This is a genomic window from Aeromonas sp. JL9, assembly GCF_024436075.1.
In the GTDB taxonomy this organism is placed as follows: Bacteria; Pseudomonadota; Gammaproteobacteria; order Enterobacterales; family Aeromonadaceae; genus Aeromonas; species Aeromonas veronii.
In genome coordinates, this window is record NZ_JANFNV010000002.1 from 251,248 (window position 1) to 294,084 (window position 42,837).

The 42,837-nt window shown below is 58.9% G+C and carries 37 protein-coding genes, 3 tRNA genes and 1 pseudogene (1 of these 41 only partly in view); 27 read left to right on the forward strand and 14 right to left on the reverse strand.

Annotated elements, in window-relative coordinates; translation table 11 throughout:
- Positions 1–583, forward strand: partial view of an MATE family efflux transporter gene (locus NOM06_RS03160; RefSeq protein WP_255909900.1) — the final stretch only. Its footprint begins 755 nt before the window's first position; 583 of the gene's 1,338 nt are visible here — the last part of the coding sequence; its start codon lies beyond the left edge, outside the window; it ends in the stop codon at positions 581–583.
- 88 nt (positions 584–671) lie between these two features.
- Here NOM06_RS03160 and NOM06_RS03165 read toward each other — a convergent pair whose 3' ends face one another.
- Positions 672–1,493, reverse strand: coding sequence for a peptidoglycan DD-metalloendopeptidase family protein (locus NOM06_RS03165; protein WP_255909901.1), 822 nt, complete (start codon positions 1,491–1,493; stop codon positions 672–674).
- Between the two features lie 302 nt (positions 1,494–1,795).
- Here NOM06_RS03165 and NOM06_RS03170 point away from each other — a divergent pair, with 302 nt between their 5' ends.
- Complete coding sequence (locus tag NOM06_RS03170) at positions 1,796–2,575, forward strand: BPSS1780 family membrane protein (protein WP_255909902.1); 780 nt, start codon at positions 1,796–1,798, stop codon at positions 2,573–2,575.
- Between the two features lie 66 nt (positions 2,576–2,641).
- Here NOM06_RS03170 and NOM06_RS03175 read toward each other — a convergent pair whose 3' ends face one another.
- On the reverse strand, positions 2,642–3,541 hold the full coding sequence (locus NOM06_RS03175) for a LysR family transcriptional regulator (RefSeq protein ID WP_005362277.1): 900 nt from the start codon (positions 3,539–3,541) through the stop codon (positions 2,642–2,644).
- Between the two features lie 126 nt (positions 3,542–3,667).
- On the opposite strand from NOM06_RS03175, the gene NOM06_RS03180 reads away from it, so the two are divergent.
- From NOM06_RS03180 to oxyR, 4 genes are all read left to right on the forward strand, one after another.
- Positions 3,668–4,528 (forward strand): Vmh family MBL fold metallo-hydrolase, encoded by an 861-nt coding sequence (locus NOM06_RS03180; protein WP_042054609.1) that lies wholly within the window; start codon positions 3,668–3,670, stop codon positions 4,526–4,528.
- Positions 4,529–4,603: 75 nt separating this feature from the next.
- Positions 4,604–5,248 carry a DsbA family protein gene (locus NOM06_RS03185; protein WP_255909936.1) on the forward strand — a complete coding sequence of 215 codons (645 nt, stop codon included), beginning with the start codon at positions 4,604–4,606 and terminating at the stop codon, positions 5,246–5,248.
- Positions 5,249–5,424: 176 nt separating this feature from the next.
- Complete coding sequence (locus NOM06_RS03190; protein ID WP_157162116.1) at positions 5,425–7,062, forward strand: methyl-accepting chemotaxis protein; 1,638 nt, start codon at positions 5,425–5,427, stop codon at positions 7,060–7,062.
- Positions 7,063–7,218: 156 nt separating this feature from the next.
- On the forward strand, positions 7,219–8,118 hold the full coding sequence (gene oxyR / locus NOM06_RS03195) for a DNA-binding transcriptional regulator OxyR (protein WP_088868677.1): 900 nt from the start codon (positions 7,219–7,221) through the stop codon (positions 8,116–8,118).
- A gap of 49 nt (positions 8,119–8,167) precedes the next feature.
- Here oxyR and NOM06_RS03200 read toward each other — a convergent pair whose 3' ends face one another.
- A complete protein-coding gene (locus NOM06_RS03200) occupies positions 8,168–10,639 on the reverse strand; it encodes a penicillin-binding protein 1A (protein ID WP_227095108.1) in 2,472 nt (823 codons plus the stop codon).
- Between the two features lie 300 nt (positions 10,640–10,939).
- Here NOM06_RS03200 and tapM point away from each other — a divergent pair, with 300 nt between their 5' ends.
- From tapM to NOM06_RS03295, 19 genes are all read left to right on the forward strand, one after another.
- On the forward strand, positions 10,940–12,001 hold the full coding sequence (gene tapM / locus NOM06_RS03205) for a PilM family type IVa pilus assembly protein TapM (protein ID WP_305120724.1): 1,062 nt from the start codon (positions 10,940–10,942) through the stop codon (positions 11,999–12,001).
- Positions 11,989–12,567: a PilN family type IV pilus biogenesis protein TapN gene (gene tapN / locus NOM06_RS03210; protein ID WP_005353997.1), complete on the forward strand. Its 579-nt coding sequence runs from the start codon at positions 11,989–11,991 to the stop codon at positions 12,565–12,567. The genes tapM and tapN overlap by 13 nt, the downstream gene beginning before the upstream one ends.
- The gene (tapO, locus tag NOM06_RS03215) at positions 12,564–13,163 is read left to right on the forward strand and encodes a PilO family type IV pilus biogenesis protein TapO (RefSeq protein ID WP_019446350.1); all 600 of its coding nucleotides are present in this window, start codon (positions 12,564–12,566) and stop codon (positions 13,161–13,163) included. Before tapN ends, tapO begins: the two co-directional genes overlap by 4 nt.
- Positions 13,160–13,693, forward strand: coding sequence for a pilus assembly protein PilP (locus NOM06_RS03220; protein WP_005335020.1), 534 nt, complete (start codon positions 13,160–13,162; stop codon positions 13,691–13,693). Before tapO ends, NOM06_RS03220 begins: the two co-directional genes overlap by 4 nt.
- 16 nt (positions 13,694–13,709) lie before the next feature.
- The gene (pilQ, locus tag NOM06_RS03225; RefSeq protein WP_255909904.1) at positions 13,710–15,935 is read left to right on the forward strand and encodes a type IV pilus secretin PilQ; all 2,226 of its coding nucleotides are present in this window, start codon (positions 13,710–13,712) and stop codon (positions 15,933–15,935) included.
- Positions 15,936–16,126: 191 nt separating this feature from the next.
- Positions 16,127–16,645 carry a shikimate kinase AroK gene (gene aroK, locus NOM06_RS03230; RefSeq protein ID WP_005335014.1) on the forward strand — a complete coding sequence of 173 codons (519 nt, stop codon included), beginning with the start codon at positions 16,127–16,129 and terminating at the stop codon, positions 16,643–16,645.
- A 14-nt stretch (positions 16,646–16,659) separates the two neighbouring features.
- Positions 16,660–17,742 carry a 3-dehydroquinate synthase gene (gene aroB / locus NOM06_RS03235; protein WP_021229792.1) on the forward strand — a complete coding sequence of 361 codons (1,083 nt, stop codon included), beginning with the start codon at positions 16,660–16,662 and terminating at the stop codon, positions 17,740–17,742.
- The gene (locus NOM06_RS03240; RefSeq protein WP_159144224.1) at positions 17,732–19,312 is read left to right on the forward strand and encodes an SPOR domain-containing protein; all 1,581 of its coding nucleotides are present in this window, start codon (positions 17,732–17,734) and stop codon (positions 19,310–19,312) included. Before aroB ends, NOM06_RS03240 begins: the two co-directional genes overlap by 11 nt.
- 70 nt (positions 19,313–19,382) lie before the next feature.
- Positions 19,383–20,255 carry a Dam family site-specific DNA-(adenine-N6)-methyltransferase gene (locus tag NOM06_RS03245; RefSeq protein WP_005335008.1) on the forward strand — a complete coding sequence of 291 codons (873 nt, stop codon included), beginning with the start codon at positions 19,383–19,385 and terminating at the stop codon, positions 20,253–20,255.
- A gap of 189 nt (positions 20,256–20,444) precedes the next feature.
- On the forward strand, positions 20,445–21,119 hold the full coding sequence (rpe, locus tag NOM06_RS03250) for a ribulose-phosphate 3-epimerase (protein ID WP_005335006.1): 675 nt from the start codon (positions 20,445–20,447) through the stop codon (positions 21,117–21,119).
- On the forward strand, positions 21,106–21,774 hold the full coding sequence (locus NOM06_RS03255; protein ID WP_167573456.1) for a phosphoglycolate phosphatase: 669 nt from the start codon (positions 21,106–21,108) through the stop codon (positions 21,772–21,774). The genes rpe and NOM06_RS03255 overlap by 14 nt, the downstream gene beginning before the upstream one ends.
- Positions 21,775–21,816: 42 nt before the next feature.
- On the forward strand, positions 21,817–22,821 hold the full coding sequence (trpS, locus tag NOM06_RS03260) for a tryptophan--tRNA ligase (protein ID WP_005362251.1): 1,005 nt from the start codon (positions 21,817–21,819) through the stop codon (positions 22,819–22,821).
- 118 nt (positions 22,822–22,939) lie between these two features.
- The gene (locus NOM06_RS03265; RefSeq protein WP_005334997.1) at positions 22,940–23,155 is read left to right on the forward strand and encodes a hypothetical protein; all 216 of its coding nucleotides are present in this window, start codon (positions 22,940–22,942) and stop codon (positions 23,153–23,155) included.
- A gap of 21 nt (positions 23,156–23,176) precedes the next feature.
- Entirely contained in the window at positions 23,177–23,758 is a 582-nt protein-coding gene (locus NOM06_RS03270; RefSeq protein WP_075114953.1) for an aminodeoxychorismate synthase component II, read from the forward strand.
- Positions 23,759–24,034: 276 nt separating this feature from the next.
- Positions 24,035–25,252, forward strand: a complete 1,218-nt coding sequence (locus NOM06_RS03275; RefSeq protein ID WP_058055649.1) for an aspartate aminotransferase family protein — start codon at positions 24,035–24,037, stop codon at positions 25,250–25,252.
- Positions 25,253–25,328: 76 nt separating this feature from the next.
- Positions 25,329–26,348 (forward strand): arginine N-succinyltransferase, encoded by a 1,020-nt coding sequence (astA, locus tag NOM06_RS03280; protein ID WP_005334994.1) that lies wholly within the window; start codon positions 25,329–25,331, stop codon positions 26,346–26,348.
- Positions 26,349–26,420: 72 nt separating this feature from the next.
- The gene (gene astD / locus NOM06_RS03285; RefSeq protein WP_255909905.1) at positions 26,421–27,890 is read left to right on the forward strand and encodes a succinylglutamate-semialdehyde dehydrogenase; all 1,470 of its coding nucleotides are present in this window, start codon (positions 26,421–26,423) and stop codon (positions 27,888–27,890) included.
- Between the two features lie 59 nt (positions 27,891–27,949).
- Positions 27,950–28,747, forward strand: coding sequence for a DUF1338 domain-containing protein (locus NOM06_RS03290; RefSeq protein ID WP_021229798.1), 798 nt, complete (start codon positions 27,950–27,952; stop codon positions 28,745–28,747).
- Positions 28,748–28,981: 234 nt separating this feature from the next.
- Positions 28,982–29,242, forward strand: a complete 261-nt coding sequence (locus tag NOM06_RS03295) for a hypothetical protein (protein WP_040066910.1) — start codon at positions 28,982–28,984, stop codon at positions 29,240–29,242.
- Positions 29,243–29,326: 84 nt separating this feature from the next.
- On the opposite strand, the gene NOM06_RS03300 is transcribed toward NOM06_RS03295, so the two are convergent.
- Positions 29,327–29,929 (reverse strand): HAD family phosphatase, encoded by a 603-nt coding sequence (locus NOM06_RS03300; protein WP_255909906.1) that lies wholly within the window; start codon positions 29,927–29,929, stop codon positions 29,327–29,329.
- A 173-nt stretch (positions 29,930–30,102) separates the two neighbouring features.
- Here NOM06_RS03300 and NOM06_RS03305 point away from each other — a divergent pair, with 173 nt between their 5' ends.
- On the forward strand, positions 30,103–31,479 hold the full coding sequence (locus NOM06_RS03305) for an MDR family MFS transporter (protein ID WP_255909907.1): 1,377 nt from the start codon (positions 30,103–30,105) through the stop codon (positions 31,477–31,479).
- Between the two features lie 111 nt (positions 31,480–31,590).
- Here the strand turns inward: NOM06_RS03305 and nifJ are convergent, their stop codons facing one another.
- From nifJ to pnuC, 7 genes and pseudogenes are all read right to left on the reverse strand, one after another.
- Positions 31,591–35,136, reverse strand: coding sequence for a pyruvate:ferredoxin (flavodoxin) oxidoreductase (nifJ, locus tag NOM06_RS03310; protein ID WP_255909908.1), 3,546 nt, complete (start codon positions 35,134–35,136; stop codon positions 31,591–31,593).
- Between the two features lie 228 nt (positions 35,137–35,364).
- Positions 35,365–37,005: an alpha-glucosidase gene (locus tag NOM06_RS03315; RefSeq protein WP_255909909.1), complete on the reverse strand. Its 1,641-nt coding sequence runs from the start codon at positions 37,003–37,005 to the stop codon at positions 35,365–35,367.
- A 200-nt stretch (positions 37,006–37,205) separates the two neighbouring features.
- Positions 37,206–37,586: a DUF1622 domain-containing protein gene (locus NOM06_RS03320; protein WP_184232920.1), complete on the reverse strand. Its 381-nt coding sequence runs from the start codon at positions 37,584–37,586 to the stop codon at positions 37,206–37,208.
- Positions 37,587–37,653: 67 nt separating this feature from the next.
- On the reverse strand, positions 37,654–37,977 hold the full coding sequence (gene yqfB, locus NOM06_RS03325; RefSeq protein WP_255909910.1) for a N(4)-acetylcytidine aminohydrolase: 324 nt from the start codon (positions 37,975–37,977) through the stop codon (positions 37,654–37,656).
- Positions 37,978–38,019: 42 nt separating this feature from the next.
- Positions 38,020–38,691: pseudogene (locus tag NOM06_RS03335) on the reverse strand (Crp/Fnr family transcriptional regulator).
- 105 nt (positions 38,692–38,796) lie between these two features.
- Positions 38,797–39,522 carry a nucleoside phosphorylase gene (locus NOM06_RS03340; RefSeq protein WP_157162128.1) on the reverse strand — a complete coding sequence of 242 codons (726 nt, stop codon included), beginning with the start codon at positions 39,520–39,522 and terminating at the stop codon, positions 38,797–38,799.
- A gap of 3 nt (positions 39,523–39,525) precedes the next feature.
- Positions 39,526–40,242, reverse strand: a complete 717-nt coding sequence (gene pnuC / locus NOM06_RS03345) for a nicotinamide riboside transporter PnuC (protein WP_255909913.1) — start codon at positions 40,240–40,242, stop codon at positions 39,526–39,528.
- Between the two features lie 263 nt (positions 40,243–40,505).
- Between pnuC and NOM06_RS03350 the strand changes: the two genes are divergently transcribed.
- Positions 40,506–42,338, forward strand: coding sequence for an SLC13 family permease (locus NOM06_RS03350; RefSeq protein ID WP_047437932.1), 1,833 nt, complete (start codon positions 40,506–40,508; stop codon positions 42,336–42,338).
- Positions 42,339–42,556: 218 nt separating this feature from the next.
- Here the strand turns inward: NOM06_RS03350 and NOM06_RS03355 are convergent.
- The 3 genes from NOM06_RS03355 to NOM06_RS03365 all read right to left on the reverse strand — a co-directional run bounded on the left by NOM06_RS03355 (position 42,557) and on the right by NOM06_RS03365 (position 42,837).
- A tRNA-Leu gene (locus tag NOM06_RS03355) sits at positions 42,557–42,640 on the reverse strand.
- Between the two features lie 8 nt (positions 42,641–42,648).
- Positions 42,649–42,725 (reverse strand) — tRNA-Met (locus tag NOM06_RS03360).
- Between the two features lie 39 nt (positions 42,726–42,764).
- A tRNA-Gln gene (locus tag NOM06_RS03365) sits at positions 42,765–42,837 on the reverse strand.

Sequence of the window (42,837 nt, forward strand, 5' to 3'; positions counted from 1 at the left end):
GGTAGTGCTGGCGCTGCACAACAAGGCGTTGCTGGCGGTGGGTACTTCGCTGCATGTGGCGGCCTACGGGGTGATCAGTTACACCGAGGCCTTCTTCTATCTGGTGTTCGAGGGGATCGCCATGGGTATCCAGCCCATCGCCAGCTTTAACGCGGGCGCCGGTCACTGGCGGCGGGTGCTGAGGATCCGCAATCTGGCACTCGGAGTGACGTTGGGGATCGCCCTGTGCGCCATGTTCCCGCTTTATCTGTGGCCGGAGGCGGCGGTCTATCTGTTTGCCGGCGACAACGCCACCTTGCTGCCGGTGGCGAGCCTCGGGATCTGGCTCTACTTCTGGGGGCTGCCGATGGAGGGCTTGCTGCTGGTGGGGGCCACCTACTTCCAGGCCATCAATCGGGCTCGCATCGCCTCCCTGCTCACCGGCGGCAAGCTGGTGCTGATCGGCGGTTTCTTGTGGGGCTTCTCGACCCTGTGGGGCGTGCCCGGGGTCTGGCTGGCATTGCCAACGTGCAGCTCATTGCTGGTGTTGGTGATGTGGCGGGCGATGCGTCGGGAGTCCGGCGCCCACGCGCAGGCCGTATAGGTAATCAGGTTCGACGTGCAGATAGCAGACAGGCAGCTATGGGCTGCCTGTCTTGTTAGAGGATGTTTTGTTAACGGGCTCTGCCGATTCAGGGCTTGAAGGCACCGATAAAGATGGCGGGATCGACTCGGGTGTCGTTGAGGCTGACGTTCCAGTGCATATGGGGGCCGGTGGCGCGACCGGTCGAACCGACTCGTCCGACGATGCCGCCCCGCGGCAGGCTCTGGCCTAGCTTCACATCTACCTTCGACATGTGGCAGAACATGCTGATGAGCCCCTGACCGTGGTCGACAAAGACGGTATTGCCATTGAAGAAGTAGTTGCCGATCAGGATCACCTTGCCTGCGGCGGGGGACTTGATCGGGGTGCCGGCGCCCACTGCGAAGTCGAGGCCGGAGTGGGGATTGCGCTCCTCGCCATTAAAGAAGCGACGCAAGCCAAACGGGCTGGAGAGGGGGCCGTTGACCGGCTTGTCGAACAGCAGGTTGCTCGGCTGGTTGGGGCTGAAGGTCTGGTAAGCCCGGGTCTGCTCCGCCAGCTCGCGGTTGATACGTGTCATATCCTCGGCGAGCGGATTGACCTGACGGCTGTTCTTGAGCTTGATGTGCTGCTCGCGGTAGTGCTTGGGGGTCACGGTGAAGCCGAGAGTACGGCCATCACCTGTGGTCAGTTGCTGGGCGCCGAACGTGCTTTTCAGAGAGATGCCGACGATGGCGATCCACTGGTTGTCTTCGCGCACTACCAGCACGGGTTTGTCGTGATAGCGGGCCGTGGGGGCAGTGAGTGACGCGCCAAGAGGGATCACCGCAACGCCACCCGGCACCGGATGGTTGAGCTGGCGACTGATAAAACCCTCGGCCAGGGCTGACTGGCTGGCCAGTAACAACAACAGACAACAAACAACTCTCATGACGATACCACTCGATGTTAAAGCGCCCGGGATGGCGGGATGACAACCCCCTGTCCGGCATTCGTCGATCACTAGAGGGTGATCACGGCACGCTGGCCACGACAGGCGCGGCTGGGGAAGGGGGCAGATTGTGCCTCGTTATGGTCGGGGCAGCCAGAGGCGGGGCGTGGCTGACGCCCCTTTTGTGCATTGCTGCGTCAGGTTTTATGTCGTGGTCGGGTTGCTTCGCCATTGAGTCGCCCCCGCCCTGGCTCTAGAATCGGCTTCCGGCACTGATGCCACCGACACTCCGAGGAGACGATATGAACGGATTACCCCCTTTGCGCACCACTCCGGCCCGGTACACGACAGGTCGTGGCTGGCTCTGGGTTCGCAGCGGGTTCGATATCTTCAACAAGGGGATGGGGATCAGCGTGGCCATGGTGCTGGTCTGGTTTATGGTGGGTATGCTGCTGGAGCAACTGCCGGCGGGTGGCCTTATCTCCCAGCTGCTCTACATGGTGTGGGGCGCGGGTTGGGTGGCGGTCGCCGCTCGGGGTTATCGGGGAGAGCCGCTGCAGTTTGCCGATCTCTTCGCCGGTTTTCGCCACAAGCTGACCCCGCTGATGCTAGGCGGTCTGCTGGTGTTGCTGCTGTTCAGCCTGGTGGGCCTCGTCTGTCTCGGTCTGCTCTCCATGTGGGGGTTGCTCCCGCTACTGACGCAGGATCCCGAGAGCATGGTGGTCTCAGCCAGTCAGTTGCAACAACTGCTGCTGGTATTGCTGGTGGGGATGCTGCTCATCATTCCCGTGCTGATGGGGGTCACCTTTGCTCCGGCGCTGATCTACCACCACGATATCGGCATCATCCAGGCGGTACGGCTGAGCTTCTTCGGCTGCTGGCGCAATATTTTTCCCTTCTTCTGGTGGGGGCTACTCTCAGCCATTTTGTTGCTGTTTGGTGCTGTGCTGTTGCTGGTAGGTCTGCTGGTGGTGATCCCGGCGCTCAACTACTCCATCTATGTGGCTTATCGGGATATTTTCCTGGACGAGAGTGCGCAGTCGGAAGCGCCGCATTCAGAACCATTCGGATTTGAAGCCTGATCAAGGGATCAGAGTGAAGAAGGGGCCCGCAGCGGCCCCTTCGTTATGTTTGGGTGTGCGGAGTGCTTACTCCTGCCAGATGGGATCCGCCGCCATGCGGGCCAGCAGAAAATCGAGGAAGCTGCGCAGTAGCGGCGACATCTGCTTGCGGGTGGCATACACCCCGTAGACCCCGAGGCGCTTGGGCTGCCAGTCGGTCAGCAGGGGCACCAGTTCTCCGCGCTCCAGATAGGGTTGGGCTGAGTAGCGGGGCTGCAAGCTGATCCCGGCGCCTTCCAGCGTTGCTTCCAGCAGCAGGTTGGAGATATTGGCGCTCAGGTTACCGCTGACCGGTACTGACTCGGGGCCATCCGGTCCATTGAACTCCCACAGGCTCTTGCCGAAGTAGGTGTAGGTGAGGCAGTTGTGCAGCGCCAAATCCTGCACCTTGTGTGGCATCGGATGACGGGCCAGATAGGCCGGGCTGGCACAGACTACCGAGTGGCAGGTGCCGAGACGGCGCGCCACCAGATTGGGGTCGAGGTCGTTGGTGATGCGCACCGCCAGATCGATCCGCTCCTCTACCAGATTGACGGTTCTGTCGAGCAGCAGAATGTCGATGGCCGTCCCCGGGTATTGCGCCAGATAGTCGTTGGCAGCCCCGACCAGCAAGGCTTCCGACAGGGAGTAGCTGCTGGTGATCCGCAGTTGCCCCTTGGGGGCGTCATCTCCCTTCACGGCGATCTGCTCCATCTCTTCGCCGAGCGCCAGCATGGCGCGGGCCCGGTTCAGCGCCTCCTCTCCTGGCCCGGTCAGACTCAGACGACGGGTGGTGCGGTGCAGCAGGCGGGCGCCCATCCAGCTCTCCAGCTCGGCCAGATAGCGAGACACCATGGCGCGCGACATATCCAGTTTCTCTCCGGCGCCGCTCAGGCTCCCTTGTTCGACTACGCTGACAAAGACCCGCAAGGCGGTCAGTCGATCCATGTACGGCTCTCTATATGTTCGATATGTGCAACAGTGATGCGCTTTTTATGCTGTATTTGCACCTTAAGTGATCCAATACACTGTGTCCATCAAATGACCCCCCGAATACTTAATGAGGAATAGATGATGAACAACACCCTGATCCGCAACCTGACTCTGGCTACCACCCTGTTGAGTGGCGCCGTACTGGCCGCCCCCCTGAGCGTGACCGTCTACAACCCTGGCGAGAAGGCGATCTTCCCGGTCTCCTCCTCACTGGTGACCGGTGACAAAGAGGCCATCCTGATCGATGCCCAGTTCGACGTGCAAAATGGTCAGGCGCTGGTCGACATGATCAAGAAGAGCGGCAAGAAGCTGACCACTGTCTATATCAGTGCCGGTGACCCCGACTTCTACTTCGGTCTGGAGCCGGTCATGGCGGCGTTCCCGGATGTCAAAGTGCTGGCCGATCAGCATGTGGTTGACCATATCAACCAGACCAAGGATGCCAAGCTGAGCTACTGGAGCCCGATCCTCGGCAAGGGTGCACCGAAGAGCCTGACCGTGCCGCAAGTGATGACCGCAAGTCACCTGACGCTGGATGGCGAGAAGATTGAAATCAAAGAGATGAATACCCCGAATGCCTACCTCTGGGCTCCTTCCATCAAGACTGCTTTTGGCGGTGTGCCGGTTTACCACGGGGTGCATGTCTGGATGGCCGACAGCCAGACCAAGGCGGCCCGCAGTAACTGGGTCAAGGCGCTGGATAACCTGCTGGCCCTGAAACCCGAGCGCGTGGTACCGGGCCACTTCCTGGGCACTGCTCCCAAAGGCACTGCTGCTGTGACCTTTACCCGTGACTATGTAGAGCGTTTCGAACAGGAGCTGGCCAAGGCGAAAAACTCCGGTGAGCTGATTGAGGCTCTGAAGAAGGCCTATCCGGCACTGCCGGTTGACGATGGTCTGGCCATCGGTGCCAAGGTCAATACCGGCGAGATGAAGTGGTAAGCCACTGAGCCTGCTTTCCCTGTGTTTTTTTACCGGGCCTAAGGGCCCGGTTTTTTATCCGAGATTGAAGCGAGAATAAAGATGAGCGAACAACAAACCACCCTCCATTATGTCTATGACCCGCTCTGTGGCTGGTGCTACGGTGCCGCCCCCCTGTTGCAGGCGGCAGCCACCATTGCCGGACTCAAGATCGAGCTGCATGCGGGCGGTCTCTGGCTGGGTAGTTGCCGTCAGCCGATGGGCGAGGCATTGCGTGATTATGTGCGCCCCCATGATCAGCGGATCGAAGCGCTGACCGGCCAGCATTTTGGCGAACGCTACTTTAACGAACTGCTGCTGCGGGAAGGCTGTCTGCTGGACTCCGAGCCGCCGATCCGTGCGGTTTTGGCCGTCACGGCGTTGGGGGGCGATGGGCTGGTCATGTTGCACCGGATCCAGCAATCCCACTATCGGGACGGGATCTGGATTGGTGAGCCAGCGTTTCTAGCCACGCTGGCGGCAGAGCAGGGGATTGCAGCCGAGGCATTCCAGCAATCCTATCTGCAGGCCCCCTTGCTGCAACATCTGGCAGATAGCCAGGGCTGGATGAAACGGCTGGGCGGTCAGGGTTATCCTACTTTGGGTATAGAGCGAAGGGGAAAACTCGAAAGGATAGAGGTCAACCAGTATCTGGGGGAGCCGGAGTTGCTGATCCCACGACTGTTGCGTGCAATAGAGTAAACCGTTAATAGTCTGCGCTAGTTAAAGTGGCCCTCTCTGCGTGTCGATAGCGATATATGGTGCTTATGCAAACTACAAAAGCACAGCTCTACGGCTATGCTCAATTACAAAAACATGAACACATAGCTCCTATCAAAACCGACATTAAACGATGACACGCAGTTAAGGATGAATCTATGCTCCAGAATATGTCCATAGGTCAGAAGTTGAGTACTGGATTTGCGGTGCTGGCACTTTGCGTATGCCTGCTTGCCGGGTATGGCGTCTCACGACTGTCGTATCTCAATCAACAAAACACTGTATTGGCAGAGAACCTTATCCCTTCTGTTCGCTATGCAAGTCAGATGCATATCGCACTGCTTGATGCTCGGCGTTTCCAATTATCTATGGTGATCGCGATGGGCTACAACGACAGTGCGGATATTGAACGAACCCAACAAGGTGTGATGGATTCAAAGGCACGTTTTGAGCAGGCTGCGGCTAATTACGGCGGATTGGCTTTTAATGCTGCTGATGAAGAGCAAACCTTTAACGCGTTGAAGACTGCCGGAAATGCCTTTTTTACAGCGCATGACCCGCTATATCAGGCGGTGAAACAGAGTAGTGACAAGACAAGAGAGATTTTGCAAGGGAATCTCAGAACCACGCTGGAGCAGGCAACAAAATTAACGATGGATTTGCGTGAGATAAATGAGCGTATTGGCAAGGAGATGGATGCCCAAGGTGAAGAGGCATACACCAGCTCCAAATTCCTCAGTATCTTGACGGGCGCAGCAACTCTCATTTTCGTGGTGTTGATTGCATGGTATCTGAGTCAGCAAATCAAACGACCCGTTAATCGCTTGCTGGAACTTGTTGGTAGCGTCGCGGCTGGTGATTTGACTCATCGTGTGGAGTTGAATGCGTTCAATCAGGATGAATTAGGACAACTTGCGAAAGGCTTTGCGCAGATGCAAGAAAATTTGCGCAAACTGGTTGGGGAGGTATCCGGTTCTGTTGTACAGATGAGCTCTGCGGTAGAAGAGATCAGTGCCGTAGCAAGGCAGTCGGCAGACAATATGAACTCCCAGCAACATGAGCTGAATCAGCTGGCAACGGCGATGAACGAGATGCAGGCTACGGTGCAGGAGGTTTCGCGCAACACCAGCGATGCGGCCAGTGCCGCCACCTCGGCCAGTGAGACGGCCGAACTTGGTGCGCAAACGGTGAATGACTCCATTCAACGTATTGAACGGGTAGCCGGTGCCATCGAGAGCACGGCGGTGGTGATCCGCCAACTGGGCGATGACAGCCGCAATATCGGTATGGTGCTGGAGGTGATCCGCGGTATTGCCGAACAGACCAACCTGCTGGCATTGAACGCCGCCATTGAAGCGGCCCGTGCTGGTGAGCAGGGACGGGGGTTTGCGGTGGTGGCGGATGAGGTGCGTACTCTGGCCAAGCGCACTCAGGACTCCACCTCTCAGATCAATACCATCATTGCCGAGTTGCAGCAGCGTGCCGAACAGGCGGGCAGTACCATGCAACAGAGTCAGGAGCTGATGAACACCACGGTTGCTACCGCGCGGGAAGCGGGCGAGTCTATCTCCCAGATCAGTGGCTCGGTCAGCAGCATCTCCCACATGAACATCCAGATTGCAACGGCCACCGAAGAGCAGGGAGCGGTGAGCGAGGAGCTCAACCGCAACGTGGTCAATATCAGTCATGCTTCCGAAGAGGTGGCCGCCGGTGCCACCCAGATGGCTCAGGCGTGCAACGAGCTGAACCATCTGGCTACCCAACTGCAGGATATGGTGCGCCGTTTCAGGGTATAATCCCTCGGCGAGTCAAACAGCCCGATTATCGCAAGGTGATCGGGCTTTTCTGTTTTGGAGGGGCAGCCAGAGAGGTTCACCGCGAGCGGATGACTTGTCCCGCCGGACGATATTGTGCATGCTGATGGCCCATTTTCCAGGCAGGACTCTTGCTGTATGAATCTTCGCGATCTCGAATATCTGGTGGCGCTGGATGAGGAAAAACATTTTCGCAAAGCCGCTGAACGCTGCTTTGTCAGTCAACCAACCTTGAGCGGCCAGCTGCGCAAGCTGGAGGATGAACTCGGGGTCATTCTGATCGAACGTACCTCGCGCAAGGTGCTGTTTACTCCGGCTGGAGATGCCATGGCCCATCAGGCGCGTCGGGTGCTCAAGGAGGTGCGTGAGCTCAAGAGCATCGGCCAGCACTTCTCCGAACCGATGTCCGGGGAGATCCATATCGGTTTTATTCCGACCGTGGGCCCCTACCTGTTGCCCCGCATTATCCAGACCCTGCGTGAGCGTTTTCCCCAGCTGGAGTTTTACCTCTATGAGGAGCAGACCCAAACCCTGCTCAAACGGCTGGAAGAGGGGGAGCTGGATTGCGTCATTCTGGCCGAGATGCCGGGGATGGAGGGATTTGGCTCAATCCAGCTCTACCACGAGCCGATGTGGCTGGCGGTGCCTTGCCATCATCCCGAAGCACAGGCCAGGCAGGTGCCGCTTGGTAATCTCAAGGGCAAGAAATTACTGATGTTGGCCGATGGTCACTGTTTGCGGGATCAGGCGATGGGATTCTGTTTCGCTGGCGGGATAGGTGAGGATCAACGCTTCAAGGGGACCAGTCTCGAGACCCTGCGCAACATGGTGGCCGCTGGTAGTGGCATGACTTTGGTGCCAAGGTTGGCCGTACCTGCCGATCATGATGAGGGCGGGGTGAGCTATCGGCCGGTGGTTGACCCTGTGCCGGGGCGTACCATCTCGCTGCTCTATCGCCACTACTCGGTGCGTCGGCCCTGCTTCAATGAGTTGGCCGCCTCGATCGCCACGCTGATGAGCAAGCAGTTGGCCCAATAAAAAAACCGGCAGCCAAGGCTGCCGGTTTTGCTTCTGCCGCGATAACGACTTAGAAGATATCGTCGGTAGAGACAGGCCCTTCTACATCGGGGTTGTCACCGCCGTAGACCTGATTGCCATCCGAGCTCGGTGCTGCGTAGCGGGTCGGTTCGGTCCCTTCCTTGAAGTATTCGTCGGTTCCGCCACTGGTTGCCAGCAGGCCGGTTTCGCTATCAATCTTCACCGTCATGATCCCCTCGGGAACCGGCATCTTGTGCTCAGGCAGCTTTTTGAGGGCGACTTTCATGAAGTCGATCCAGATAGGCTGTGCGGCGCCACCACCAAACTCGGCACGGCCAAGGCCACGCTGGTGGTTGTCAAAACCGATCCAGGAAGTAGCAACGATCTCCGGGGTGTAGCCGGAGAACCAGGCATCCCGCGATTCGTTGGTGGTACCGGTTTTACCGGAGATGTCGTGACGTTTCAGGTCGCGGGCAGCACGCCAGCCGGTACCACGCCAGCCGTTGCCACCCCAGATGGCTGTGCTCAGGGTGTCGGTGATCAGGAACGCACTCTGGGCACTGATGGTATGCGGGGCGATGGTTGGCGCGAGAGGGGTCTGCGTGCCATCTTGTGCGGCTCCATCAACAGTTGGCTGCGGCAGTGTGCTCTGCTCGGGTGCCGCCTGCTGTTCGCAGGTGGTGCAAGCAATAGCTGGATTGGCCTGATAGAGGGTGTTCTCCAGACTGTCGGTCACTTTGTCGATGAAGTATGGGGTCACCAGGAAGCCACCGTTGGCCAGTACCGAGTAACCACGCACTACTTCGAGAGGGGTGAATTCGGCAGCGCCCAGCGCCAGCGACTCATGGGGAGAGATGAAGTCGCGGGGGAAGCCAAAGCGGGTCAGACCGTCGATATAGGTATCCAGACCGATAGCGCGCATCAGTCGAACCGACATCACGTTCTTGGACTTGGCCAGACCCAGACGCAGCGGAGTGGGACCATCATAAACGGCCGGGGAGTTCTTGGGCTGCCACATGGGCCCTTTTGACGGATCCCACTGGTTGATCGGCGCATCGTTGATGAGCGACGCCAGGGTATAGCCGTGCTCCAGCGCGGTCGCATAGAGGAAAGGCTTGATATTGGAGCCGATCTGACGACGAGCCTGATCGACCCGGTTGAATTTGGAGAGTTCGAAGCTGAAGCCACCGACCAGTGCTTCCAGCGCGCCATTTTTCGGGTTCATGGCAACCAGCGCGGCGTTGACGTCCGGGATTTGGGCCAGCAGCAACTCTTCGCCTTCTTCCCGCACCCAGATCTGGGCGCCGACTTTCAGCACATCGCGCGCCGATTTTGGGGCATAGCTCTGACGGTCGTCGGTAATAAAGGAGCGGGCCCATTTAATGCCGTTCCAGCCGAGCTCTGCTTCCTTGCCATTCTTCAGTACCAGCGTGGCGCTGCGATCACCGAGCTTGGTCACGACCGCCGCCATCAGCGGATCATAAGTGGGCTGCTTGCCAAGGTGAGCGACGATCTGCTCGTAATCCCAGGCTGTCTCGCCAGCTTTCCATAACTGAGCCGTCGGGCCGCGATAGCCGTGGCGCATGTCATAGGCAAAAACGCCATCCAGCAGTGCCTGTCTTGCCGCCCGCTGACGCTCGGCAGAGACGGTAGTGTAGACGTGCAGGCCCATGGTGTAAGCATCTTCACCGAACTGCTCGACCATCTTCTGGCGTACCATTTCACCGAGATAGGGGGCGTGCAGGGTCACTTCGGCGCCGTGAAAACGGGCCTTGATCGGCATCTTGGACGCTTCGTCAAACTGGGCCTGGGTGATCTTGCCAGTTTCCAGCATCCGGCCCAGCACAACGTTGCGGCGAGCAAAGGCTCGCTCGGGGGAGCGGATGGGGTTGAGCATGGAGGGGGCTTTCGGCAGACCGGCAATGATGGCGATCTCATCCAGTCCCAGATCCTTGACCTCTTTACCAAAGTAAACCTGTGCTGCAGCACCGATCCCGAAGGAGCGATAACCGAGGGGGATCTTGTTGAGGTACAGTTCGAGGATCTCGTCTTTTGAGAGATTCTGCTCGATCCGCCAGGCCAGGAAGACCTCCTTGATCTTGCGGATGATGGTCTTCTCATTGCTCAGGAAGAAGTTGCGGGCAACCTGCTGGGTGATGGTACTGGCCCCCTGACGGGCATGACCGGAGACAGCCCATACAGATGCGGCTCGAATGATGCCAATCGGGTCAATGCCCGGGTGCTCATAGAAACGTGCATCTTCGGTCGCCAGTACGGCATCGATCATGGGTTGCGGAATTTCGTCCAGACGCAACGGAATGCGACGAATTTCGCCATATTGGGCGATCAACTCCCCATCCCGGCTGTAAACCCGCATCGGGGTTGCCAGCTTGACGTCACGCAGCGCGGTGACATCGGGCAGTTGGGGTTTGATATAGAAGTAGATACCGATGAGGCTGGCAACACCCAGCACAGCACCCAGCATCATGACAATAAACAGGCGAACGAGCCATTTCAACATGGAAGAACTACCAATCGTCTTAAAATTAGCCAACGGGCGCAGAGTATAGCCCTTTTGCCATCGGGAATTCGAGGTTTTCCTGTGGCGAGCCACCCACCTCAAAGGATGCGAGAGGTTAGCACTACGGGGAACAATAACCAAGGAGGGCCACTTGCCACGAAGAAAGCGAGATGGGTCACTTTTCGGTATAAACTTTATGACATTGATAGTTAGAGCATTTAGGATGAGTAAAGCACTCCTCTGATTCGGGTGTCCTACACTCTGTTCAGGAATAAAACCAAATAACGCATGGATGTGTATATGTTTGGGCTTTTTAACAAGGGATCCCTCCTCCCTCTGGTGGGCATTGATTTTGGCAGCCAGACTATCAAGGCCGTTACCCTCAGTGGCCGACCCGGCAAGCTTCATCTCGAATCTGTCGCCGATATTGCCACCCCGAAAGGGACGCTGGTTGACTATCAATTGCAGGATATCGAGCGCGTCAGCCAATCTCTCAAGACCCTCAAGCGTCTTATTCCAACTCACAGCGACTATGCCGCCACTGCGGTGACCGGCTCCAACGTGATAACCAAGGTGATCCAGATTGATGCCCGCCTCAGCGACAAGGAGCTGGAGAATCAGGTGCAGCTGGAGGCCGAGCAGATCATTCCCTTCCCCCTCGATGAAGTGAGTCTCGATTTTGAGGTACTGAGCACCAACAACAGTGAAGATCGTCAGGATGTGCTGCTGAGCGCAGCCCGCACCGAGAGTGTCAACGGCCGGGTCAGCGCCCTTGCCGAAGCCGGTATTACCGTCAAGGTGGTGGATGTGGGCGCCCATGCGCTGGGCCGTGCCGTGGTGGCTTGTCTGCCCGAATTGCAGGAGAGTGAACGGCCGATCGGGGTGATAGACATCGGTGCCAGTGCCATGACCTTTGCGGCGCTGGTCAAGGGAGAGGTGATCTACTCCCGCTTGCAAAACTTCGGTGGCGATCAGTACAGCCAGGCGCTCTCCTCCTTTTATGGCATGACGCTGGATGAGGCTGAGCAGGCTAAAACCAAAGGTACCTTGCCTGTGGACCATGAGCTGGATGTGCTGATGCCCCACATCAACTCGCTGCTGCAGCAAGTGCGGCGCAATATCCAGCTGTTTTGCAGTTCATCCGGTTATCGCGACATCGCAAAACTGGTGCTGACGGGGGGAGGCAGTCTGCTGCCTGGTTTGTTGGTACAGGTAAAGGAAGAGGTCAATTGCGAGGTGTTGCACCCGGATCTGTTCGCCCTGTTTGGCAAACCAAAAGGTGAGGCCGAGCTGGTACATGGTGCTAAATATATGACGGCATTCGGGTTGGCTCTGAGGAGTTTCACACCATGTCAAATATAAACCTTCTGCCCTGGCGTGAAGCCCGGGCCCAGCGCCAAAAGAAACAGTTCGGGGCTTTGCTTGGGATTTTTGTGCTGGCCACGGTCGCGCTGGGTTTTTTTGCCAACTGGCTGGTTGATCGCCAGATCGTCGCCCAGCAGCAGCGCAACCAGCGGCTGGTTCAGGAGATGACTATTCTGGATGCCCAACTGGGGGAGATCCGTCTGCTCAAAGAGCGTCGCAAGGAACTGATCGATCGGATGCAGCTCATCGAGCAGTTGCAGATGCGACGCAATGTGCCCGTCCGCCTCTTCAATCAGCTGCCTTCACTGGTGCCCAACGGGGTTTACCTGAACACCCTCTCGATGCAGAACAATATTATTGATGTAAATGGCAAGACCGAGGCCTATGGGCGGGTAGCCAGCATGATGCGACGGATTGATGGTTCCGGTTGGTTGGGTCAGGCAAAGATAAGCACTATTTTTGCGGCTGATGTTGCGCCAGTGTCATTGAGCCAGTTTTCCATGATGTTCCTGATCGCCAACAATGCTGCGGCTGCAGGGAATGTGGCCAAGGAGCAACAATGAATCTTCAGCAACTCAACGAGCTGGATATCAATGACATAGCAAGCTGGCCAAAATGGGCAAAAGGGGTCTTCATCTTTTTCTGCTGCGTGTTGACCGGTGGCGCCATCTACTACTACGTGATTGCCAACTCACTGACCAGTTTGACTCAGGAAGCGGGTAAGGAGACCGAACTGAAAGCCCAGTTTGAAAGCAAGGCGATGCTGGCTGCCAACTTGGGGGCATACAAGGCGCAAATGGTTCAGCTTGAGCAACTGGTTGATACCCAGCTCAAGCAGTTGCCCAATACCCATGAGGTTGCCGGGCTGCTGGACGATATCAGCTTTATTGCTACCGACAACGGCTTGAAATTGAACCGGATCAACTGGGAACCCGAGGTAAAGCACGAGTTTTCAACCGAGCTACCAATGCGTATCGAAGTCGTGGGCACTTACCATGAAATTGGCAAGTTCACCGCTGACATGGCCGCCTTGCCCCGTATCGTCATCCTTGACTCCTTCACTCTGGGTCAGAGCAAGGATGAAGGGGAGCTGATTTCGATGTCGATGCTGGCCAAGACCTACAAGTACAACGGTAAAACAGTGGAGCCGAAACAATGAGACGCATCTGCTGGTTGTTGCCTGCCCTCTTGCTGGCGGCATGTGGTGGCCAGGAGGACATGGATAGCTATGTCGCCCAGACCAAAGCAAGGCCGCCCATACCTATAGAGCCCTTGCCCGAGCTGAAGCCTTTTGCCCCCATGCACTACCAGCAACGCGAGTTGCGCAGCCCCTTCATGGTTCCTCAGCCTGAGGCGACGGTCGGAAGTACAAGTACTGCCAAGGCCCAGCCGGATTGTGCACAGACCCTGATGGATCGTGAGAAAGAGGTGCTGGAAAATTATTCGCTGGCCAGTCTGTCGATGCATGGTTCTTTGGGTAAGGCGGGTCAGTTGTGGGCCTTGATCAGTACCCCGGATGGCAAATCGATGCGGGTCGGGCTCAACCAGTATATGGGGCTTGATCAGGGGCGGGTCATCAAGATCACAGACACCGCCGTGGATTTGCTGGAAACCATTCCGGACGGGAAGGGGTGCTGGGTAACAAGAGAAACCCAGTTGGCGATGGCCAATGTGCAAGAAAAACAATAATCAGGGACGAACAGCAATGAGAACAACAATAGAGAGTGTATCCAAAGTGGCTTTGCTGTTTTGCGCCAGCGCCCTCAGTCAGGCGTGGGCAGTGGCAACCCTGCAGGAGATCAAGGTCAATCCGCTGCTGGCCGATCAATTGCTGGTGGAGCTCAGTTTTAGTGAGCCGGTCACTGGCTTTACCGATCGTCTCTCTTACCAACCCAATCAGCTGTTGTTGCATGTTCCCGGTGCGGTAGGGGCGCTGAAAGTGAACCCGCTGCCGATCCAGCGCCTGGGGGTAGATAATATCAAGGTTGAGGGTAAGGGCGCAGGTCTGGATATCAAGATCGCACTCGATCAGCTTGCTCCCTATCAGGTGCAGCAACAGGGGAACAAATTACTGGTGTCATTGGGCGAGGGGGCCTCTTCCGGGCTCATCAATGGTGAGAGCGCGCTGATTGCACCCGCAACCTCGGCTACTCCTGTGACAGCACCCTCTGCGATGGTGGCCACACCCTCTCCCTCGGCACTGCTCAATCCTCAGGTCGTCGCCCGGTCGATGCCTGTTGCGCCCGTGACTACGCCGGTAGCAACACAGCCTGCCAGCAAGCCGGTGCTTAACAACTATCAGAGCAGTGGGGGCGGCGCCTATTTCAACTCGGTTACCGGTGTGGATTTTCGTCGTGGTAAAGATGGCCAGGGGGAGTTTCTGGTCACGCTGGATAACAGCTCGGCCGCCGTCGATGTGAGCAGCCGAGGCCAGACCGTACTGGCCAAGTTTCATGGCACTCGGGTACCGGATGGCTTGCTTAATCTGATCAATGTGCAGGATTTTGCAACGCCGGTCTCTCAGGTTGAAGTCTCCCGGCAGGGCAGTGATACCCTGTTTGAACTGTCGATCAATGGTCAGTTTGATTACCGTTACGATCAGGCAGACAAGCTCTTCATTATCGAGGTGAAAAAGCGGACGACGGCCACGGCATCCAAGCAGTATCAGGGCAAGCCCATTTCATTGAACTTCCAGGATATTCCGGTCCGTACCGTGCTGCAGCTGATCGCTGATTTCAACAATCTCAACCTGGTAACCACAGATTCGGTAGCAGGCAATATTACCTTGCGTCTGGATGGGGTGCCGTGGGAGCAGGCGCTCGACATTATTTTGAAGGTGCGGGGTCTGGATAAGCGGTTGGATAACAACATTTTGCTGGTAGCGCCTGCAGAAGAGATCGCAACGCGCGAGAAGCAGCAACTTGAGAGCCGCAATCAGGTCGCTGATTTGGCGCAGCTCTATACCGAATATCTGCAGATAAACTATGCCAAGGCCTCGGAAGTGGCTGCCCTGCTCTCTTCCGAAAGTACCAAGTTGCTGTCACCCCGTGGTGCGGTGAGTGTGGATGAACGGACCAACGTGCTGGTGGTCAAGGATACCGCCGATGTCATCAGCAGCATCAAACGGATGCTCGATATTCTCGATATTCCGGTCAAGCAGGTGGTTATCGAGGCGCGGATGGTGACCATTGATGACGGCTTTGATGAAGCGCTCGGGGTGCGGTGGGGGGTGACCAAAAACGATGGTCATGGCAACAGTACGTCCGGCTCCATCGAGGGGAATGATGGCTCTGGTAACAACAATGGTGGCTCGACAATTACCAGACCGACAGCAGACGATCGGTTGAACGTCAATCTGCCGGTGACCAATGCGGCCGGTACTTTGGCCTTCCAGGTTGCCCGTTTGGCTGATGGCACCTTGCTGGATCTCGAGTTGTCGGCGCTGGAAAAAGAGAGCAAGGCCGAGATTATCGCCAGTCCGCGTGTGACCACGGCGAACCAGAAACCGGCATTGATCGAGCAGGGTACCGAGATCCCCTATGTGGAGTCCTCTTCCAGTGGCGCTACCTCGGTTACCTTCAAGAAGGCGGTATTGAGCCTGAAGGTTACTCCGCAGATCACCCCTGACAATCGGGTGATTCTCGACCTGACCGTGACCCAGGATACCAAGGGTGAAACGGTACCGACCGGTACCGGTGATGCGGTTTCCATCAACGCCCAGTCCATCACCACTCAGGTGTTGGTGAACAATGGCGAGACCCTGGTGCTGGGCGGCATCTATCAGCAGACCATAAAGAGCGATGTGACCAAGGTGCCGTTGCTGGGTGACATTCCCGGATTGGGGGCCTTGTTCCGCAAGACCACCAGCGAGAACAAAAAGCGGGAGTTGCTGATTTTCGTGACGCCCAAGATAGTCACCGACGCCTTCTGAATGCTTTACATGTGAGGGTAAAACACATATAACCTTACGCCCCAATGAGGCTGGGGCGTAAGGGCTGCGGTTGCCAGTCCCGATATCTATTGAGATAATCCCCCTCCTGATCCATCGCAAGATAAGGTTCATAGGTACCCCGATCCAGTATTCATCGGGGTCGTACAGTTTGTAATTACTAACGAAAAGACATGGCTGAGAAACGCAATATTTTCCTGATAGGTCCCATGGGTGCGGGCAAGAGCACCATAGGTAGACATCTGGCAGAACAACTGCATATGGAGTTTTTCGACTCAGATCATGAGATTGAGCGCCGCAGTGGTGCTGATATCGGCTGGGTGTTCGATGTTGAAGGCGAAGAAGGTTTCCGGATTCGCGAAGAGAAGGTGATCGGCGAATTGTCAGAGCAGCAGGGTATCGTGCTGGCGACGGGTGGCGGTGCCATCAAGAGTCGCGAAACCCGCAACAAGTTGTCTGCTCGCGGCATCGTGGTCTACCTCGAAACCACTATCGAAAAGCAGCTGGCGCGCACACAGCGAGACAAACGCCGCCCTCTGCTACAGACCGAAGAACCGGCACGCGAAGTGCTGGAACGTCTGGCACAAGAGCGCAATGCCCTGTATGAAGAGGTTGCCGACTTTGTTGTGCACACCGATGACCAGAGCGCAAAAATCGTTGCCAATCAAATTGTAAAGCTGATCGGTATGTAATCTAGAGGACGTCCATGGAACGGTTGAAGGTCGAACTGGGTGAACGCAGCTATCCCATCGAGATAGCTGCCGGGTTGTTGCAGCGCCCCGAGGCGCTGGTATCGACCATCAAGGGCAAGCGGGTGATGATAGTGACCAACACGGTCGTTGCTCCGCTTTATCTTGAACGGGTAACCGCTCTGCTGTCGGGTTTTCAGGTTGAACACCTGATCCTGCCTGACGGCGAGGCGTACAAGAACCTGGCGACCTTTGAGCAGATCATGTCTGCTCTGCTTGAAACCAACCATGGGCGCGATACGACACTGATCGCTCTGGGGGGCGGCGTGATCGGGGATGTGGTGGGCTTTGCGGCAGCAAGCTATCAACGTGGCATTCCTTTTATCCAGATCCCGACCACCCTGCTCTCCCAGGTTGACTCCTCTGTTGGCGGTAAAACCGCTGTCAACCACCCCCTCGGCAAGAACATGATTGGGGCTTTTTATCAGCCCAAACAAGTTGTTATCGATACCGAATGTCTGAGTACCTTGCCAGCCCGCGAATTTGCCGCAGGGATGGCCGAGGTGATCAAGTACGGCATCATTTGGGATGCTGATTTCTTCAGCTGGCTGGAGCAGAACATGGTGCGTCTGCAACAGTTGGAACCTGCCGCGCTGGCCTACGCCATCAAACGCTGCTGCGAGATCAAAGCCGATGTGGTCGGTCAGGATGAGACCGAGCACGGCGTCCGTGCGTTGCTCAATCTGGGTCACACCTTTGGTCATGCCATCGAGGCCGAGCAGGGGTATGGCAACTGGCTGCACGGTGAAGCAGTATCCGCCGGCACCATGCTGGCTGCCTGGACTGCGCAGGCCCGTGGCGATATGAGCGAAGCGGACGTTGCGCGAGTGCGCGCTCTGCTGCTGGCCGCCAATCTGCCCATTCATGCGCCTGCCGAGATGGATTTCGCCGCCTTTATTCGCCATATGCGCCGTGACAAGAAGGTGCTGGAAGGCAAGCTGCGTCTGGTGTTGCCGGTTGGCATCGGCCATGCGCAGGTGGTGGGGGATGTGTCCGATGCCGAGTTGCTGGCGGTGATCGAGTCTGGTCGTGACGAATAAACTGCTAAAACTTCCTTCCCAGCGGCAGCTGGTTGACCGGCTGCTGCATCTGATTGAATTCAATCACCCTTTCATTTTTCTCTCCGGTAAACCCGGTTGTGGTCGCGGTACCCTGTGCGAATCCCTGCTCGGCGTGTTGCCGGAAAAAGTGCGGGTGGTAAGCCTGATTGGTACGCCTGCCATGAAGATGGTGGATGTGCGCCAGCTGTTGCTGCCACAGGTAGTGGCGCGCCCGCTGTTCAATCCACAGGATGCGCTGGCGGAGAGCTTCTTTCGCATGCTGGAGGGGAGCAAGCCTGCCACCCTGTTGCTACTGATAGAGCGGGCCGATCAGTTGCCAGCCGAATTGCTGGGAGAGTTGTGGGCGATCATCCGTCATAACGATACCCTGGCGGCGCCCCATCAGCTGGCCATTATTGTCTCGGGCAGTGACGTCTGGTGTCGTACGCAACGGCCGCAGCTCAAAGGGCGTGCCATGCCAGCCCTTGAGCTGGAAGTGCCGCCACTGAGCCCGCCCGAGCAGCGCATCTTCTTGTATGAGAAAGCCAAAGAGCTCAAGATCCCGGCGACCCTCTTGCCCAAGCCGCAAGTGGAGGAGATCCTGAAAACGGCGAACGGACATCCGTCCACCATCATGCAGTTACTGGAGGATATCATGACCGACAGAAGGCCCAAGAAGCGTCAGGCGGAGTTGCCTGTCAAGAAGATTGCCACCGCTATCGCGCTGGTCGCTGGCGGTCTGCTGGCGTTGAGCTACCTGCTGCCTGCGCTGTTTGACAATGAAAGCAAACCGGCGCTGCAGGACCCGGCGCAGAACACGGCATTGCCGATCCCGGTAGCGGGAGGCGATCCCCTCACCGCTGGCGGTTCGAATACCGATGCTGCTGCACAAGGCGCGCAAAACAGCGATGCAGCCAGCAATCCCAATGGGGTGGTGAAAGATTGGCAGCCGGAGGCGAAAGTGCTGCCCAAATCGGTGGAGAGCGAAACCGTGACCACCGAATCAACCAATTACGAAGGGCGTCGGGTGGTGATCTCTGACGAGGTCGTGCAAAAGCTGATGACCGAACCCAAGGTGAGCGGCGCTCTGCCTACTGACGTGGTGGACGAGCTGACCGGCAAGGCCCAGAACGGCGCAACCCCCAGTGGTGCAATCGCAACCACGGCGCCAGCCAGTACCGCCAAGGTACAGAACCCGGTGACAACCGCAACGCCTGCGGCCACCACCAAAACAGCCAGCAACGAGCCGGTTGCCGCGCCTGCACCCAAGGTGGCCCTGACACCGGTCGCCACCTTGAACAAGAAGCCGCGCAATCACTACAGCGTTCAGCTGATGGGGGCGAGCAACACCAAGGCGGTGGATCAGTTTGTCGCCGAGCATGGTTTGGCGGGCAAGGTATGGATCTATCAGACCAAATTCCGTGGCAGCCCCTGGTATGTGGTGCTGCAAGGGGATTATGCCGGTTTGACCCAGGCCAAGAGTGCCATTCGCAAGCTTCCGCCAGCTTTGCTGAAAGGTCAGCCCTGGCCCAAGTCGTTTGCACAGGTACAAAAAGAGCTGAAGCAATAGCCTTGATACCGGATAAGGGGGTAGAATCGTCCCCCTTTTTGGGTCTTGCCTTCTTACACACCGGATTTCCATGAAAAAAACACGCGCTTTTTTAAAATGGGCCGGGGGAAAATACTCCCTGGTTGAAGAGATTGCCGAGCGCCTGCCGGCCGGGCGTGTGTTGCTGGAGCCCTTCGTCGGGGCCGGGTCTGTGTTTCTCAACACCGACTACGACGCGTATGTGCTCAACGACATCAATCCGGATCTGATCTGCCTGTACAACCACCTCAAGCTGACGCCGGACAGTTTCATTGCCGAGGCGCGCAAGCTGTTTGTGGCAGAGCACAACCACAAGGCGGCCTATTACCGGCTGCGTACCCAGTTCAATCAGACCGAGACCACCTTCGAGCGGGCACTCTTGTTCCTGTTTCTCAACCGTCACGGTTTCAACGGACTGTGCCGCTACAACAAGAAGGGCGGCTTCAACGTGCCGTTCGGTTCCTACAAGAAGCCCTATTTCCCGGAAAAAGAGCTGTGGGCCTTTGCCGAAAAGGCGCAGAAGGCGACCTTTATCTGCGAGAGCTACGCCGACGCCATCAAGCGTGCCGAAGAGGATTGGGTTATCTATTGTGATCCACCCTATGCGCCGCTCTCCACTACGGCGAGCTTCACCACCTATGCCTCCGGCGGGTTTACCCTGGATGATCAGGCGATCCTGGCGCGATTGGCCCGCCACACAGCCGCTCACAAAGGGGTGCCGGTGCTGATCAGCAACCACGATATCGAGCTGACTCGTGAGCTTTATCGCGGTGCCCGCCTCGACGAGATCCTGGTCAAGCGCACCATCAGCCGCAATGGCGGCACCCGCAACAAGGTGGCCGAGTTGCTGGCGCTCTATCCCCCCGGAATCGAACCGGAGCAGGGCTACTATCCCAGCGACAGTGAACTACTGCCACTGACGTAACAGACCATGCGGCGCCCAAGGGCGCCGTTTTTTATGGGCGAGTCCGCGCCCGTGCCGATGTCCTATAACCCGGGTTGCTGGGGGAGGGGAGGTGATTGCCCCATTTACCCCGCATTCGAGTCGTTTTCGCCCGCCTTTTACGTTAAAATTGCGCCGCTTTTTCTCCCTGGCTGCCAATGGATGATGCTGATGAAAGACTTTCTGATTGCCCCCTCGATCCTTTCTGCCGATTTTGCCCGTCTGGGTGACGATGTAGCCAAGGTACTGGCTGCCGGTGCCGACGTGGTCCACTTCGACGTGATGGACAACCACTATGTCCCCAACCTGACCATTGGCCCCATGGTCTGTCAGGCGCTGCGTGACTACGGTATCGAGGCCCCCATCGACGTGCACCTGATGGTCAAGCCGGTGGATCGCATCATTCCCGATTTTGCCAAGGCGGGTGCTTCCCTCATTACCTTCCATCCGGAAGCCTCTGACCACGTAGACCGTTCTCTGGGCCTCATCAAGGAGATGGGCTGCCAGGCCGGTCTGGTGCTGAATCCTGCTACCTCGCTCTCCTGCCTCGAGTATGTGATGGACAAGCTGGACGTGATCCTGCTGATGTCGGTCAACCCGGGCTTCGGTGGCCAGAGTTTCATCCCCGGCACCCTCGACAAGCTGCGTCAGGTGCGTCGTCTGATCGACGAGAGTGGCCGCGATATCCGTCTCGAGATCGATGGTGGGGTGAAGGTCGACAACATTCGCGAGATCGCCGAAGCGGGTGCCGACATGTTTGTCGCCGGCTCTGCCATTTTCAGCCAGCCTGACTACAAGGCGGTGATCGACAAGATGCGTGCGGAGCTGGCTCATGTCACACGCTGAGCGCGCATTTGATTTGGTGCTGTTCGATCTGGACGGCACCCTGATTGACAGTGCCGCCCAGCTGGCGCTGGCGGTCAATCTGACTCTGGCTGATCTGGGTCTGGAACAAGCTGATGAAGCGGTTATCCGTACCTGGGTCGGCAATGGTGCCGACAAGCTGATCCAGCGGGCGCTCGCCTATCGAGAGGCCGATCCCGAGCTGTTTGCCAAGGCCAGACCGATCTTTTTCCAGCACTACAACGCCTGCCTGCTGCAAGGGCTGGCGATGTATGAAGGGGTGGCACAGAGTCTGCGTCGCCTGCAAAGCCTGGGCTACAAGCAAGCGATCGTTACCAACAAGCCGAGCGATTTCGTGGCACCCATCCTCGATGCCCTTGGCATCAGCGATTGTTTCGAACTCTGGCTTGGCGGCAACTGCGTGCCGGTCAAGAAGCCGAGCCCGGAGCCCTTGCTGCACGCTTGCCAAGAGTTGGGGGTGAGCCCGGCTCGCACCCTGATGGTGGGCGACTCAGAAAATGACGTGCTGGCGGCCAAGGCGGCTGGCATGAAGGTGGTGGGTCTTACCTACGGCTACAACTATGGCCGCCCCATCGCCGACTCCCATCCAGACTGGGTATTCGAGCAGTTTGCCCAGCTCGATGCACTTTTGGTCTAATAGCGCAGCTGGGCTGGCTGAATAACAAGGATTAACACTCTCATGACTAAACCAATCGTATTGAGCGGAGCGCAACCCTCCGGTCAACTGACCATCGGCAACTACATGGGGGCCCTGCGTCAGTGGGTCAACATGCAGGATGAGTTCGACTGCCTCTACTGCATCGTCGACCTGCACGCCATCACCACTCGTCAGGACCCGGCTGCCCTGCGCAAAGCTTGTCTGGACGCGGCTGCCCTCTATCTGGCGGTCGGTATTGATCCCAAGAAGAGCACCGTCTTCATCCAGTCTCACGTGCCGCAGCACGCCGAGCTGGGCTGGATCCTCAACTGCTATACCCAGATGGGTGAGCTGTCGCGCATGACCCAGTTCAAGGACAAGTCCGCCCGTTTCGAGAACAACGTCAACGTCGGCCTGTTCGGTTATCCGGTGCTGATGGCAGCTGATATTCTGCTCTATCAGGCCAATCAGGTGCCGGTCGGCAACGACCAGAAGCAGCATCTGGAGCTTACCCGTGACATCTGTACCCGTTTCAACAACCTCTATGGTGAAGTGTTCACTATGCCGGAGCCTTTCATTCCGACCGAAGGGGCGCGGGTGATGAGTCTGCAGGATCCGACCAAGAAGATGTCCAAGTCGGATGACAACGAGGCCAACTTCATCGGCCTGCTGGAAGATCCCAAGCAGATCGTCAAGAAGATCAAGCGTGCGGTGACCGACTCCGACGAGCCGGCTGTGGTGCGTTTCGACCCGGAAAACAAACCGGGAGTTTCCAACTTGCTGACCCTGATGTCCGGTGTGACCGGCCGCTCCATCCCCGAGCTGGAGCAGCACTTCGAAGGCAAGATGTACGGTCACCTCAAGACCGAAACCGCCGAAGCCGTGGTTGCGCTGCTGGAACCGATCCAGGCCCGTTTCCACGAGTTGCGTCAGGATGAGGCCCATCTGATCGCGATTCTGGCAGAAGGCGCACAAAAGGCGCGCGAAAGAGCTGAAAAAACCCTGACCAGCGTATATGATGTAGTCGGCTTCGTTCCTCGAGCCTGACATACTGGGAAGGTGTAGTAGAAGAGAGCTGGGTATTTGCCTGGCTTTCTTTATTTTCTGCCCGGCTATTTTGTTTAATTTCTTTATTTCAACCTGGGTAATATCCCCAAGAGAAAGCATGCCTGTTCAACCAACTATTTCTGCTGAAGAGCTGAGTGACAAAGGTCACTGGCTACGTAAATTTCGCAAGGCGAAAAACCTCAATACCCTGCAGTTGATGGTCTCCAATGCCATCGACAAGCACCATAAAACCCCTGCCGTTGCTGCCGCCATCTATCTGGCCGAGTGTCAGCGTGAACGGGAAATGGAACAGGGTCGTTATCTCGATCGTTAATTCTCCGCTGTTGGTTATCTCATGCTGTTGTTGATCGATAACTACGACTCTTTTACCTGGAACCTGGTGCAATATTTCGGCGCCCTGGGACAAGAGGTTGTGGTCAAGCGCAATGATGAACTGACGCTTGATGCCATAGCGCAGCTCTCCCCCCGTTTTCTGGTGATCTCTCCCGGTCCCTGTACGCCCAATGAGGCGGGGATCTCTCTCGACGCTATCAGCCACTTCGCTGGCAAGCTGCCCATTCTCGGCGTCTGTCTCGGTCATCAGTCGCTGGCGCAGGCCTTCGGCGCCCGCGTAGTGCGTGCCCGTCAGGTAATGCACGGCAAAACCTCGCTCATCCGCCATCGCAATGAGGGAGTGTTCAAGGGGCTCAACAACCCGCTGCGTGTGACCCGTTACCACTCCTTGGTGGTGGAGCGCGACACGCTGCCCGACTGCTTCGACATCACCGCCTGGAGCGAGCATGCCGATGGCTCGTTTGACGAGATCATGGGGCTGCGCCACAAGACGCTTCCTGTCGAGGGTGTTCAGTTCCATCCGGAGAGTATTTTGAGCGAGCAGGGTCATCAGTTGCTGGCCAATTTTCTGGCGCGTTCATAAAAAGTTGTGATCGCCTTCTCAAGTTCGAGAGAAGGCAAAAAAAATTTCCCTGACACTTTATTCACCCCCTCTCCTGCCCAAATTATCTCTTGCCAAGCCCCCCTGAGTCGTTATGCAATGCGGTTGCCTAAAATCTCAAGAGCAATCGAACATTGTTCCTTATAGGCCGTATTGTTACAGACTTTTTACTTTATTTCTGTGATAATCCCGTCACGTTTACACGGATTTAACTTTTGGGCGGTGGATTATTCTGTCGCCGAATCGAAGGAGAGCTATATGTCAGAGTTGTTGGCAGTGACACGTGAAGTGTTTGATGAAGTGATGGTTCCCAACTATGCGCCCGCCAAGATCATCCCGGTGCGTGGTGAAGGGTCACGTGTCTGGGATCAGGAAGGGCGCGAGTATGTCGACTTCGCCGGTGGCATCGCCGTCAACGGTTTGGGTCACTGTCATCCCAAGCTGGTCGAGGCCCTGAAAACCCAGGGCGAGAAGCTGTGGCACCTCTCCAACGTCATGACCAACGAGCCGGCCCTGCGTCTGGCCAAGAAGCTGGTTGCCGCCACCTTCGCCGACAAGGTCTACTTCTGCAACTCAGGCGCCGAAGCGAACGAAGCGGCCCTCAAGCTGGCTCGCCGCTATGCCATCGAGAAGTTTGGCGAGCAGAAGACCCAGATCATCGCCTTCAATCAGGGTTTCCACGGTCGTACCTTCTTTACCGTCAGCGTCGGTGGCCAGGCAGCCTACTCCGATGGCTTCGGTCCCAAGCCCGGTGACATTACCCACGTACCCTACAACGATCTGGCGGCGCTGGCCGAGGTGATCTCCGACAACACCTGCGCCGTGGTGATGGAGCCGTTGCAAGGGGAGGGGGGCATCATTCGTCCTACCGACGAGTTTGCCAAAGGGGTACGCGAGCTGTGTGACAAACACAATGCCCTGCTGGTGTATGACGAAGTGCAGTCCGGCGTCGGCCGGACCGGTGATCTCTATGCCTATATGGGTCTGGGCGTCACGCCGGACATCCTCACCAGCGCCAAGGCGCTGGGGGGCGGTTTCCCCATCGGCGCCATGCTGACCACCAACGAAATCGCCTCTTACTTGAAAGTGGGCACTCACGGCTCTACTTACGGCGGCAACCCGCTGGCCTGTGCGGTCGCCGAGGCGGTGATCGATGTGATCAATACCCCGGAGGTGCTGGCGGGCATCAAGCAGCGCGAGCAGCTGTTCCGTGATGGACTTGAGGCCATCAATGCCAAATACCACTGCTTCAGCGAGATCCGCGGCAAGGGTCTGCTGCTGGGCGCGGCCCTGAGCGATGCCTACAAGGGGCGCTCCCGCGACTTCCTGCTGGCCTCCATCGATCAGGGGCTGATGGCACTGGTGGCTGGTACCAACGTGGTTCGTTTTGCCCCTTCACTGGTGATCCCGGAAGCGGACATCAAGGAAGGGCTGGCCCGCTTCGAGAAGGCGGTTGCCCAGGTGGTTAACGCCTGATTCCAAATTGAGGTGGGGAGCTCTCCCGGCAGGAGCCGGGACCCCACCTGTCGTCAATGAAAGGGAGTTGTCATTTATGTTGGTTATCCGTCCCATCGAGCAAAAAGATTTTGCCGGGCTCAAGACCTGCGCCATCGAGTCCGGCACCGGCATGACCTCGTTGCCCGTCAACGATGAGCTGCTGCAGCGCAAGATTGATGCCTCTACCCAGACTTTTTCCGACAAGCCCGCAGGCAAGGGGGACTGCCTCTACTTCTTCGTGGCTGAGGATCTGGAGACTGGCGAGATGGTCGGCACCTGTGCCATCGATGCCGCGGTTGGCCTCTCCCAGCCGTTTTACAACTACCACATCGGCAAAGTGGTGCACTCTTCCCCCAAGCTCGGCATCTACAACGTCGTTGAAACCCTGACCCTCTCCAACGACTACACCGGCAACTCCGAGCTCTGCACCCTGTTCTTGCGCGAATGTGCCCGCGAGGGGCTCAACGGCCGCCTGCTCTCCAAGCACCGCTTTCTGTTTATGGCCGAGCACCCCGAGCTGTTTGACGAGACCGTCTTCGCCGAGATGCGCGGCGTCTCCGATGCCAACGGTCACAGCCCCTTCTACGAGTGGCTGCAAACCCATTTCTTCTCGATGGATTTTCCTACCGTCGACTATCTGACCGGCATCGGCAAGAAGCGCTTTATCGCCGAACTGATGCCCAAGTACCCCATCTACGTCAATTTGCTGAGCAAAGAGGCGCGGGCCGTTATCGGCCAGACCCACGAGAAGACCCGCCCTGCCATCAAGATGCTGCAGGACGAGGGCTTCGTGAACCGTGGCTACGTCGATATTTTCGATGCGGGCCCCACCGTCGAGTGCGACGTGAAGAATATCCGCAGCGTGCGCCGCAGCAAGAAACTGCGGGTGCTGGTGGGCGAGCCCATCGGTGGCAAGACCCACCTTATTTGCAACAGCCGTTTCGAACATTACCGCGCCTGCTACGGCAATATCCGGGTCGATCTCGACAAGCATGAAGCCATCATTCCGCCCAAGATGGCGGCGGCACTCAAGGTGCAGGATGGCGACATGGTGCGGGTGGTTGACCTCGACTGAGGCAAACAGGACAAGCAAACCGATTATCAGACAGGCAGCCGAGGCTGCCTGCCAGCGACAGGGAGTGAATGGATGAGCCAGTTAGTGCAATTTATCGACGGTCAGTGGCTTGCCGGTGAAGGCAAGCCGTTCGAGTCAACCGATCCGGCCAAGAACGAGGTGATCTGGCAGGGGGCTGCCGCCAGTGCGGCGCAAGTGGATGCCGCCGTCAAGGCCGCCCGTGCCGCCTTCTACCACTGGGCGGACATGAGCCTTGAGGATCGTCTGGCCATAGTGCGTCGTTATGCCGACCTGCTCGGCGAGCAGAAAGAGGCGCTGGCCCTGACCATCGCCCGCGAAACAGGCAAACCGCTGTGGGAGACCCGCACCGAAGTAGCCGCGATGCAGGGCAAGATTGCCATCTCCATCCGGGCGCACGACGAGCGTACCGGCACCGTTGAAAATGCCATGCCGGGCGCCAAGGCGTTTGTCCGTCACAAGCCCCACGGTGTGGTGGCGGTGTTCGGCCCCTACAACTTCCCGGGCCATCTGCCCAACGGCCATATAGTCCCGGCACTGATTGCGGGTAACGCCGTGGTATTCAAACCCTCCGAGCTGACCCCCATGGTCGCGGAAGCCATGGTCAAGGTGTGGCAGGAAGCCGGGCTGCCCAAGGGGGTGCTCAATCTGGTGCAAGGGGAGGTCGAGACCGGCAAGGCGCTGGCTGGCAACCCCGATATCGACGGCCTCTTCTTCACCGGCTCCTCCCGCACCGGTCATTTCCTCCATCAGCAGTTTGCCGGTCAGCCGGGCAAAATTCTGGCCCTCGAGATGGGCGGCAACAACCCGCTGATCGTGAAAGATGTGAGCGACATCGACGGTGCGGTGCATGCCATCATCCAGTCGGCGTTCATCACTTCCGGTCAGCGCTGCACCTGCTCCCGCCGCCTGTTTGTCGAGCGCGGCGAGCGGGGCGATGCCCTGGTCAATCGACTGGTCGAGGTGGTCAGCCAGATCAAGGTCGGCCTCTATGACGCCGCCGAGCAGCCGTTCATGGGCTCGATGATAAGCGAGAAGGCTGCGATTGGCATGGTCGAAGCACAAGCCAACCTGCAGCGCCTCGGTGGTGAGAGCCTGCTTACCCTCAAGCACCTGGAAGCGGGCACCGGCTTTGTCTCCCCGGGCATTATCGACGTGACCTCAGTGAGCGCGCTGCCGGACGAAGAGTACTTCGGCCCGCTGCTGCAACTCATTCGCTATGACGATTTCGATGCCGCCATCGATCAGGGCAATGCTACCCGTTATGGTCTCTCGGCCGGTCTGCTGGGTGACAAGGAGGCGGACTGGAATCACTTCTTCAAGCGGATCCGCGCCGGTATCGTCAACTGGAACAAACCCATCACCGGCGCCTCCAGTGCCGCGCCGTTTGGTGGCATCGGCGCCTCCGGCAACCACAGAGCGAGCGCCTACTACGCTGCTGACTACTGTGCGTATCCGGTTGCCTCTGTCGAAGACAGCAAAGCCGCTATGCCGGATCAACTGTCGCCCGGCCTGCGCTTCTGATAATGACACGGGGCATCCAGCGGTGCCCCCATCTGTACCCGCAATCAAAGGAAAGAGAGATGCAAAAGGATATCGACACCCTGTTTAGCCATCTGTGGGACAACTACATCAAGGTGACCCCGAGCGCCCTCAAGGTGCACACCCTGCTGGGTGGCGGCGAGCCCATCGTCAACGATCACGTGGCGTTTCGTACCTACAACCTGCCCAAGCTGGGGCTGGAGAAGCTGGCAGCCCACTTTCTGGCGCTCGGTTACGAGCAGAAGGGCGAGTACGTTTTCAAGGCCAAGAAGCTCTACGCCAAGCACTTCGAGCATCAGGATCCGGACGCTCCCAAGGTGTTTATCAGCGAGCTGAAGGTGGAAGAACTCTCCCCAGCGGCGCAGGCCATCATCCACAAGCTGGCCGATCAGGTGCCCGATCATCTGACAGATACCCCGGCATTTCTCTACACCGGTGCCCCCTGGCAGGTCTCCTATGCCGATTATCAGACTCTGCTGGCGGAGAGCGAGTATGCGGCCTGGATGGCAGCCTGGGGTTATCGTGCCAACCACTTCACGGTCAATATCAACAAGTTGAAGGATTTCGACACCATCCATCAGGTCAATGCGGCGCTCAAGGCGGCGGGTTTCGTCCTCAACAGTGTGGGTGGCGAGGTGAAAGGGGATCCGCAGGTGATGCTGGAGCAATCCTCCACAATGGCAGACAAAGCCGAGGTGCCGTTCAGCGATGGGGTGCGTACCATCCCGAGCTGCTTCTACGAGTTTGCCCTGCGCTATCCGCAGGCGGACGGCGTGCTCTATCCGGGCTTTGTCGAGGCCTCGGCCGACAAGATCTTCGAATCGACGAATGCCATGTAACGGGAGCCACCCTGTTTCAGTCGCAACGCCTCCTTTGTGGAGGCGTTTTGTTTGGCGCAGAGTGACGATATCGGGTGTTGTCTGACGCCGCGTGAAGAGGGGATTTGGACGGCGCCTAACAGGTGAAAATTTGTTGATAAAAATGTGAACTAGATCACTTGAGACGACACAGATTGACGCTGGTGGCGGAGCAAAAAGGAGTAGAATGGCGCTTTATTTTTGCGGGGCCAATCGATGCCTAACTATCACTTTTTCAAGCAGGGTCAGGCGCTTACCTATCTAGATGCCAATGCACCCAGCTATAGCGATGAGCGTCGTCAACTGGTCGAACAGGGATTTGCCGCCATCGCCGCCCCCACCTTTGCAGATACCCCGGCCGAAGCCCTTGAGCTGCTTCGCACTCATCAGGCACTACAGGATGAGGCCAACGCCAACGCCCTTTGTCTGACGGTTGCCGCTATTCCGGCGGCGATCGCAACTCTGTCCGGGCACTGACGCCGCCGCCGTGCTCACGTAAACAAAAAATGGTGCCACTGTCATGGCACCATTTTATCGGTTTGCCTGCTTGCCCTGAGCCGTTTAGCGCTGGTGCAGCTCACCTTCGATAACCAGCACTGTATCCATCCCTGCCGCCTTGCCGGCCTCAAGCCCGATCCGGGTATCTTCAAACACCAGACAGTTGGCCGGATTGGCGCCGAGCAATTCGGCCACCCGCAAAAAGGTGTCGGGGTGCGGTTTGTGGTTGGTGACATCATCGGCGCTCACCACCACCGAGATATAGGCATCAAGCCCGGTACTTTTCAGGATGGAGTCCGCCTGATTGCGCGGTGAGCCGGTGCCAATCCCCATCTTCACCTTGCCGTGATAGTGCCTGACCAGTTCCCACATCTTGGGAAAGACGCTGACCTTGTCGATATGTTCCATATAGAGGGCAATCTTGCGACGGGTAAAGGCCTCGACATCCACCGTCAGCCCCTGCTGCTCGGCCAGCATGGCGATGATCTTGCGGGTGGGAATGCCGCCGTACTGATAGAGCTGATCCCGCTCGAAGGGGATACCGAATTCGGCGCAGGTAAGCTCCCAAGCATCCAGATGAAGGGGCATGGAATCTACCAAAGTGCCATCCATATCGAAAATCAGGGCATCGTAGTGATCAAACCCGTACTGCTCACGCTCGCTCATGGGGGCTCCTTGAATCAAATAGAGCAGGCTAGCAGAAACGGTCGGCGTTTTGTGGGATCGGCCTCATGGTTGGGCAGATTGTGGCCGCCGTTTTTTCTATCTCTTGCTGATTTGTGAGACAATAATCCGTTCATTGCCGGATACTTTGGCATATCAGATCTGCGAGTCCGCTTATGACCTCGAAAATATCCCCCAAAACTATTTTCTCCAGCGTGGCGCTGGTGATCGCACTCGGTTCACTGGAAAAGAGCATAGTCACCACCCCGCTGCCCATGATTGGCGCCGAGCTGCACGCTGGGGCCGCCCTCACCTGGGTGGTCACCGCCTACCTGCTGGCCGCCACCGCCGTGCTGCCCCTCTATGGCAAGCTGAGCGATCTCTTTGGTCGGGTGCGGATGCTCAATATCGGCATCGGCCTGTTTCTGGCGGGCTCGGTGGCCTGTGCGCTCTCCCAGGATCTGCCGACCCTTTTGGCGGCACGGGTGCTGCAAGGGCTGGGGGGCGGCGGCCTGATTGCCCTCGCGTTTACCGTGATTGCCGACACCATTCCACCGCGGGAGGTGGGCAAGTATCAGGGCTACATCTCGGCGGTCTATGCGGTCTCCAGCATCGCCGGCCCCTTGCTCGGCGGCTATTTCACCGAGCAGCTCAGCTGGCGCTGGATCTTCTGGATAAATCTGCCGCTCGGGGCGCTGGCGGTCTTTCTCATCAACCGCAACCTCAAACAGCTCAACGTGCGTCGCCACAGTCGCTTCGACTGGAAGGGAGCGGGTCTGCTGATTACCGTCACCACGCTCACCCTGTTGCTGCTCTCGCCGGAGGCGGCGCTGCCCGCCGTCTGGCTTTCGGCAGCGCTGGGCGTTGCATTGCTGCTGCTCATTCTGATTGAGCGGCGTGCCCACGACCCCATTCTGCCTGCCCATCTGGCACGGCTGCCCGGTTATCTGGTGAGCGTGCTGCTGGTGATGCTCTCCCAGCTGCTGATGTTTGCCGTGCTGGTCTATCTGCCGTTGCAGATGCAGTGGCAGAAGGGGTTGAGCGCCAGCGAGAGCGGGATGAGCATGGTGATCTTCATGATCTGCATCACCGCCGGCGCCTTTGTCGGCGGCAAGTTGATAGGCCGTACCGGTCACTACAAAAGCTTTGTTGCGGTCGGGTTTGCGCTGGCCGCGGTGGCTCTGTGGCAGATCCACTTCGATGCCTGGGTCAAGCTGGCCCTCGGGTTTGCCGGTATTGGTCTGGGTCTGGTGCTGCCCGCCCTCTCGGTGGTGGTGCAAAATGCCCTGCCACGGCAGGATCGCGGCATCGGCATGTCGCTGTTCAACTTCGGACGGGAGCTTGGCGGTGCCGTCGGCGTGGCCATCTGCTCCATGCTGTTCCACTTGCGCCTGCCAGCCGGCAGCGATGGCGATCTGAGCCGGCTCGCCCCCGATCTGCTGGCCCCGGGCTTCAGCGCGACCTATATCGGCATGGCACTGATCGCCACGCTGGCGCTGCTCATCACACTGCTCGCTCTTAAACGCCATGAGCTGGCCTCCATCAGCGCCTGATTTGGCCAGCGCCGAGATTGTCTCACCATAGATAGCATCAGGGCTCCCCGCGGGGAGCCCTGATTGTTATTTGGCGAATAGAGTGGCTGCTGCCATCAAGCCATGCGCGAGTTACTCCTGCGCCGGACTCTCCTTGCCTGCCAGCTGGCTCAGCCAGGCGAAGCGGCGATTGGCCTCCTGCTCCGCCTCTTCATAGAGCTGGCTGGCCACCTCAGGCAGCTGGCGCTCCAGCCGCTGGAAGCGGGGCTCGTGGCGCAAGGTCTCGGCCAGCGAGGCATTGGGGGCCTGCGAGTCGAGTGCCAGCGGCAGTTTGCCCTCGTCAGCGCGGCGCGGATCGAAGCGGTAGAGCGGCCAGAAGCCGGTTGCGGTCAGCTGCTTCATCTGCTCGTGGCTCTCGGCCATGTCGTAGCCATGCTCCTCGCAGGGGCTGTAGGCGATGATGAGCGAGGGGCCCGGGTAGGCTTCCGCCTCCTGAATCGCCTTCACCGTCTGGTTCATCTGGGCGCCGAGGGAGATCTGCGCCACATAGACGTGGCCATACATCATCACGCTGGCCCCGAGATCCTTGCGCGCCTTGCGCTTGCCCTGCTCGCCAAACTTGGTGATGGCACCGAGTGGCGTCGCCTTCGACTGCTGGCCGCCGGTGTTGGAGTAGCACTGGGTGTCGAGCACCAGCACATTGATGTTCTCCCCCAGACTCAACACATGGTCGAGCCCGCCAAAGCCGATGTCGTAGGCCCAGCCATCGCCGCCGATGAGCCAGACCGATTTTTCCACCAGATAGTCCGCATCGCGAGCCAGCTCCAGGGCTGCCGGGGCCTTGCTCTGTTGCAGCTGATTTCGCAACTGCTGGATATGGGCCCGCTGCTCGGAAACTGGCAGGGTGGCATCGCCGAGCGCCTCGCGCAGCGCTGCCGGTATGGTGTCGCCCAGGCTCGCCAGCAGGCGGCGCACCCGCTCCCTGTGCTGATCGACGGTGAGACGGAAGCCCAGTCCGAACTCGGCGTTGTCTTCAAACAGCGAGTTGGCCCAGGCTGGGCCGCGCCCGTTGGCGTTGGTGGTGTAAGGGGTGGTAGGCAGGTTGCCGCCATAAATGGACGAGCAGCCGGTGGCGTTGGCAATCAGTAGCCGATCGCCATAGAGCTGGGTCAGCAGTTTGATGTAGGGAGTTTCGCCACAGCCGGAGCAGGCGCCGGAGTATTCAAACAGCGGCGAGATGAGCTGGGAGGTGCGGATGTCGATACGCTCCAGCTGCTCGACGCTACGCTCTGGCAGGTCGAGGAAGAAGTCGTAGTTGGCCTTCTGCTCGTCGAGGTGATCGAGGCGTGAAGCCATATTGATCGCCTTGCGATCCGGGTTGCTGCGATCCTTGGCCGGGCACACCTCGACGCAGAGGTTGCAGCCTGTGCAATCCTCCGGCGCCACCTGCAGCACGTACTGCTGGCCGCGCATGTCACGGGATTTCACATCCAGCGCATCGAGAGTGGCGGGAGCTGCGGCCAGCGCATCCGGTTCCACCACCTTGGCGCGAATGGCCGAGTGGGGACAGGCGGCGACGCAGTAGTTGCATTGGGTACAGAGCTCCGCCTCCCAGATGGGGATCTCCTTGGCGATATTGCGCTTCTCCCAGCGGGTGGTGCCGACTGGCCAGGTGCCATCCGGCGGGAAGGCTGAGACCGGCAGGTTGTCCCCCAGCCCCGCCAGCATGGCGGCGGTGACGGTCTGGACAAAATCGGGGGCCTTGGCGGAAACCACCGGCGGGCGCGGGCGGCTGGCGGGATCCAGTTCGCCAAGTGGCACTCGGGTCAGGGCGGCGCAGGTTGCCTCCAGTGCCTGCCAGTTGCGTTCGACCAGTGTCTGCCCCTTGCTGCCATAGCTGGTGGCGATGGCCTGCTTCAGCAGGCTGGTGGCCTCCTCGGGGGGAATGATGGCGCTGAGCTGGAAGAAGGCCATCTGCATCACGGTATTGATGCGGTTGCCGAGCTGGCAGTCGCGGGCAATCTTGGCGGCGTTGATGATGTAGAAGCGCGCCTCTTTCTCGCGCAGGGCATGCTGCACCTCGCTGGGGAGGCGCTGCCAGATATCCGCTTCGCTGTAGGGGGTGTTGAGCAGGAAGATGCCGCCCGCCTTCAAGCGCTCCGCCATCCGGTACTTGTCGACAAACTGCCACTGATGGCAGCCGATAAAGTCCGCCTCTTCCACCAGATAGGCCGATTGCAGCGGCCGCTCGCCCACCCGCAGGTGAGAGACGGTGAGGCCGCCCGCCTTCTTGGAGTCGTAGACGAAATAGCCCTGCGGGTAGAGGTCGGTGTGGTTGCCAAGGATCTTGATGCTGTTCTTGGCCGCCGAGACGGTGCCATCGCTGCCAAGGCCGTAGAAGAGCGCCTCCAGCTTGTGCTGCTGGCCGTGGATCGGGCTTGGCGAATTCAGCGCGGGCAGCGGCAGTGAGAGACCTGTGATGTCATCGAAGATGCCGACGGTAAAGCGCGGGCGCGGGTTCTCTTGCGCCAGTTCGGCAAACACTGCCAGTGCGCAGGCGGGGCCGAACTCTTTGGAGGAGAGGCCATAGCGGCCGCCGATGACACGTGGCAGGCTTGCCCGCTCGCCCCGGCTGACCGCTTCGGCCAGCGCCGTCATCACGTCGAGATAGAGGGGCTCGGCCTGTGCGCCCGGCTCCTTGGTGCGATCCAGCACGGCGATGGCGCGGGCACTCTCGGGAATCGCGGCCAACAGGTGCCCGGCCGAGAAGGGGCGGAACAGCCGCACCTTCACCAGCCCCACCTTCTCCCCTTGGGCAAGCAGGCGCTCGATCACCTCTTCACAGGTGCCGATGGCCGAGCCCATCAGCACCACAATCCGCTCCGCCTGCGGGTGGCCGACATATTCAAACGGCCGGTAGTGGCGGCCGGTCTGTTCGCCAAAAGCCTGCATCGCCTCGCTCACATGGCCATAGGCGGCGTCATACCAGGGGTTGCTCGCCTCCCGGCATTGGAAGTAGGTGTCCGGGTTGGCGGCGGTGCCGCGAATGACCGGTTTGTCGGGGGTGAGCGCCCGGTCACGATGGGCACGGATGGCATCTGCGGGCAGCAGGGCGCGCAGGGTATCATCAGCGAGCGGCGCTATCTTGGCGATCTCGTGAGAGGTACGAAAGCCGTCGAAGAAGTGGATAAAGGGGAGGCGGCTGTTGAGGCTCGCTATCTGGGAGATCAGGGCGAAATCCTGCGCCTCCTGCACATTGCTGGCACAGAGCATGGCACAGCCAGTCTGGCGCACCGCCATCACGTCCGAGTGATCGCCAAAGATAGATAGCGCGTGGGTAGCCACGGTACGCGCCGCCACATGCAGCACGAAGGGGATAAGCTGACCCGCCAGCTTGTAGAGGTTGGGGATCATCAGCAGCAAACCCTGCGACGAGGTAAACGAGGTCGCCAGCGCGCCGGTCTGCAGGGCGCCGTGGACGGCGGCGATGGCACCCCCTTCCGACTGCATCTCGACAACCCGGGGGACATCCCCCCAGAGGTTCTTGCCCCGCTCGCTCGACCAGGCCGACGACTGCTCAGCCATGGCCGAGCTGGGGGTGATGGGGTAGATGGCGATGACTTCGCTGGTGCGGTACGCCACCGAGGCGACTGCGTTATTCCCGTCTGTGGTGATCATGTGTTTTCCACTTTGCTATGCCAGTTTGAAGGCCGATAGTTGCATCGGCAATGGATAGGTCGCAGGCATAGTAAGAGGGGCAATAAGAGCGTATCAAACGGGATAAATAATCAATTAATAAGTCAGTAACAGTGGTTAATTTAATCCCGCTGCGTGGCTGCATGATTTTCTGCTGACAGCCAACGGGAGGTGGCTGACGGGCCATTGGTATGGCCCGTCAGCACGGGGTTAACCCTGATCCACTAGCAGCCAGATGGCGCACTGATAAGGGGCGAAGAGCTGCATCGGTTCGCTTGGGTAATTGGCCAGCAGCAACCGCATCTCGTCTGCCACCTTGTCGAAGTGGGGCATCGGCAAGGGGTTCGCCGTGAGATTGGCGAGCAGCAGCAGGGTGTGCCGCTCTCCGCTGGCCGGATCCTGCCAGTGGCGGCGATAGCTGATGCGCTCGGGGTCATCCCCATCCAGCAGCTCGAAATTGCCGTGGCGAACGACAGGGTGAGCCTTGCGCAGGGCGATGAGCTGGCGATAGCAGTGAAACGGCGAGTCGGGGCGGATCAACTGCTCGGCGGCGTTGATTTCAATGTGGTTGGCGTTGAGGGCAATCCAGGGCGTGGCCGTGCTGAAACCGGCGTGGGGGCCGCCGTCCCACTGCATCGGGGTGCGGGCGTTGTCGCGGCCGATGGCATCGAGCCGCCGACTCAGCTCGGCAGGATCCAGCCCTGACTGGCTGGCGCGATAGTTGATGGCCTCCACATCGCGCAGCTCGCCCGGCTGCCAGTGGCGGTTGGTCATGGCGAGCTCCTCCCCCTGATAGATGAAGGGAGTGCCCTGCATCAGGTGCAGCACCATGGCCCACAGCCTGGCGCTGGTTTCCCGCCACTCTGGCCTGTCATCGCCAAAGCGGGAGACGGCGCGAGGCAGGTCGTGGTTGCCGAGAAACAGGCTGTTCCAGCCACGTCCGTGCAGCCCTTGCTGGTGGCGGGCCATGGCTCGCTTGAAGGCGAGGGGATCAAAGCGGGATGACCACTTGTCACTGCCCAGCCCCAGATGCTCGAAGTTGAACACCATGCTGAACTCGCTGCCATCGTGGTTCGAATAGTTCTGCATATGGGCGAGATCGGCCCCCCAGGTCTCCCCCACCGTGATGATCCCCTTGCCGCCGAAGCTCGCGGCATTGAGCTCGCGGATATAGTTGTGCAGGCGCGGGCCGTTACTCATGGTCAGCCGGTCCCACTCCTTGCTCACCATGTCGATCACATCGAAGCGAAATCCCTTGATCCCTTTGCCCAGCCAGAAGTTGATCACCGCTGCCATTTCGGCCCGCACCGCCGGGTTGTCCCAGTCCAGATCGGCCTGACCGGGATCGAAGTTGTGCAGGTAGTAGCGATCAAGCGCTGGCACATACTGCCAGCCGCTGCCGCCAAAAATCGAGGTAATGGGGTGAGCATCGACAAAGGCTTGATCCCGGAATACGTAATAACCCTGATAACGGGGATCCCCGGCCAGTGCCTTCATAAACCACTCGTGCTCGGTGGAGGTGTGGTTGGCAACGATATCCATCATGATGCCGATGCCGTGGGCGGCCGCTTCGGCTATCAGCTGCTCCATCTCGGTCAGGGTGCCGAAGGCGGGGTCGATGGCACGGTAGTCCGCCACATCGTAGCCGTTGTCCCGTTTGGGGGAGCGATAGATGGGGGTGAGCCACAGCATATCGACCCCGAGGGTGGCAAGATAGTCGAGGCGCTGACGGATGCCGTTGATATCGCCCATGCCGTCGCCATCGCTGTCCTGAAAACTCATGGGGTAGATCTGGTAGATGACGCAGCTATCGAGGTCGATATCGGGCGTGTGAAGGGAGTGCGTATTCATCAGCGTGGCCGGTTGGGGGAAGAGATTTTCTATCTTACCCAGATGGGCGGGCAGTCAACAGGGCAGGGGAAACCTTGAAAAGGGTTCCATAGTGAGCTGATTGCCAAAAGTGAGGGAAGGGTCACAAAGGTGCCATCCCAGGCCACGGCTGTGGTCGGGATGGCACGGCACTTAGCGTTGATGCTATGCAGGAATACTGGTTATTGAGCAGCCTTGGCCTGCTCGCTGCGCTGCTCCTGCTGGTGTTCCGCTTGTGCCTCCAGCTCCTTGCCGAGGAAGTAGTTCAGGAAGGTGCGGATCACCGCGATGATGGCAAGGCGGATCAGCTCCTCTTTGCTTGGCGCGACTGTGGTGGCCAGGATGTCGGCGGCGAGCTGGAACTCCAGCGCCAGAATAAGCCAGCTGCCAAAACAGAGGCGAATACGCGGAAAGCCCGGTTCGTGATCCTCCATCCGTGCCGCCAGCCAGAGGGTCTTGCCAAGCCCTATCACCACACAGGCGATGGAGATGATCTCCAGCAGCAGCTGGAACAGCTCGACCCCGTGCATCATCCCTTCTCTCAGGCTCGCTATCTCAAACACTCGGGTCACCTCCATGATTCAAAAGAGGACACTATTAACACATCGCTCGGCAATGGCCAAATCCGGCTCAGGCAATCAGTTTGAATTCAATCACATAGAGCGGCGGCAGATCGGGGTAGATGTCGCGGATCACCTGTTTGAGCTCGGGGAGGGTCATGTTCTCCTGACGGGCGTGCTCGTCGTTCAGTTCATCGAAGGCGACCGCCTTGACCGAGAGTACCTCTATGGTGCCGAAGGGCTGGTGCTCCGGGTTGGTGAACAGTGCCAGCCGCTGGCCGGGTTGCCAGTTGGCCTCGCTCTCGTCGCGGATGGTGATGGTCTTGCGGCCCGCCTGAATGTCGGTAACGAAGCGGCTGAAGAAGGTGAACTCTGGATAGGTGTGAGTAGACATGGTGACTCCTGACAAGGTGAATCGAAATGGGATGAATGGAAATCAAAGGTCGAGATAGGCGCGCAGCCTGGCCAGATCGGCGATGACGGGGCCGTCGCTGCCGTCGGCAACTATGCCCTGTTCGACCAGCTCCTTGAGGGCGCGGCGGTAAACCCGCTCAGTGGTGCCGAAGCGCGCCGCCTCATGGGCCCGCTTGCGCGATCCCAGCATCGGAGTGCGCTGGCGCTCGCGTCACAACTCGTAGGCGATGTTGTAGGCGATGGGGTGGAGCAGCCGGCTGGTGGTGATCTCCAGCGTATCGAGATAGTCGCTGGCAAGCGCAGCGGCGAAGAAGAGGGTCAGCTCGGGCTCGGTCAGCAGGCGCTGGGCCAGTTTGTGAGCACAGATGACCCGTGCATCCAGTTCGGTCTCGGCCACCACGTTCCACTGCACCGGGGTGGCGCTGAAGAACTCCATCTCACCGAAGATTTGGCTGTGACACTCAATCTCGCCGAGCTGGAAGATGCGGCCCGAGTGCACCGTACTGTTGAGGGAGACCCGGCCATGTTCGACCAGATAGAGCTGCTCGCTCTGCTCCCCCTGGCGCATGATCAATTCGCCCGGCAGGTAGCGGCGCAGAAACAGGGTGCAAGCGTCGAGCGCCGCGGCAAAGCGGGGTTCAAGCTGCTTGAGTTCGGCGTGAAAACGGCCGAGGGGGTAGGGCTGTTGCTGCATGACTTGCCTGTCGCACCGGATGACGAGGGCCATGAGGCTAGCAATAGTGCGGGCCGGATACCAGCCCGCACGGTAGCGGATGTGCGGGAGTTAACGGTTTGCGGTTTATTGCACCAGGGCGTGGAGGGCGGCCGCGATGGCGTGCTGCTCACCGGCCATCATCGCCTGTTCGGCACTGGCGTAATCCGCCACCCCTTGTTGCACATCCTGCTCGAACAGCACCACGTTGCAGAGCACGGCGGCAACCCGCACCTTGCGCAGGCGCCCCACGGTCAGCAGGGAGGCGGTCTCCATATCGGCGCCAAGCACGCCACGGGCATGCCAGTAGCGGCACACCTCCTGCTCGTCATCCCGATAGAAGCTGTCGTGGGAGCGCACCAGCCCGTGCCAATGAGGCTGGCTGCCAGTGGCCACATGGTTGAGCAGGGCGGCCTGCAGCCAGATATCGGCGCAGGCGGGGTACTCGGCGGGCAGATAGGCCTGTGAGGCGCCCTCATTGCGCACCGCCCCTTCCACCACGATAAGGTCGCCAAGGCCGATGTCGTGCTGCAGGGCACCGGCGGAGCCGACCCGAATAAGCGAGCGGGCACCTGCTTGCACCAGCTCCTCCAGCGCTATGATGGCCGAGGCGCCGCCGATGCCGGTGCTGCAGACCGTGATGGGCAGCCCCTGATAGCGGCCGTTGATGAGGCGAAACTCCCGGTTTTGCCCCAGCACTTCACACTGTTCGAGCTGGCTGGCGATGCGATCGACCCGGGCCGGGTCGCCGCACAGTACCACCCGCTCGGCAATCTGGTCGGGGCGGCACTGAAGATGGGGTAATAGCGTCATGGCTTACAGACCTTGTGGCTGACGCTTGGCGGCAATCACCCAGAGGCGGGTGCCGTTGGCGGCGATAAACAGCAGGATCAGGTACTCCAGCGACATGGCGTAGACGCCCTGCGCGGCATAGACACCGATGCTGATGATGTTGATGACGACCCAGAGGATCCAGTTCTCCACGTATTTGCGGGTCATCAGGATCTGGGCGACCACCGAGAGCACCGTCATGCTGGCATCCCAGAACGGGAAGGCATCGGGGGAAGGCTCGGGGGTGGCAAGGTTGGCACCAAACAGGTTGAGCAGGGAGACCGAGGTGCGCGCCAGGGTGGCGAAGACCGGGTCGATATAGCGGGTTAGCAGAGCGATGGCCAGCACGCTCACCACAGCAGTGACGATGAGCTTGGATTTGCTGAGCCAGCGGATCTGCAGGGTATCCCCCTGATCGTTGGCCGGGCGGGTCCAGGCGTGCCAGCCGTAGACGTTGGCGCAGAAGAAGAACAGCTGCAGCATCAACAGTCCGTAGAGCTGGATCTGGAAGAAGATGATGGCAAACAGGCTGACGTTGATCAGGCCAAACAGGTAGTTGATGGTTTTCTCCTGACTGGCGAACCAGATGCAGGCCAGACCGAACAGGGTGCCGATGGCTTCAATCCATGACATGGCATAGCCGCCACCCAGCGGTATGGTCACTAGCGTGTTATTGATGCTGAACAGCTCGAATATGCTCATTTTCTGATCCTTGGGCATGAGGGTTAGTATGCAAGGGCGCCATTCTAAGGGGTGAGGGGGAGGAGGGGCAGGACTTTTGTCCGCCCCGGGCTTGGCCCATATCAAAGAAATCGCCGCTGCCTCCCGGTTATTCCAGCAGTGATGGGTTATGGTGCCCCGGCGGGCCGGACTTTATTGATATGTAGCAAGATGATAGCGCCGTGGCTGTGGTCTGATAGAGTCCACTCTCCGGGAGGAGAATCACGTGATAAAAGGAGGTTGTATTGAATTCCGAGCTTGTCTGGGTGCTCTGTCTGCTGGCTGGCGCCATCTATCTCTTTATGACCAACAAGGTGCGCATGGACGTGGTCGCTCTGTTGATCATTATCCTCTTTGTGCTGAGCGGCACCCTCACCCTGCCGGAGGCGCTGGCTGGGTTTAGCGATCCCAACGTCATTCTGATTGCCGCCCTGTTTGTGGTGGGTGAGGGGCTGGTGCGCACCGGCATCGCCTATCAGGTGGGGGATGCATTGGTGAAGGTGGCGGGTAGCAGCGAGACCAAGCTGCTGGTGTTGCTGATGGTAGCGGTGGCGAGTCTGGGGGCTGTGATGAGCAGCACCGGAGTGGTGGCCATCTTTATCCCGGTGGTGCTGAGCGTGGCGAACCGGATGGGGATCCCGGCCGGTCGCCTGATGATGCCCCTCGGTTTTGCCGGGCTGATCAGCGGCATGATGACGCTGGTGGCCACGCCCCCCAACATGGTGGTCAACAGTGAGCTGATGCGCCACGGCATTCACGGCTTCGGGTTCTTCGATTTCACCCCGATGGGCGTGCTGATCCTGGGGCTGGGCATCCTCTACATGCTGCTGGTGCGCGGCTCCCTGGTGGGCGAAGGGGAAGAGGGCAAGGGCAAGCCGACCGGGCGCCGCACCCTGCGAGATCTCATTCGAGACTACCGATTGGCCGGTCGGGCCCGTCGTCTGGCGCTGCGGCCGGACTCCCCGCTGATTGGCCATACCCTGGATGAGCTGCAACTGCGTGCCCGTTATGGTGCCCACGTCATCGGGGTGGAGCGCTGGCGCAAGTTTCGCCGGGTGATGGTGCCGGTGTCCGGGATCAGTGAGTTCCAGGCCAAGGATGTGCTGCTGATCGACATGTCAGACCCCGAGGTGGATGTGCGGGCGTTTTGCAGCGAAGCGCGGCTCGAACCCATGATCCTGCGCGGGGAGTACTTCTCCGATCAGGCGCGGGAGGTGGGGATGGCCGAGGTGTCGCTGATCCCTGAGTCCAAGCTGCTGGGTAAAAGCGTGCGTGAGGTGACCTTCCGCTCCAGCTATGGTCTGAGCGTGGTGGGGCTGCGCCGCGACGGTGAAGCGCTGGCAGGCAAGCTGGTGGACGAGCCGCTGCAGATGGGGGATACCCTGCTGGTGGTAGGAAACTGGAGCCACATCAGACAGTTGCAGACCCATAGCCGCGACTTTCTGCTGATGGGGCTGCCCGCCGAAGTGGACGAGATGGCCCCCGCCCGCAGCCAGGCCATTCATGCCCTCTTCTGTCTTGGAGTAATGATCCTGCTGATGGTGACCGATCCTGTGCCCAACGTGATTGCCGCGCTGATCGCCTGTCTGCTGATGGGCAAGTTTCGCTGCATCGATATGGAGAGTGCCTACAAGTCGATCCACTGGCCGACCCTGATCCTCATCGTCGGCATGCTCCCCTTCGCGCTGGCGCTGCAAAAAACCGGCGGGGTGGATCTGATCGTCGGTGGCCTGATCAATGCGGTAGGGGAGATGGGGCCGCGGGTCATGCTGGCCAGCCTGTTTGCCCTCTGCGCGGTGATCGGGCTCTTTATCTCCAACACGGCGACTGCTGTGCTGATGGCACCCATTGCGCTGGGCACGGCGCAACAGATGGGGGTATCACCCTATCCGTTTGCCATGACCATTGCCATTGCCGCCTCGGCCGCTTTTATGACGCCGGTCTCGTCACCGGTGAATACTCTGGTGCTGGGGCCGGGCAACTACAAGTTCGCCGATTTTATCCGCATCGGGGTGCCCTTCACCCTGCTGGTGATGGCGGTCAGCGTGGTGGCGATCCCCTGGTTCTTCCCGTTCTGATAACCGGGATGATGAATGTGTGCACCAGCGGCCTGCGGGCCGCTTTTTTATGTCTGGGAGACAAGAGTGGCAAGGCGTGTTCGGAATCAGTGAAGAGTGATGTGGACGGGAATTAACGTGGAGCTGGGTTAATAGAGGAGCGAGAGAAAAACTGGGGAGAGGCAAATTTCAGACACAAAAAAACCAGCGTGAGCTGGTCTGTTTGGTACTGCTATTAATGGTGCGGAAGGAGAGACTCGAACTCTCACGCCTAGGGCGCCAGAACCTAAATCTGGTGCGTCTACCAATTTCGCCACTTCCGCAATATTAATGGTGGCTATGACGGGATTCGAACCTGTGACCCCCGCATTATGAGTGCGATGCTCTAACCAACTGAGCTACATAGCCGTTTGTTATCGACCACTGATGTGGAAGAGAACAGAAAAATGGCTGGGGTACTAGGATTCGAACCTAGGGATGGCGAGATCAAAACCCGCTGCCTTACCGCTTGGCGATACCC

What these genes read in the sequence shown, in the direction of transcription:
- tapN (WP_005353997.1), top strand. Translation starts at nt 11,989, where the DNA reads ATGTCAAATATAAACCTTCTGCCCTGGCGTGAAGCCCGGGCCCAGCGC.
- NOM06_RS03175 (WP_005362277.1), bottom strand. Translation starts at nt 3,541, where the DNA reads ATGGATCGACTGACCGCCTTGCGGGTCTTTGTCAGCGTAGTCGAACAA.
- NOM06_RS03245 (WP_005335008.1), top strand. Translation starts at nt 19,383, where the DNA reads ATGAAAAAAACACGCGCTTTTTTAAAATGGGCCGGGGGAAAATACTCC.
- tapM (WP_305120724.1), top strand. Translation starts at nt 10,940, where the DNA reads ATGTTTGGGCTTTTTAACAAGGGATCCCTCCTCCCTCTGGTGGGCATT.
- NOM06_RS03180 (WP_042054609.1), top strand. Translation starts at nt 3,668, where the DNA reads ATGAACAACACCCTGATCCGCAACCTGACTCTGGCTACCACCCTGTTG.
- NOM06_RS03305 (WP_255909907.1), top strand. Translation starts at nt 30,103, where the DNA reads ATGACCTCGAAAATATCCCCCAAAACTATTTTCTCCAGCGTGGCGCTG.
- rpe (WP_005335006.1), top strand. Translation starts at nt 20,445, where the DNA reads ATGAAAGACTTTCTGATTGCCCCCTCGATCCTTTCTGCCGATTTTGCC.
- NOM06_RS03340 (WP_157162128.1), bottom strand. Translation starts at nt 39,522, where the DNA reads ATGACGCTATTACCCCATCTTCAGTGCCGCCCCGACCAGATTGCCGAG.
- NOM06_RS03290 (WP_021229798.1), top strand. Translation starts at nt 27,950, where the DNA reads ATGCAAAAGGATATCGACACCCTGTTTAGCCATCTGTGGGACAACTAC.
- NOM06_RS03270 (WP_075114953.1), top strand. Translation starts at nt 23,177, where the DNA reads ATGCTGTTGTTGATCGATAACTACGACTCTTTTACCTGGAACCTGGTG.
- pnuC (WP_255909913.1), bottom strand. Translation starts at nt 40,242, where the DNA reads ATGAGCATATTCGAGCTGTTCAGCATCAATAACACGCTAGTGACCATA.
- astA (WP_005334994.1), top strand. Translation starts at nt 25,329, where the DNA reads ATGTTGGTTATCCGTCCCATCGAGCAAAAAGATTTTGCCGGGCTCAAG.
- NOM06_RS03300 (WP_255909906.1), bottom strand. Translation starts at nt 29,929, where the DNA reads ATGAGCGAGCGTGAGCAGTACGGGTTTGATCACTACGATGCCCTGATT.
- NOM06_RS03170 (WP_255909902.1), top strand. Translation starts at nt 1,796, where the DNA reads ATGAACGGATTACCCCCTTTGCGCACCACTCCGGCCCGGTACACGACA.
- NOM06_RS03200 (WP_227095108.1), bottom strand. Translation starts at nt 10,639, where the DNA reads ATGTTGAAATGGCTCGTTCGCCTGTTTATTGTCATGATGCTGGGTGCT.
- NOM06_RS03315 (WP_255909909.1), bottom strand. Translation starts at nt 37,005, where the DNA reads ATGAATACGCACTCCCTTCACACGCCCGATATCGACCTCGATAGCTGC.
- NOM06_RS03165 (WP_255909901.1), bottom strand. Translation starts at nt 1,493, where the DNA reads ATGAGAGTTGTTTGTTGTCTGTTGTTGTTACTGGCCAGCCAGTCAGCC.
- aroB (WP_021229792.1), top strand. Translation starts at nt 16,660, where the DNA reads ATGGAACGGTTGAAGGTCGAACTGGGTGAACGCAGCTATCCCATCGAG.
- NOM06_RS03265 (WP_005334997.1), top strand. Translation starts at nt 22,940, where the DNA reads ATGCCTGTTCAACCAACTATTTCTGCTGAAGAGCTGAGTGACAAAGGT.
- tapO (WP_019446350.1), top strand. Translation starts at nt 12,564, where the DNA reads ATGAATCTTCAGCAACTCAACGAGCTGGATATCAATGACATAGCAAGC.
- pilQ (WP_255909904.1), top strand. Translation starts at nt 13,710, where the DNA reads ATGAGAACAACAATAGAGAGTGTATCCAAAGTGGCTTTGCTGTTTTGC.
- oxyR (WP_088868677.1), top strand. Translation starts at nt 7,219, where the DNA reads ATGAATCTTCGCGATCTCGAATATCTGGTGGCGCTGGATGAGGAAAAA.
- NOM06_RS03190 (WP_157162116.1), top strand. Translation starts at nt 5,425, where the DNA reads ATGCTCCAGAATATGTCCATAGGTCAGAAGTTGAGTACTGGATTTGCG.
- trpS (WP_005362251.1), top strand. Translation starts at nt 21,817, where the DNA reads ATGACTAAACCAATCGTATTGAGCGGAGCGCAACCCTCCGGTCAACTG.
- NOM06_RS03220 (WP_005335020.1), top strand. Translation starts at nt 13,160, where the DNA reads ATGAGACGCATCTGCTGGTTGTTGCCTGCCCTCTTGCTGGCGGCATGT.
- NOM06_RS03275 (WP_058055649.1), top strand. Translation starts at nt 24,035, where the DNA reads ATGTCAGAGTTGTTGGCAGTGACACGTGAAGTGTTTGATGAAGTGATG.
- astD (WP_255909905.1), top strand. Translation starts at nt 26,421, where the DNA reads ATGAGCCAGTTAGTGCAATTTATCGACGGTCAGTGGCTTGCCGGTGAA.
- nifJ (WP_255909908.1), bottom strand. Translation starts at nt 35,136, where the DNA reads ATGATCACCACAGACGGGAATAACGCAGTCGCCTCGGTGGCGTACCGC.
- NOM06_RS03295 (WP_040066910.1), top strand. Translation starts at nt 28,982, where the DNA reads ATGCCTAACTATCACTTTTTCAAGCAGGGTCAGGCGCTTACCTATCTA.
- NOM06_RS03255 (WP_167573456.1), top strand. Translation starts at nt 21,106, where the DNA reads ATGTCACACGCTGAGCGCGCATTTGATTTGGTGCTGTTCGATCTGGAC.
- yqfB (WP_255909910.1), bottom strand. Translation starts at nt 37,977, where the DNA reads ATGTCTACTCACACCTATCCAGAGTTCACCTTCTTCAGCCGCTTCGTT.
- aroK (WP_005335014.1), top strand. Translation starts at nt 16,127, where the DNA reads ATGGCTGAGAAACGCAATATTTTCCTGATAGGTCCCATGGGTGCGGGC.